We start from the raw sequence: 47,585 nt of genomic DNA, 5'->3' as shown, positions 1-47,585 counted from the left end.
GCGGCCTTCCGCGCGGGCTGGAACTTCGGCGAGACCACCGAGGACTTCGCCGTCTCCTACGAGATCGCCCCCGCCACCACCGCCTTCCCCACCGGCACCTACCGCAACATCTCCGGCAACCTCGCCCTCGCCTACGGCCTGATCGCCGCCTCCCGCCAGGCCGACCTGCCCCTCTTCCTCGGCTCCTACCCCATCACCCCCGCCTCGGACATCCTGCACGAACTGTCCAAACACAAGAACTTCGGCGTACGCACCTTCCAGGCCGAGGACGAGATCGCCGGCATCGGCGCCGCCCTCGGCGCCGCCTTCGGCGGCTCCCTCGGCATCACCACCACCTCCGGCCCCGGCATCGCCCTCAAAAGCGAGACCATCGGCCTGGCGGTCTCCCTGGAACTGCCCCTGCTGGTCATCGACATCCAGCGCGGCGGCCCCTCCACCGGCCTGCCCACCAAAACCGAACAGGCCGACCTGCTCCAGGCCATGTACGGCCGCAACGGCGAAGCCCCCGTCCCCGTCGTCGCCCCCCGCACACCCGCCGACTGCTTCGACGCCGCCCTCGAAGCCGCCCGCATCGCCCTGACCTACCGCACCCCCGTCCTCCTGCTCTCCGACGGCTACCTCGCCAACGGCTCCGAACCCTGGCGCATCCCCGAACCCGACGAACTCCCCGACCTGACCGTCCAGTTCGCCCAGGGCCCCAACCACACCCTGCCCGACGGCACCGACGTCTTCTGGCCCTACAAACGCGACCCCCACACCCTCGCCCGCCCCTGGGCCATCCCCGGCACCCCCGGCCTCGAACACCGCATCGGCGGCATCGAGAAGGAAGACGGCACCGGCAACATCTCCTACGCCCCCGCCAACCACGACTTCATGGTCCGCACCCGACAAGCCAAGATCGACGGCATCGACGTGCCCGACCTCGACGTCGACGACCCCCACGAGGCCAACACCCTCGTCCTGGGCTGGGGCTCCACCTACGGACCCATCACCGCCGCCGTCCGCCGCCTGCGCGCGGCCGGCGAACACATCGCACAAGCCCACCTGCGCCACCTCAACCCCTTCCCGCGCAACCTCGGTCCGGTCCTGCGCAGTTACGAGCATGTCGTGGTCCCGGAGATGAACCTCGGGCAGCTCGCCACGCTGATCCGGGCGAAGTACCTGGTCGACGCCCGTTCGCACACCCAGGTCAACGGCATGCCGTTCAAGGCCGAACAGCTCGCCGCCGTACTGGAGGAGACACTCCATGCCCACTGAACTCCCCCTGACCGCGAAGGACTTCAAGTCCGACCAGGAGGTGCGCTGGTGCCCCGGCTGCGGTGACTACGCGATTCTCGCCGCCGTCCAGGGCTTCATGCCCGAACTCGGCGTGGCACGGGCGAACATCGTCTTCGTCTCGGGCATCGGCTGCTCCTCCCGCTTCCCGTACTACATGAACACGTACGGCATGCACTCCATCCACGGACGCGCGCCCGCCATCGCCACCGGACTGGCCGCCTCGCGCCGCGACCTGTCCGTCTGGGTCGTCACGGGTGACGGTGACGCCCTCTCCATCGGCGGCAACCACCTCATCCACGCCCTGCGCCGCAACGTCAACCTCAAGATCCTCCTCTTCAACAACCGGATCTACGGCCTGACCAAGGGGCAGTACTCCCCCACCTCCGAGGTCGGCAAGATCACCAAGTCGACGCCGATGGGCTCCCTGGACGCGCCCTTCAACCCGATCGCCCTGGCCCTGGGTGCCGACGCCTCGTTCGTGGCCCGCACCATCGACTCCGACCGGGCCCATCTCACCTCCGTGCTGCGCGAGGCGGCCGCCCACCCGGGCACGGCGCTGGTCGAGATCTACCAGAACTGCAACATCTTCAACGACGGTGCCTACCAGGCCCTCAAGGACAAGGAGCAGGCCCAGGACACGGTCATCCGGCTCGCGCACGGCGAGCCGATCCGGTTCGGCGCCCACGGCTGCCGGGGGGTGGTCCGCGACCGGGCCACCGGCGAGCTGGAGGTCGTCGCCGTCACTTCCGACAACGAAAGCGAGATCCTGGTGCACGACACCCATGCCCCCTCCCCCACCACGGCCTTCGCCCTCGCCCGGCTGGCCGACCCGGACACCCTGCGCCACACCCCCATCGGTGTCTTCCGCGACACCCGGCGCCCGGTCTACGACGTGCAGATGGCCGACCAGCTCGACGCGGCGATCGAACAGCACGGCAAGGGCGACATGGCCCTGCTGCTCGCCGGCAACGACACCTGGACCGTGGGGAGGACCGCATGACCTACGTGATCGCCAAGCCCTGCGTCGACCTCAAGGACAGGGCCTGCGTCGACGAATGCCCCGTCGACTGCATCTACGAGGGCCCGCGGAAGATGTACATCAACCCCGACGAATGCGTCGACTGCGGGGCCTGCGAGCCGGTCTGCCCGGTCGAGGCGATCTTCTACGAGGATGCCGTGCCCCCGGAATGGGACGGGTACCGGGCGGCCGACCGGGAGGTGTTCGTGCCGCTCGGCGCCCCCGGAGGGGCGAGCGGCACGCCCCCGTTCGACGAGGACCACCCGGTGGTGGCGGCGGAGCAGGTGAGCGAGCCGGGCTGAGGCGGCCCGGCCGGTCCCCCGGCGTCCCGGAGGCGCCCATGAGGAAGGCGGTGTTCCAGAAGGTGCGGAATCCGCCCTTTCTTCCGTGGTGCTTCCCCGGTTCTTCAGCGGCGGCGGAGACCGTCGGGTGAGGAGCTTCGCTCCACCCCACCGCACACTGTCCGGACTCCGTCGCAGAGGACCTTCATGAATCTCTCCTCCTCTCCTTCCACCGGTCCGCTCCCCACCCACCAGGCGGCCCCGCTCGCGGTCCAGGGACCGCTGCCGGTCTCCGCGCCGGCGGCCTCCTTCATCGGCCCGCACCACTTCGTCCACCGGCCCGAGACCCCCGAGGGCTTTCTGCTGGCGGCCACACCGCCCGGCCGTCACCGCTTCCGCTTCTCCGCCGAACTCCCCGAGCGGCACCCGTTGTTCGCCGACTCCACGGTCCCCTTCCACGATCTGCTGTACCCGCTGGAGTCCCTGCGCCAGATGGGCACGTTCGCCGCCGCCCGCTACTTCCGGGTGCCGGAGAACCGCCGGATCCTGCTCGCCGACTGCGCCCTGGCCATCACCGCGCTGACGCCGTGGCAGCGCACCCCCGAGGCGACCCGGGTCGCCCTGGACCTCGAACTGACGCCGACCGACGTGGTCAAGGGGGTGCCGCGCACGATGGACTGCCGCGCGGCGATCAGCATCGAGGGGACGGAGTGCGGGACGGTCGGGGCCCGGCTGGTGTTCCTGATGCCCGGTGTCTACCGCAAGCACCGCGGGCACAGCCGCCGGGAGAGCGAGCGGACCGCGCACGGACACAGCGGGCTGCCCGCCGGGCACGGTGTCCCGGAGCCCGAACTCGTCGGCCGGCGCACCGCCCGCAATGTGCTGATCGGGCTTCCGCTGGAGGAGGACGAGGAGTCGCTGACGTTCCCCGTCGACATCCCCGCGGCCCGCGAGGTACTGCCCGACTCCGGCTCGGAGGTGCCCGCCGCGCTGTTCCTTGAGGCCTCCCGGCAGGCCGCCCTGTTCGGCGTCGGCGAGCTGTACGGCCTCGCGCCGGGCCACGCGGTGCTGACCGACTGGGCGTCGGCGTTCCGCGGGTTCGCGGAGCCCGGGCTTCCGCTGCACTGCTCGCTGCGGCCGCGCCCCGGCGGGACGCCCGGCGAGGTGCGCCGGGACGCGGCGGGCCGGCCGGTGGCCGATCTCGGCCTCACCTTCACCCAGGGGACCCGGGTCGTGGCGGACGTGACGACCTCGGTCCTGCAGATCTGCTGAGCGAACCGGCTGGTCGTCCGGCCGCCGGTGGCGTACGAGGAGCAACCATGCGCTTTCGAATACTGGGCCCCGTACGGATGCGACCACGCACCCCCACCGCAGCCAAACCGAGGGTGGTGCTGGCCACCCTGCTGGTGCGGAGCAACAGCGTCGTGTCCACGCACAGTCTGATCGACGAGCTGTGGGGCACGGAGCCGCCGCGCACCGCGGGCACCACCCTTCAGGTCTATGTGTCGCAGCTGCGCAAGGCGCTGCTCGGCGCCGCCGACGGCGCGGGGGCCGCCGGCGGGCAGCCGCTGCTGACACAGCCCCCCGGCTATCTCATGCGGGTCGGCCCGGACGACCTCGACCTGAGCGTCTTCGAGTCGCTGCGGGCCCGTGGCCGTGCCGCCTACGACGAGCGCGACTACGCCACCGCCTCGCGGCTCCTCGCCGAGTCGCTGGCGCTGTGGACCGGCCCGGCGCTGTCCGGCATCCCGCACGGCCCGTCGCTCCAGACGACGGCCATCAAACTGGACGAGCTGCGCTCGGCGGTCCTGGAGCAGCGCATCGGCGCCGATCTGAAGCTGGGGCGGCACCAGGAGCTCATCGGCGAACTGATGGCGCTGGCACATGAGTTCCCCATGCGGGAGACACTGCACGGGCTGCTCATGGTGGCGCTGTACCGGTCCGGCCGGCAGTCCGACGCGCTACAGGCCTACCACCGGGTGCGGCGCGCGCTGGTGGACGAGCTGGGGGTAGAACCCGACGCCTCGCTCAAGCGCATCCTCGACCGGGTGCTCGCGTCCGACCCGGCGCTCGCCTGGCATCCGGGCCGTACGGGTGAGACCCGCGGGGCCGCCGGCCGGGCGGGCGCGGGCGCACCGGGTACGGGCGGAACGGGTCCGGGCGCGGCGGTACGCGCGACCGGCGCCGGGTCCACCCCCTCCTCGGCTTCCTCGCCCGCCTCCCCCTCCTCCTCGGGTGCCGGCTCTCCCGCCGCCGTGCCGTCGGGCCCGTTGCTGTGGCTGCCGCCGGCGCTCACCGACTTCACCGGCCGCGAGGAGGAACTCGCCGCGTACGAGCGGGTGCTCGGCGAACGGGGGCCGTCCGCCCGTCGGGTCGTCGCGGTGTCGGGACGGCCCGGGGTCGGCAAGACCGCCCTGGCGGTGCAGCTCGCCCACCGTGTCGAGGGGTTCCCGGGCGGCCGGGTGCTGCTGGCGATGCGGGACTCCGCGGGCCGGCCGCTCCCCCCGCACACCGCGATGGCGGCGCTGCTGCGCCGGCTGCTGGGCCCCGGTGCCCCCGCGGGGCCGGCGGACCCGGAGGAGCTGGCGGACGCGCTGCGGCAGGCCACCCTGGCCCGCGGTCTGCTGCTCGTCCTCGACGACGTGGTGTCGGAGGCGCAGGTACGGCCGCTGCTCGCCGCCGTGCCGGACGCGGCGGTCGTGCTCACCAGCCGCCGTCCGCTGGCCGCCCTCGAGAACGCCCGACATGTGGTCCTCGACGTGCTCGGCCAGCGGGAGGCCGAGGCACTGCTGCTGGCCACCGGAGGTCCCCGGACGGCTGAGGACCCGGCGGCGGTGGCGGAGATCGCCCGGCTGTGCGGCCGGTTGCCGCTCGCGCTGCGGGTCGCGGCCGGCGGGGTGGCGGTCCGCCCGCACGGGACCGCGGCCGGCCTCGCCCGTCGGCTGGGCGACGAACGGACCCGGCTGTCGGCGCTGTCGCTCGGCGACCTGGACGTACGCGGAGGGCTGCTGGCGGCCTACCGCGAGGCCTCGGAGGCGGAGCGGCACGCGTTCCGCGCCCTGGGGCTCGCCCCGCTGTCCGGGTTCTCCCTGTGGGCCGCCCAGTCCCTTCTGGGCATGGCGCGGGAGGCGGCCGAGGAACGGCTGGAGGGGCTCGTACGCGCGCATCTGCTGGAGGCGAGGCCGCCGGCCGGGGACTGGGATCCGGGCCGTTACGGCTTCCATCCCCTCCTGCGTGCCCTCTCCCTTGAGCTGCTGTCCCAGGTCGACGGGGAGGAGGCCGCCGCCGAGGCGACCGCGCGGCTGGGACGGGCCTGTCTGCTGCGGGCGCGGGCCGCCGACGCGCGGCTGACACCGGGGCGGGACCGGCTGGCGGGGGTGCTGGAGCCGGACGCGCAGCTGCCGGAACCGGGTGATCCGGCCGTGGCCGTACCCCTGTTGTGGTTCCGGGCGGAGAGCGCGGGACTGCTGGAGGTGCTGCGGCGGCTGCACTCCAGCGGACTGTGGGATCTCACCTGTGCGCTGGCCTCCGCGATGAGCGGGTTCTACGAGGCGTGCGCGCTGTGGGACGCCTGGGAGCAGAGCCATGAGCCGGCGCTGGACGCCGCGCGCCGGGCGCGGAATCCGCTCGCGGAGGCGGTGCTGGTGCGGTCGCTGGGCGATCTCGCCTGGCAGCGCCGGGACACGGCGCGGGCGGCGGACTGCCATCGGCGTGCGGCGCGGTTGTTCACCCTCGCCGGGGACCCGGCCGGGGCGGCGCGCTGCCGCACCGGGGAGGCGGACGTCCTGCTGGGCCAGGGCCAACCCGGCCGGGCCATGGGCCTCTACCGTGAGGCCCTCGACATCGCCGTCAGGGAAGGCGACACCCGCGGGCGTGCCGACGCCCGCCGCGGACTGGCCCTCGTCGCCCTGGTCCAGGGCCGTCCCGCCGACGGCCTCACCGAACTCGCCGCGTGCGAGTCGGCGGCGCACTCCCTGGGCGACGGCCGCTGGCACGGCTACGCCCGCCGCACCGCCGACGAGATCCGCCGCACCCCCCGCCCCGACGACCACCTCTGGAACCGCATCGAGGTACGCCCAGGAGTCTGGCTGCTGGACGCGGCACCTCGGGCGGGGGCATCGGCCGGGTGAAAAGCCCTGGGTCCGGCGCCCTGGGCCGGTGCGCGGCCCAGGGTGCCGGGCAATCCGCCGGGGTTGCCGGTTCCCGTAGTGACATGCCAAGGCCCGAGGCCGGTGTCCGGTGGCTCGGGCCTTGGTGGGGTGTGTTGTTGTGGGGTTCCGAGGGTGTGGGGTCAGGCAGGGCGGAGGGTGCGGGGGGCCGGGAGGGGGGCGGGGGGCTGGGTGCGCAGGGCCGGGCGGCGGTTGCGGAGCATGGCTCGCCATTCCTCCGCGCTGAAGTGCGCGGGGCGAGTCGTCTCGATGAAGTCCCGCAGCACCGTGAGGAACCGGTCGGGGTCCGAGCGGAACGGGAAGTGGCCCGCGTCCTCGAAGATCTCCAGCCGGCTGCCCGGCATCGACACATGACCGAGGCCGGCGTGCAGCGCCGGCACCACCTGGTCCCGGCCGCCCCACAGCAGCATCGTCGGCATGCCCTGGGCCAGATAACAGCGGTCGAGCATGGTCCCGACCTGCCCCCGCCAGTCCACGACCGCCCGCAGCGTCCGCACGAACGCGTTGCGGGACGTGGCGTCGGGCAGCGCCTCCACCACCCGTACGATGTCCGGCGCGTCCACCGCGAGATCCGTGCGCAGCCACTGCATCACCCGCACCGCCGTCTCGATCTGCCAGCGCATCGTGGGCAGTTGGAGCGCCTGGAGCAGCAGATGCGCACCGGGCAGGGTGGCCGCGCGGAGCAGCGGTGTGACCTGCCGGCCGATACCGCCCGTGCCGACCAGCACCAGCCGCTCGCACCGGTCCGGGAACTGGTACGCGAACTGCATCGCGACCGCGCCCCCGAGCGAGTGCCCGACGATGGTGGCCCGCTCGACGCCGAGCACGCTGAGCAGATCGCGCATCCCGTTGGCGTACCCGGCGAGCGAGTAGTCACCCCGCGGCTTGTCGGAGCGCCCGTGGCCCAGCAGGTCCGGCGCGATGACCCGGTAGTGCTTGGCCAGCCCGGGCATGACGTCCCGCCAGGTGTCGGAGGAGTCCCCGATACCGTGGATCAGCAGGACGGTGTCGCCCCGGCCGGCCATCCGGAAGGCCCGGCGGTAGCCGTGCACCATGCGGTGGCGCAGCCGGATCGGGCCGCCCGCGCCGCGGGAGTCTGGAACGTACTGCGATGCCACTGGGGTCATGCCTCCTCGCGCCGCCCCGGGCGGCGGGTACGGCCCGGCCGGCCGTCGTCGTCGAACGGCGACGGCGCGGGCACGAAACGGGTGGGGGTCGGCGTCAGGTCGCTCTCGGTCACACCGAGCAAGGAGAGGCTCACCCAGGGGCGCACCGTCGCGGTCCTGGTCCTGTGGGTGGGTTTGTCGGTCATGGCGGTCTCTCCTCGGTGTGCCGTCGCGCAGATGTGGTGGTGGGGCGGGTCCTATTCGCGGGTGAGGGACTTGAGAGCGGTGGTGCCCGGGGCTGTTGTGCCGGACGTGGTGGAGTCGGACGCGGTCGTCTCGGCAACGGTCGGGTCGGAGACGGTCGGGTCGGAGACGGTCCTGTGGGTGACGATCGGGTCGGGGGTCGCGGGCGCCGGGGCCGGCGTGCGCGCGCCGATGCGTGTCAGCAGCAGCTGGCGGACCAGCCAGCGTCGCATCGCGCCCAGGTGGGCGGGTGAGCCGTGGACGTCGTCGTACGTCTTCACCCGCAGGTCGGGCAGGGCCGACAGCAGTCGCCGCTCTCCGGGCGGGATGATCTCGTCGCGGGAGCTGGCGACATAGCGGACCGGGATCCGGACCCGGCTCAACTCGTCCTCGGTCAGGGCGTGTCGGGGCAGCTCGCGCCACAGGGCGTCCGCGTCCGCGAGGCCGGTCAGCCGGGTCAGGGTGTCGACGGTGATGCCGGGCACCCGGGGCCGCCACTCCTCGTCGGTGAAGAAGTCGCCCACGGGGGCGCCGACGGTGAGGATGCGGCGGATGCGCGGGTCCTCGACGGCGGCGCGCAGGGCGAGATGGCCGCTGAAGCTGAGCGCGAGCATCGAGGTGTCAGCAACCCTGGCCCGGCCGGCCAGCCGGTCCAGGAGTCCGGGCAGCAGCCCCCAGGAGTCGGGGCCGTGGCGCAGGGGGTTCTCGCCGACTCCGGGGAACTCCGTGACCACGGCGGCGAATCCGAGCCGCCGCAGCAGCGGGAGCACCGGCGCCCACTGCTCCTTGACGCTGACGATACCGCCCATGACGACGAGCAGCGGGCGCGGCCGGGCGGCGTCGAGTCCGGTCGCCCAGCACGCCAACGTGCCGTCGGGGAAGGGCAGTTCGAGCCGTTCGATGTCGTCGCGGCGGCGCCGCCAGGTGTCGAAGGTGGACACCAGGAGCCGTCCGGCGGCCTCTCGCGCGGGGTCGCCGTGGTGCGGGAAGCGGGCCAGCGCGAAGTGGGCGCAGGCGTCGAGGTGGTGCCCGTAGGCCGCGGCGGTGCGGCCGGCGCGGGTCCAGACCGTGGTCCAGGACTCCGGGTGCCCGGGGGTGTCGTTGGTGATGCCCGCCAGGATCCGGGCGGCCCGGCGTGGCGCCATGCCCTGTCCCCTGGCGTGCAGGAGGGCGAATTCCTTGAGTTCGGCCAGATGGTCCATGGTCACTCCAACGCTCGGTGCGTTCAGTCTGGGCGGCGCCGCTTGCGGGCCGGTTGTACGGACAGGTCCGTCACCACCAGTCGTCCGTGCCGTGCCGGTCCGTGTCGTCCGCGCCGAGCGCGTCGGCGAGGGCGTCGACGATGCCGCCGTCGAGCATGGTGTGCGCCTGGGTGTCGGTGGTGACGCCGAAGCCGGAGTCGCCGACGGCCACGCTGACCGTGTAGCGGTCCAGCAGCGAGTAGGTGCGGAAGGACCACTCGCTGCCGGTGCCGGGGGTGCCGTCCGGGCGGCGCACCTCGGTCGGGGTGCCGTCGGTCTCGAATCCGAAGTCGGTGAAGCGGAACTGCATGCCGAGCCCGATGGCCTTGCTGTAGGCCTCTTTCAGCGTCCACAGCCGCACCAGCGCGGGGTCCCGGTCCTCGGGCTCCATCGCCTCGATCAGCTCGACCTCGCGCGGGGTGCACAGATGCCGGCCGAGGCCGGCCCCGTACAGCCGCCGGTCGGCGCGTTCGGCGTCCACGCCGATCACCGCGCCGGTGGCGAGGCCGACGAGAAGCAGGTCCTCGGTGTGGCTGAGGCTGATCTGCACTCCGTCGTAGCCGTGCAGATACGGCCGTCCGGACGGTGTGTAGCCGAGTTCGACCGCCTGGGGCGGCACATGCAGGGCCGCCCCGGCGGCGAACTTCAGCAGGACCCGGGACGCGGCGAACCGGGTGCGCACCTCCGGGTGGGTCAGATCGAGGTAGCGTGCCCAGTCCCGGCCGAGCAGGGCGCGCAGCCGCGGTCCGCCGGCCCGGTCGGGCCGCCAGTCGGCGAGCCGTGCGTAGAGGATGGCGCCGGCGTGTGTGGCGAGGTCACGTCGGACGCCGCTCCAGTCCCCGCGGGGTCCGGTGATCGCGATCGGCTCGCCGAAGGTCCGGCCCGGGGACGCTTTCCCTGGAGCCGTCATCGAAGTCCTCCATGGTGTGTCGCAGATCGCTGAGCACGTCGGCGGCGGTGGCCCCGTCGATCACCCGGTGGTCGAAGGTCAGGCCGAGCCGCATGACGGGGGCCGGTACGACGAGGCCGTCGCGGACCACCGGCCGGTCGATGATCCGTCCGGCGCAGAGGGTGACCGCCGTGCCGCCGGCGGAGTGGAAGCCGTCGACGTCGCGGTGGCCGAGGGAGCTGACCGAGACGGTGCCGAAGATCTCCGGGCGCCGGCGCACGTCGCGCAGGGCGGCGGCGAAGGCGGCGCGGCCGAGCGGGACGGGCAGCCGGCCCAGCAGCCGTACTCCTTTGAACTCGGGGAGGTCGGCGGTCCGCTCGTCCCGGTAGCGGTCGACGCGTTGCTGGATCTGGTCCAGGGAGGCCGACTCCAGGCCGGGCAACAGGGCGGAGAGCACGGTGCGTTCGCCGTCCACGGTGCGGTCCAGGGCCAGTTTCGCGGTGACCGGACCGAACCGCACCACGCGTGGGCGGCGCAGCGCCGAGGGCCAGCCGGGTGCCATGACCGCGTTGGCGGCCGGGTGCCGGGCGAGGACCCGGCCGGCCGAGTGCAGCAGATAGGACACCACCGAGTAGCGGGTGCCCTCGGCCCCGGCGGCGGCCCGGTGCGCCCGGACGCGGGTCATGTCGACCTCGGTGTCCAGGTGCACGGGCCGCTGGCCGGCCGCCCACTCCAGGAAGTACAGGGTGTGCCGGCGGCGCCGTTCGACCTGCGGGACCGGGGCGCCGGTCACGCCGGGACCGCCAGGTCGTAGAACTCCTGGAGGCTGCGGGCCTCCAGTACCCGGCCGACCGGCACGGGGGTGCCGATGGCGTGTTCCACCGCGGTGACGAGCTTCAGCAGGTGGAGGGAGTCCCATTCGGGGAGTTCGTCGTAGTCCGCGCCGACCTGGTCGTCGGCGAGCGGGAGGCCGAGTTCGTCGCGCACGGTGGTGACGAAGTCGGCCAGGGTGTAGTCGTGTCGGCTGCTCATATCTTCTCCAGGGCGAAGCCCGCCTTGATCCACTTGCTGGACTCGATGGCGACCGCCAGCGCCTTCTGGCCGGCGGTCATCTTCTCCAGGAGCCGTTCGATCTGCAGGAACGGCAGGGCGTTTCCGTTGTTGCCGGTCTCGGCGACGCAGGAGACCTCGGTGGCCGACGGCACGTCGAGCTGTTCGGTGATCTTCCGGGTCATCCGGCCGGACAGCTGCGGCGGCAGCAGGTAGTCGAGGTCGTCGGGGCTCCAGTCGAGTTCGCCGAGCAGCTCCCAGAGGATCTCCACCGCCATCACCGGGACCTGTTCCTCGATGGCCTTGTAGTCCTCGGTGAGGGCCTGGCGGTCGTCGTGGCGGTCGGCGAGGCCGAACCACTCGATCACCTGGCCGGGTTGGCGGCCCAGACCGGTGAAACGGTTCAGCACATGTTTCACCTCGACCTGTTCGCCGACCGGTTCGTCGGTGAGGACCGCCGCGCCCGCGCCGTCGCCGAACAGCACGTAGTTGACGAGGTCGCTGGGGGCCGCCTTGGACACGTCACGCCGGATGTCGAGATGCTTGCTGCACACGTCCCCGCCGATGACCAGGCCGGTGCGGTACTCCCCCGAGGCGATCAGCGAGCGCCCCAGGCTGAGCGCCTGCACCGCGCCCGCGCAGCCCGACTGCAGCTGGAACGTGGGGACCTGGTCGATGCCCAGCCGGTCGGCGACCTCGTTCACGGTCGCCGGCATCAGGGTGTCGGGGGTGGCGGTGCCGAGCACCACGAACTCGATGTCGGCGAGGTCGGTCCCGGCGGCCTCCACGGCCCGGCCGCCGGCCCTGGCGCACAGGTCGGCGAGCGAGAAGCGGACCTCGCCGGTGTTGAGGTCCCGGGCGAAGTGCCGGGTGCGGGTGCCGATGAAGACCTCGATCCACTCCTGGTTGGCGCCGGTGACCCGGGCCAGTTCGGCGTTGTCGACGGGGTCCCCGGGCAGTGCGGTGCCGACGGACGCCAGATACACCGGGCGCCCGCCCGCGCGGGTCTCGTGCGGGTTGTCGGTCATGCGGTCCTCTCCTCGGTGGCGGGCACGGGAGCGCAGTGCTCCCGGAGGAAGTCCACGAGGTCGCCGACCGAGGCGAGTCTGGGCAGCAGGTCCTGCACGGTCAGCGCGGCGAGGGCGGGCAGCCGCTCCTCGATCCGGTTCTTCAGCTCCATCACCATCACGGAGTCGAAGCCGAGGTCCTCGTAGAGACGCAGGTAGGGCCCGAGTTCACCGGTCGGGTAGCCGCCGACCTGTCCGATGGCCGCGAGGGCGGCCTCAGCCACCGGGTCGGCGGGGGCCGGCCGTTCCAGGGTGAGCACCCCGGCGGGCGCCGGCGCCGGCTCGCGCTCGGGCAGAGCAGTCTCCGGTACGACGACGGGGGCGGCGGGCCTCTCGTCCCGGCGGGCGCGGACGGGGCCGCCGCGGGCCCAGTAGCGGTGCTCGTCGCTGAAGACGTACGGGGCGAGCCGGTAGGGGGTGCGGTCCCGGTCCTCGTAGACGGCGTCCCAGTGCGGGGTGAGTCCGCCCCGGTACAACTCGGCGAGGGCGTCCGCCAGTTCCCGGCCGGTCGAGTCCTCGCCGCGCACCGGCAGCACGGCGGCGGGCCGTCGTCCCGAGGACGGCGGCGGGAGCCTGCGGGCCAGCGAGGAGAGCACCGGCGACGGGCCGAGCTCCACGGTGTGCGAGGGCCCGGCGTCGAGGAGTTCGGCGGCGGCGTCGCCGAACAGCACGGGGCGCCGTACATGCGCCACCCAGTACTCGGCGTCCATCGCCTCGCCGTCCAGGGCGCGGCCGTAGAGCGTGGAGAACAGCGGGAGTCGCGGTACGCCGCCGCCGACCTCCCGTGCCACCTCGGCGAACTCCTCCAGCATCGGGTCCATCAGATGCGAGTGGAAGGCGTGCGAGACGCGCAGCATCCTGGTGCGCACGCGGTCCCGGTCGAGTTCCTTGTGGATGCGCAGCAGCGCGTCGAGGTCGCCGGAGAGCACGGTGGCGCGCGGCCCGTTGACGACGGCCACCCCCACCCCGGGCTCGTTCTCCAGGCGTTCCTCCAGTTCGTCGCGGCCGGCGAGCACGGCCAGCATGCCGCCGCCCTCGGGCAGGCGCTGCATGAGCTCGCCGCGGGCCGTGATCAGGCGGGCGGCGCCGTCGAGCGGGAAGACGCCGGCCAGGCAGGCCGCCGCGTACTCGCCGACGCTGTGGCCGAGCAACAGGTCGGGAGCGACGCCGAGTTCGCCGAGGGCGCGGCCGAGGGCGTGGCCCACGGCGAACAGCGCGGGCTGCGCCCAGCGGGTGAGGTGCACCTGCTCGTCCCCGGTCAGGATCAGGTCCCGGACCGAGCGTTTCGTGTACGGCAGCAGGGCGGCGTCGGCCTCGTCGAGGAAGTGCCGGTACAGCGCCGAGGACCGGTAGAGCCCGGCCGTCATGTACGGGTACTGCGAGCCCTGTCCGGTGAACAGGAACGCGGTGCGGGTGCGTCCGGCGGGGGTGCCGGTGAGCCGGGCCAGCAGGTCGGGGTCGGCGGCGGCCGTGCGCAGCTTCTCGACCAGCGTGTCGGTGTCCTCGGCCGCGACCGCGAAACGGTGCCGGTGGCCGGACTTGACCCGGTGCGAGGTCCAGCCGACGGGACCGAGGGGCGCCCGCCGCGCGGCCAGGGCGTCGGCCTGGGCCACCAGATTGCGACGCAGCGCCTGCGGGGTGGGAGCGGTGAGCGTGAACAGCGCGGAGCCGATGCCACCGGGGGCGGTTCGCTCCGGCGGGCGGGTGGCCCGGGGCGGGGCCGACTCCAGGACCGCGTGGGCGTTGGTGCCGCCCATGCCGAAGCTGCTGAGGCCGGCCACGGTGGTGCCGCGGGGCAGGCGCAGGGGGGCCTTGAGGAGCCTGAGGCCCTTGGCGCGCAGGTCCAGGCGGTCGTTCTCGCGGGCCGCGAACCGGCTGGCGGGCACCGTGCGATGGTGCAGGGACAGGGCCACCTTGATGAGCCCGGCGATCCCCGCCGCGCCCTCCGTGTGCCCCAGGTTGCCCTTGACCGAGCCCAGCGCCATCGGGGCGCCGGAGCGCCCCGCGTGGTGGTGGCCGAGTGCGGAGGCCTCCATCATGTCGCCGAGCACCGTGCCGGTGCCGTGCCCCTCGGTGAAGGCGACCTCTTCCGGGGCGACGCCGGCGCGCCGGTAGGCGGCGCCGATGACGTCCTGCTGGGCCCAGCGGTTGGGGGCGGTGATGCCGTTGCTGCGGCCGTCCTGGTTGACGGCGGTGCCCCGGATGACGGCGTACACCTGCTGGCCGTCCGCCAGGGCGTCCTCGAGGCGACGCAGGACGACCGCGCCGACGCCCTCGCCCCGGCCGATGCCGTCGGCCTGCGCGCTGAAGGGCTTGCAGCGGCCGTCGGGCGCGGACAGGCCGGCCTGGTTGTAGAAGATGGACAGCGCCGGTGTCATCGCCACGTTGACGCCCGCGGCGATGGCGTGGTCGCACTCGTCGGACAGCAGCGCGTTGGCCGCCAGGTGCACCGCGACCAGCGAGGAGGAGCAGGCCGTGTCGACGGCGAGGCTGGGCCCCTTGAGGTCGAGGTGGTAGGAGACCCGGTTGGCGGTCATGCAGTAGCCGTTGCCGGAGCCGGTCTGGGCGGTGACCCGGTCGTAGTCGGTGAGGTGCAGCTGGGCCCACTCGTTGCTCATGATGCCGACGAACACCCCGGTCGCGGACCCGGCCAGCCGGTGCGGGGCGAGCCCCGCGTCCTCGACCGCCCGCCATGCGCACTGCAGCAGCAGCCGCTGCTGCGGGTCCATCGCGGCGGCCTCGCGCGGCGAGATGGTGAAGAACTCGTTGTCGAAGGCGTCGGGGTCGTCGATGAAGCCGCCCTGGGTGGTGTTGGCGCGTCCCTGCGCCGGGGTCGGCGAGTGGAAGTCCGCGGCCGACCAGCGCTGTTCGGGTACGGTCGACACGCCGTCCCCCGAGCGCATCAGCAGGTCCCAGTAGGCGCCCGTGTCGGGCGCCCCCGGGAACCTGCAGTCGATGCCGACGATGGCGATCCGATCCATCAGCTCGCGGCCCCCTCGGCGGCCAGGCTCTCGGCGAGGTGCGTGGCGAGCGCGCCGACGGTCGGGTAGTCCCAGGCGACGGTCGGCTCCAGCACCAGGTCGAAGTCCTCCTCGACGTCGCCGCACAGACTCAGCGCAGCCACCGAGTCGAGGCCGTACTCGGCCAGCGGCACGGCCGGGTCGATCTCCTCGGGCGCGCGCTTGAGGTAGAGGGCGATCCGGTCGGACAGCCAGGTGGTCAGCTCTTCGGTGGTACGTCCGGCAGTGGGAACGGACATGCTGTGCTCCTCGGAGGGTTCAACGGTTCGGATCGCGCACCGGATCAGCGGCGGTCAGCCGGCCAGCGGAGCGTTGTAGAGGTCGTAGCTGCGGATGTCGTGGAAGCGGCTGAGCACCTCGTCGTGCAGCCGCGTCTCGCAGGTTTCGGGCAGGTCGGGCAGTGGCTGCCCGAGCCGCCGGGCGAGTCGGTGCAGCGCGGCGGCGAGCCACGCCGGGTCGGCGAGGAAGGGGTCGTCGGCGCCCCGGGCCTGCTGCCAGACACCGATCACCGAGGCGGCGGCCAGCAGCACCGCGTACCGGTCGGCGAGGGCGAAGGTGGCCGGGCTGGCCAGGGCGGTGCGGTCCTGCGGGGCGAGATGGCGGCTCTGCTCCTGGATCTGGCGCAGCTCGTCCATGAGGCGCAGCGCGGCGCCGTGCGCGGCCCGCTCCTCGGGGCTGGAGCTGGGCAGTTGGTCGACGGCCGCGACCAGCGTGGCGCTGAGGCCGTCCTGCCCGCTGGCCAGGGTGAGCCGGTCGAAGGGGATGTCCGGCAGGTCCTCGCGCAGCCGGAAGACGCTCGCCGGGGCCGGGTCGTCGGCGAACCAGGAGCGCCGGGCCAGCCGGGACAGCTGGGGGATGATGGTGGCCTGGCAGGCCGCGGACCCGGCGTGTCCGAGGCTGAGCACCGGCAGGTCGCGCACATGCTTCTGGAAGATCCCGAACTCGCCCTCGCGGACGTAGAAGCGGGCGCCGAGCACGATCGACAGGTCGTACATCGCGTCGGTGAGCATCTTCGGGACCAGGTACTTGACCGCGGCGGCGTACACACTGGTCTGCTCGGGCAGCACATGCACCGCCCGGGTGGCGGCCAGGGAGAGGCTGTCGCAGATCAGCAGGTCGAGGAAGGTCGTCGACAGGGTCGCCTTCGCGTGCGGGATGTCCATCACCGACTTGCGGTACAGCTGCCGGCCGAGCGCGAAGCGGACCACGGTGCGCAGGGCGGTGTCGGCGGCGCCGAGCGCCATGCCGGGCACCGCGCTGCGGGTCACCTGGAAGGCGCGCAGGGCGAGTTCGACGCCCTTGCCCTCCTCGCCGACGAGCGCGGAGTCGGGCACCGGGCAGTCGGTGAACTCGAGGCCGGACAGATGGCAGCCGCGCACGCCGACCGCGTCGTAGCGGGGCAGCACCCGGAAGAGGTCCTGGTCGAGTGCGGCCCGCTCGGCCAGCACCACCGAGTGGCTGCGGCTGCCGGGTGCCGGGCTGGTGCGGCTGAACAGCACCCAGGCGGCGGCCCGGTCGGCGTTGTTGATGACCTGCTTGGTGCCGTTGAGGAGGTAGCCGCCGTCGGCGGGGCGGGCCTCGAACTCGTTGCGCACGAAGTCGTTGCCGTGCGCGAGTTCGTGGTAGGCGACGGACACCTTGCGTCCGTCGAGCAGCAGCCGGGCGAGGCGCCGCTGCTGTTCCTCGGTGCCGGAGCCCCACACGTTGACGGCGGCCATGAAGGAGGTCACCCCGTAGCCGAGGCCGAGCGCGATGTCGCGCCGGAAGACGCGCCGCATCAACTGGACCAGGCTGTCGATCCGTTCCAGCCGGCCGCCGTGCCGGCGGGGCACGAAGTCGGCGTTGAGCACCAGTTCGTCCAGGGCCCGTTCGCCCGTCTCGGACAGCTCGGCGCGCTCGTCGGCCTCCAGCAGCCTGGCGTACGACAGTTCGCCGTGTTCGTCGGTCGGGTCGCCGAACCGCTGTTCCACTTCGGCGATACGGGCGCGGATCCGCTCCTCCTGGCCGCCGGGCGGGTGGGTGCCCGGTCCGGCGGACGCTCCGTGCGGCGCGGTGGCCGCGGTTTCGAACAGCATGGCGTCCTCTCAGTTCCTCGCGGTGGTCGCGTCGGCCGCCCGCCGGGGCGGCGCCGACGGCAGCCGGTGGGGGTGCAGCGAGAAGAGCTCGCCCGAGGATCGCGCGGCGACCAGCCGGCCGAGCAGTTCCTCGTACGCCTCGTCGTCCCCGGTGTCCGGCTCGCCCAGGCGGGTCAGCAGCCGGTCCAGCGCGGCGCGCAGCCACAGCCCGTCCCGCCACAGCGGTTCGGTCGTGGTGCCGGCGAACAGCGGGGCGCTGTGCGTCCACAGACCGAGGCATACGGCGGCGCAGTGGCAGAGCGTGTAGCGGCGCGCGGTGTCGAAGGCGGCGGGCGGGACGCCGTCGACCAGCCCCTGCCAGGCGGCCATCTCCTCGTGCACCCGTTCGGCGACGTCCTTGATCCGGCCCGCCGCCTTCGCGGCCGGGGCCAGTTCGGGCCGTTGCCGGGCGAGCTCGGTGAGCCGGTCGACGGAGGTGCCGAGGCCGGCCAGGACACCGCTGCCACCGCGGGCCACCAGGGACAGCCGGCTCACGTCCAGCTCGGGCAGCGGCGCGGACAGGTCGTAGGCGGCCTCCGCTCCCGCCGTGTCGCCGGTGCCGCGGCGCCGGCCACGCACCAGTGAACGGAACTGGTTGATCAGGGAGTTGAGGTTGACCAGGGTGTTGCCGTCGAACATGCCGACGATCCGGTGGTCGCGCTCGACCTTCTGGAACATGCCGTCGGCGTGCACGCCCTTGAGGTAGGCGCGGGCGCCGAGCAGCCGGGTGAGCCGGGTCAGGACGTCCTCGGTCCCGCTGGGCAGCAGGTACTTGGTGACCGCGGAGGTGATGCTCAGCTCACCGGTCTGGGTGTGCACCAGCCGGGCGGCCACGGTGGCCAGCGCCTCGTGCAGCAGGACGTCGGCGGCGGCCGTGCCGAGCTGGTGGCGCGCCTGGGGCAGGTCGATCAGCCGGCGCCCGTACAGCTCGCGCTCGCGTGCGAAGTCGAGCACGATCCGCAGGCCGTGGTCGGCGGCGCCCAGGGACAGCGCGGCGCACATGGTGCGGGTCAGCTGGAGCGCCTTGAGGACGATCTCCAGGCCCGCGCCCTCGGCGCCGACCAGCGCGGAGCGGTCCACGGGCGCGTCGTCGAAGGCGATGCCGGAGATGTCGGCGCCGCGGATGCCGTGGGTGAGGTTCTTCGGGAGGTGGCGGTAGGCGGTGCGGTCGAGCTTGTCCAGGGCGCGCTTGTCGACGAGCAGGACGCTGAAGGCGCGCGGGCCGCCGGCCGGGTCGGTGCGGGTGAGCAGGGACAGCAGACCGCCCCGGGTGGCGTTGTTGATCAGCCACTTCTCGCCGTTGACCAGCCATCCGGTGCCGTCCGGGACGCCGTGCACCTCACCCGCGAGCAGGTCGCTGCCGTGGGCGCGCTCGGTCAGCCCCAGCGAGACGGGCACCCCGGCCCGGATATCGGCGCCGAGCCGGGCGGCCTGCTCCGGGGTGCCGGCCACCCAGACGCACACTCCGCCCAGATAGGTCTTGCCGTGGCCGATCGCGACGGTCAGGTCGCGGCGGGCGACGGTGCGCATCAGCTGGAGCATCTGCTCGTAGTCGGTCAGCCGGCCGCCGTGGCGCACCGGCACGTAGTGGGCGGGCAGCCCCCAGTCGTCGAGCCGGCGGCAGATGTCGGCCGGGAACTCCTCCTTCTCGTCCAGCTCGACGCAGCGCGCGTAGGAGAACCAGCCGCCGGGGTCCTCCGGGTCGCCGAGGAACCCGTCGAGTTCCTCGGCGAGCGGGTAGCTCCTCCCGCTCCTGTCCGCGGTGGCCGGCATGTCAGACCGCCGCGGCCAGGGAGGAGCCGGTGGCGTCGGCCACGGTGCGGCGCACCGCCGGTTCGAGCACCTCGTACAGGGGGGTGATCTCGCCCTTCAGGAACAGCTTGCGCATCAGAGTGCGCTGGATCTTGCCGCTGGTGGTGCGGCGGACGGTGCCGGGCCGCACCAGGATGACGTTGCCCGCCGGGATCTGGAGCTCCTGGCCGAGGAAGCGCTGGATGCCGGTGGCGAGGGAGCGCAGGTCGCCGTCGACGGCGTTGCCGCGCACCTCCTGCACGACGACCAGATGCTCGCGGTCGGTCTCCACCGTGAACACGGCCCCGCCGCCCATGGACAGCGAGCGGTCGGTGGACTGCACGGCCCGCTCGACGTCCTGCGGGTAGAGGTTGCGGCCGGAGAAGATGACCAGTTCCTTGAGGCGGCCGGTGATGTACAGCTGGCCGTCGTCCAGGGCGCCCAGGTCGCCGGTGCGCAGCCAGCCGCCCGCGTCCTCGGCCTCGGCTCCGTTGTCGCCGGTGACGAGCTTCGCGTCGAAGATCTCGGCGTTGGTCTCGGGGCGCTTCCAGTAACCGCCCGCGACGCTGTCGCCCTTGACCCAGATCTCGCCGACTCCGCCCTCGGGCCGCTCCCGCCGGGTGTCCGGGTCCACGATCTTGACGGTGAAGTCCTGCACGATGCCGCTGCTGACCAGGGTGCGGGAGGCGGCGCCGGCCTCGGGGGCGGCCAGGGTGCCCTGTTCGAGGGCGGCCGGGTCGACGGTGCGTTCGGCGGGGCGGTGGCCGCGCGGGGTGCCGGAGACCAGCAGGGTCGTCTCGGCCATGCCGTAGCAGGGGAAGAACGCCTCGGGGCGGAAGCCGACGGGGGCGAAGCGGTCGGCGAACGCCTTGAGCGTCTCGGCGCGCACGGGTTCGGCGCCGTTGCCCGCGCCCTCCCAGCGGGACAGGTCCAGGCCCTGCATCTGCTCGTCGGTGATACGGCGCACGCACAGGTCGTAGGCGAAGTTGGGGCCGCCGCCGAGGTTGGCGCCGTACTCGCTGAACAGCTGCAGCCAGCGCAGGGGGCGGCGCAGGAAGGAGATCGGGGACAGCAGCACGGCGGAGGCGCCCAGGTAGACGGGGTGCAGGATGTGACCGATGAGCCCCATGTCGTGGTAGAAGGGCAGCCAGCCGCCGAACCGGTCGGTGGGCCTGGTGCCGGCCGCGCGCTGGATGGCGGCCTCGTTGGCCAGCAGGTTGCGGTGGGAGACCATGACGCCCTTGGGGTCGCTGGTCGAGCCGGAGGTGTACTGCAGGAAGGCCAGGTGCTCGGGGCCGATGTCCGGCACCGTGTACGCGGCCGGGTCGCCGTAGTCCCCGGTGTCGGTGGCCAGGGAGCGGACGTGGGTCATGCCCTCGGCGGCGAGCCAGCCGGCGATCTCGCCGATGTTCGCCGAGTCGCTGAGCACGGCGCTCACCTCGGCGTCCCTGAGGATGCCGGAGACCCGGGTGAAGTGCTGGCCCTGCTCGCTGGGGAGCGGGGCGGGCACGGCGACGGCGCCGGCGTAGAGGCAGCCGAGGAAGGCCCTGATGAAGTCGGTGCCCGACGGGTACAGCAGCAGCACCTGGCCGCCGGCGACACCGCTGGCCTGGAGCCAGGAGGCTATGCGGCGGGCGTCGCGGTCGAGTGCGGCGTACGTCAGATGCTCGGGGGCCAGGCCGCCCACGTCGTCCGGCAGGAAGACGAAGGCGTCCTCGGCGGCGAGTTCGGCCGCACGGTGATGGGCCAGTTCCGTGAAGGTTCGGAAGCTTGTCAACGTCTTTGCCTGACCTCTCCGAAGTGCGCAGGCATGGCGCCGGCGATGGCGGTTCGGGACGCCTTCGATCCTGGTTCGCCCCGCTAAGGCCTCGCTTGCGCAGGCGGCGGGGCCGGGGGCCACGCGAAAGGGCCTGCCGTCCGCCACGGGGGAATGGCGGACGGCAGGCTGTCGGGGGGTGGCTCGGGTTACCGGAAGGTCGCGTCGAGGGTCACATGGCCCGGGAGCGGCGGGAGTTCGGCGAGGGAGTGCCGGAAGTCCAGGGCGCCGTCCGGGGTTTCGGCGACGGTGTCGAAGCCGAGTGACGGGTAGAGGTCCCGGACCTTGTGGTTCTTGGAGGTGGGCCGGTACGCGGCCAGGACCGCGGGTGCCCCGCTGTCGCGGGCGTGGGCCAACAGGGCGCCCAGGGCCGCCTGTTCGATGCCGCGGGCGAAGACGCGGCAGCTGAGGAGGACGTTGTCGATGCGCAGCGGTCCCTCGGTGGTGCGCTCGGCGAAGACCGCGCCGACGACGCCGTTGTCGCCGAAGCGGTCCCGCGAGCGGACGGACAGGACGAGGTGGTGGGGGGAGGCCAGCAGGTCGCGCACGTCGGCGGGTTGCAGCCGCCGGGTGGTGAGGTTGAACTGGTTGGTGCGCAGCGTGATCTGGGAGATCCGGGCGATGTCCGGCTCGGTCACCGGCGCCACCGTGACCCGCACGTCGAGCGCCCGCAGGTACTCCTCCATGGTGGCCGCCCCGTCCAGCAGTTCCCGGCGTCCCGCGTCGGCGCGGTACTGTCCGGCCCGGCCGCGGTCGGCCTCGGTCAGCTCGGGGGTGTCGAACCAGCCGTCGGCGAGCAGCCGGTCGATGTGCAGCGCCGGCTCCTCGTCGAGACGGACGACGGCGACCTCGGGCAGGCCGGCCGCGACCAGGCCGCACTCGAAGGGCGAGTCGTCGGCGAAGACGAAGCTGTCCGCACCGAGGTTGAGCCGGTCGGCGAGGTCGCGGAGATTGCCGTCCTTGGGCCGCCAGTTGGCGGTGATCCGCACGAAGTCGTCGGGGCGCAGCACCATGTCGGGATGCCCGGCGAGCACCTGTTCCACCGGCTCCTGGTCGTTCTTGCTGCACACCGCGAGCAGCACGCCCTGCGAGCCGAGTTGCTTGACGACCTTCTGGAACGCGCCGAAGGCCTCCCCCCGGTAGGTGCCGGACACCGCGATGCCGTCGGGGCCGTCGTCGCCGAGGACGCCGTCCCACAGGGTGTTGTCGAGGTCGACGACGAGCACCTTCTTCGTACGGCCGCGCACCACCCGGGCGAGATGGGCGACCTCCCGGGCGTACCGGCCCAGCAGTTCGGCGCCGAGATGCTCCTTGGTGTAGACGGCGAGCCTGCTGTCGCGGACCGGGCCCGTCTCGGCGACGAGCGGTTCCAGGTCGACCACGTGCACGCGCGGGTGGACGAGCGCGAGGCGCAGCAGTCCGATGTTGAACTCCCGCCACAGCACGGACAGTTCGGTCCGGGAACGGTGGTCGACCAGCTGGCGGGCGTGGCCGGGGTGCAGCGGCAGGGTGTTGAGGACGAGGGTGCCCGAGCCCTCGCCGACATAGGTCTCGGCGAGCCGCCCGATCAGGCGCAGTTTCGCCGCGACGGCCTCGGCGACGTCCGACACCCGCCAGGGCAGCGGGAGTTCGTCGAACACGATCCGGTCGTCCAGGACGACCAGGGACAGGTCGGTGTCCTTGGCGTACAGCGGGCCCGCGGTGTCCTGAAGATCGCGGCGCCATGAGTCGTGGTCGCCGTGGATCGCCCGCAACGGGATGCCGTGGCGGGCGAGTTGGGCGGTGAGCGGCCCGGTGAGCGCGTCGAGCGTACCGTGTCCGGACACGGTGACGGTCAGCGGTACGGCGGCCGGGTGGTGGGCGTGGATCTCGTCGGGGCCGACGCGGGCGAGCAGCCGGCCCACCCGCGCCAGGTCGGCCGGCGCGGCGGGGCCGTGGGCGATCCGGTCCAGCAGGGCCGGCACCACGCCGAACTCCGCGGCCAGCCGCCCCTCCCGGTGCAGGACACGGAGCAGGTCCAGCGCCTCGTCCCGGTCCGCCGTACCGGACCTGGTGGTTGCGGGTGCGCTCACGGCTTCAACCTCACTTCACGGCTTTGGCTTGACGGACGACTGGTCGTGCACGACGCGGGAGGGTCGACTCGCTTGCGTCACAGCCGACTTCGCGGCCTTCGTGCCATGCAGTCGGGCCTTCGTACGGCGGCGCAGGCTCGGCCCGGCCACCCGGTACAGAAGGCGTACGGGGGCCGGGAGGCGGCCCAGGAACTCGGTGTGGCGGTCCTCGCCCGCGGCCTCGCCGAGCGCGGCCAGCATGTACAGACGGTGCGGGCCGGGGACGGCCGCCCGGCCACGCTCGCTCAGCACCGCCCACTCCGTGGCGGTGAAGCGGCCCGGCACAAGAGGCAGGATGTGCTCCTCCTCGTCCCCGAGGTGGGCGTCCAGTGCGGGCAGCAGCTCGGCGCAGGCCTCGGCGACGGTGTCCCGCAGCACCGGGTCGGCGCTCTCGCGCCAGCCGGGCAGGGCCTGTTCGAGCCGTCCGAGGGCGTCGGCGATCCGCTCGTGCTGCTCCTCCATACGGGCCACCAGGGCCGGCTCGACGGCCGGGTCGGCCACCAGCCGCGGCCACACCAGCTCGTCCTCGGCGAGATGATGCTCCGTCAGCATGGCGCCGAGGGCGGCGAGATGGTCCGCGACGACCGCGCTGCGGGCGGTGTTCCCCGCGGCGACGCCCCGCACGAGCCCCACCGACGCCGTGTACTCCTGTGTGAAGAGCCGGTGCACCACCACCATCTCGCCGGTGTCCGGCATCGCCGTTGCGTTCCTGGCCCCGTTCGTGGCCGGCATGCGTCTCACCCTGACCTTCGTGATCGGTGGGTCACGACCGGAGCCTGACCGGCCGTTCTTAAGCGGCTCTTGTGCGCCGCGGGGATCGGCGGACCCCCTCGGCTCGTGGCGCCGCGAACCACAAGCGGCCCTTTAGCCGGGCCGCACACGCTCGGCGGCGACCATCACTTCCGTGGAGAGGCAGGGCGATGGCAGCGGCTGTGCGAGCGCAGGTCTGTGTGGTGGGAGGGGGGCCCGCGGGACTCACCCTCGCCCTCGAACTGGCCAGAAGGTCCGTGTCCGTCGTCGTGGTGGAGCAGAGCGCCCGGTTCGACCGGTCGTTCCGCGGCGAGTCCATCTCCCCCGACTCCGTCTGGCTGCTGGAGCGGATGGGCATCCTGGAGGGCCTGCGCGACCAGACCCTGGAGACCCGCCGCATGGAGATCACCGACCAGGGCCGTACGGTCCTCAGGGCGGACTTCGCGCAGTACGACCGCCCCTGCCCGTTCCCCATGGAGCTGCCCCAGCCCCCGCTCCTGGAGGCGCTGGCGAAGGAGGGCGAACGGCTGGAGGGCTTCAGCCTGCTGCGCCGTACCACCGCCACCGCGCTGCTGAGCGAGGGGACGGCGGTGACGGGGGTGCGCTGCAAGGGCCCCGACGGCGAGTTCGAGATCTCCGCCGCGCTGACCGTCGGCGCGGACGGCCGGTTCAGCAAGATCCGGGAGATGTCGGGGCTGCCGTACGAGAAGCAGCCGCTGGAGCGGGACTTCGTCTGGTTCAAGGTGCCGCGGCCCGACGTCTGGGACGGTCACACCTACCGGGTGCGCATTCTCGGCGCCCGCCACGGGCTGTTCATCCCGACCGTGCCCGATCTGGTGCGGGTCGGCTTCAACATCCCCAAGGGCGGGCTGAAGGAGCTGCGCGCGCAGGGTGTCGGCGCGCTGCACACGCGGATGGACGAGCTCGCGCCGGAGATCTCCGCGCAGGTGCGGGCCTCGGTCACCAAGTGGTCGGACACCTCGATGCTGGACATCTTCACCACCGTCGTACCGCGCTGGTCGCGGTCCGGTCTGGTGCTGGTCGGTGACGCCGCCCACACCCTGACCCCGGTGCTCGGCCAGGGAGTGAACCACGCCATCACCGACGCCGCCGTACTGGCCCGGCTGGTCGCCGGCGCCCTCGCGCAGACCGACGCGCGGGGGGCGCTGGACCGGGCGACGCTCCGCTTCCAGCGGGAGCGGGAGGCCTCCGTGGCCCGGGCCCGCGCCCTCCAGCTGCGCCAGGAACGGGCGTTCGCGGTGTCCGGGACCGTCCCGGTGCTGCTGCGCCGGGCCCTGTACCGGCTGGTGGACTCCAGCGCCCCCCTCAAGCGCCGCATCCTCTCCGGCATCTACTACCCGCTGCAGGACGCGGACCGGGTACGCCCCTTCGACGTCGCGCCGGTCCCCCCGGTGCCGGCACAGACCTGAGCGCCACCGCCGCGGCCACCCCCTCCGGCCTCTCCCGCTCCTCCTCACCAGCCCTCTCACGCAGAACAGGACGCACAGATGACCCTGAGCCCCGAAGCGCCCGAGACCGCAGACGAGGTGCTCGCCTACCCCTTCGAGCAGCCACCCGGGTTGCGGCAGTGCCCGATGTACGCCCACCTCCGTGAGCAGGACCCGGTCGCGGAGGTCCGGATGCCGAGCGGTGACCACGCCTATCTGGTCACCCGGTACGAGGATGTGCGCACCGTCCTGTCGGACACCCGCTTCAGCCGGGCCGCGACCCTGGAGGACGGGGCGCCCCGGCTGGCCGCGGCGCCGCAGAAGTTCAAGAGCCTGCTCAACATGGACCCGCCCGAGCACACACGGGTGCGCAAGCTGGTCTCCCGCGAGTTCACCGCGCGCCGGGTGGCGGCCCTGCGGCCCCGCATCCAGGAGCACACGGACGCGCTGCTGGACGCCATGGCCGCGCAGGAACCACCGGTCGACCTGGTGCCCACGCTGGCGTTCCAGCTGCCGGTGACGGTGATCTGCGAGCTGCTCGGGGTGCCGTTCGAGGACCGGGAGGAGTTCGCGGCCTGGTCCCGGGTGTTCCTGGCGACCACCTCCGTGTCCAAGGAGGAGATGCTGAACTCGCAGATCGCGCTGGCCGGTTACCTCGCCAGGCTGGTGGCCGCCAAGCGGGAGAACCCGGGCGACGACCTGCTGTCCGCGCTGGTCTCGATCCACGACGAGGACGAGGACCGGCTGCAGGAGGAGGAGCTCATCTTCCTCGGCATCAGTCTGCTGGTGGCCGGCCACGAGACCACGGTCAACCAGATCGCCAACAGCGTGGTGGCCCTGCTGACCCACCCCGAGCACCTGGAGCGGCTGCGCCGGGAGCCGGAGCTCGTGCCCGCCGCGGTGGAGGAGCTGCTGCGGCTGCACCCGCCGGGCAACGAGGGGCTGCTGCGCATCACCCTGGAGGACGTCGAGCTGAGCGGGGTGACGATCCCCAAGGGCAGTGCGATCCTGCCCGGCATGGCGGCCGCCAACCGGGACCCGCGTCAGTACGAGCACCCCGAGGAGCTGGACTTCGACCGGCCGGTCAACCCGCACTTCGCCTTCAGCCACGGCACCCATTACTGCATCGGCTCCGGCCTGGCCCGCGCCGAGCTCCAGATCGCCCTGGCCTCCCTGATCCAGCGCTTCCCGACGCTGCGTCTGGCCATCGACGAGGACAAGCTCCACCGCCCCGAGGGAATGCTGGTCCACGGCATCGACTCGCTGCCGGTGGCCTGGTGAACACCCGTCATCCACGACCGACCCGTCGTCCACGGCCGATCCGTCATCCACGACCGACCCGTCGTCCTTGACCGTCCCGTCCTCCATGACCGGTTCGACGACCGAGCCCGGGCGCCGCGCGCGTCGCGGGCTTTGGTCGTCGGCGGGTACGCGTACGCCGTCACCGGGTCACCGACTCGACCCGCTCCTTCAGGGCCGCGTTCATCGCCCTGAAGCTGGGGAGCGTTCCGCTGTGCAGGCTGCTCTCGGTGAAGGGGACGAGGACACCGGTGAAGCTCTCGCTCTGGGTGAGCCGCACGCGGTCCGGGCCGGTGCGCTCGATCACGAAGCGGTGTTCGGCGTCGACGATCCAGCCGGGGCCGACCTTGCCCAGCCAGCTCAACTCCCGTCCCGGGCGCGCCTCGACGATCTCGGGGGTGAAGGTGGCGGGGTCGCCGTCCCCCTCCAGCCGGTTGCGCATCCGGGCCCCGGGCCGCAGCCTGCCGTCGTCCGAGGTGATCTCGGCGCGGGTGACGTACGGGTTCCACTGCGGGTAGGCGGAGAAGTCGGTCAGCACCCGCCAGACCTGCTCCGGCGCCGCGTGGATCTCCACCGACGCGGACAGCCGCACGGGGTGGGTGTTCGTCCAGAGCGCGTAGCCGCCGCACGCGGCCAGCAGCCCGGACAGGGACAGTAAGAGCCACTTCCCGCGTGACGTCCTCCTGCGTGCCATCGTCAGGTCCTCTCCGGTTGGGGGGTGGCGGCCCCGGCCAGCACCTGGTCGACCAGGTCCTCGGCATAGCGGGCGCCGACCGGCTCGCCGGTGACCAGGAGCCGGTAGTAGAGGGCGCCGGCCAGCTGGTCGAAGAGCAGCGCGGACGACACCTCGGCGCGCAGCGCACCGCGTTCGCGGGCCCGGTCGAGCAGGGCCAGCGGCAGCGCGTTGCGCCGGGCGAACAGCGCCCGTACCGCCTCGCCGACGTCCGGGTGCCGGGCGGCCGCGGCGACCAGCTCGGCGACGACGCCGGCGGACCGGTCCGTGTCGCCGTCCGCCCGGCCGACCCGCCGCATCCGGTCGAGGCCGGTCGCGATCGCCGTGAGGTAGGAGACCAGGTCGCGCCGGATGTCACCGGTGTCGGTGACCGGCACCTCGTCCTGGATCCGCGCGACGAGGGCCACCAGCAGATGGTCCTTGGTGGGCCAGCGCCGGTAGAGCGTGGTCTTGGCGACGCCGGCCCGTAGCGCGGCCTCGTCCATGACGAAGCCGTCGTACCCGCGCTCCAGCAGCAGTTGGTGCGCGGCCCTCAGGATCCGCCCGTCCGCGTCCTCGCTGCGGGGGCGTCCTCTGCGGGGTGCTGCGGCCGAGGCGGTCACGGAGTCTCCTTCTCGCTGCGGTCTTTTCGCTACGGTCGTTTCGTTATTGAGCATAGAACGGGCCCGGCACTTCCGCAACGGCCGTATCGTAAATGGCCGGTTCGGTACGCACCGGTTCCGTACGTACGGCGGCCCGGGCCCCGTCGTCACGGAGTCCGGGCCGCTCAGGACCGGGTCGGCGCCCCCGGTCAGGTCGTGCTGACCGCCGGCCGCTGCCGTGGCTCGGCCTCCGGCGCCGCGGTCCCCGGCTCCTCCGGCGGCTCCATGCGGTCCAGCCGCAGACGGGTGTGCAGTCGGCGCAGGGGGCCCGGGGCCCACCAGTTGGCGCTGCCGAGCAGGGCCATCAGCGACGGCACCAGCAGGGCCCGTACCAGCGTCGCGTCGACCAGGACGGCGAACGCGGTGCCGATGCCCAGCTCCTGGACGAAGACCAGCCGGGAGAGGCCGAGGGCGACCACCGCGAGGCAGAACAGGGAGGCCGCCGAGGTGACGACCGGACCGGTCCTGGCCAGCCCCTCGGCGACCGCCGCGCGGTCGTCCAGGCCCGACTGCCGGCCCTCCTTGATCCGCCCGAGCAGGAAGACGTTGTAGTCCGTGGACAGACCGAAGGCGAGGGCGAAGACCAGCACGGGGGTGGTCGCCTCGATGCCGTTCTGCGCGGTGAAGCCGAGGTTGCCGTGCTGGAAGACCCAGACCAGGAACCCGAGGGCGGCGCCGGTGGAGAGCGTGTTCATCACCAGCGCCTTCAGCGGCAGGACGACCGAGCCGGAGAAGGCGAACAGCAAAAGCAGGGTGACCACCGCGAGCACCGCCGCGGCGAGCGGCACCTTGGCGCCGATACTGGCCTTCTGGGCCAGGAAGTCGGCGGTCACCCCGGTGAAGCGGGCGCGCACCGGTGCCGGCAGGTCCTGCACCTCGGCCGCCGCGTCCTTGGCGACGGTGCCGAGCGGCGCGCCTTCGAGCACCGCGTCGACCTCCCAGTGCCGCGCGTCCAGACGGAAGGGCGTGCCCACCGCCTCCACGCCCTCGACGGCCGCGATCCGCTGTGCGTACGAGGCCAGTCGGGGGCCGCCGGCCGGGCTGTCCAGGACGATCTGCAGCGGCGAGGCCGGGGGCTTGGCGAAGTCGCTCGCCAGGGCCCGGGAGACCTTCCCCGCGCTGGTCGAGGCGGGCAGCGTGGAGGGATCGGCGCCGGTGAACCTCAGGCCGACGACCGGGGCCGCCACCAGCAGGAGTACGGCGGTCGCGGCGGTCGCGACCACGGCGGGCCGGCGCATCACCGCCGAGGCGATGCGGTGCCAGCGGTCGCCCGAGGTGTCGTACGCCCCCTCGCCGCGCTGCCAGCGGCGCGGTGCGAGGGAGTTGACGCGATGTCCGAGCACGGCGAGCAGCGCGGGCAGTCCCACCAGGGCGAACAGCGCCGCGGAGACCACGGTGATGACACCGGCCAGGCCCATGGAGCGCAGATAGGGGTGCGGGAACACGGTGATCGCCGCCAGTGCGGCGGCGACGGTCATGGAGCTGAAGAAGACGGTGCGTCCGGCGCTCGCCACCGTACGGGCGACCGCCTCGCGGCCCGGTCCGTGGGCGGCGAGCTCCTCGCGGTAGCGGGAGACGATGAGCAGCCCGAAGTCGACGGCGAGGCCGAGGCCGAGGGCGAAGGACAGGTTGAGGGCGCCCGTCGAGACGTTCATGAACATTGTGGCCAGGCGCAGTCCGGCGAAGGTGAGCAGCAGCGAGACGACCGCGCCGACGAGCGGTACCAGCGCCGCCACCACGCCCCGGAACACCAGGAAGAGCAGGACGAGGATGAACGGCAGGGCCAGGCCCTCGGCCTTCGCCAGGTCGCCCGAGGAGACCTCGGCCACCTGGACGTGCCCGGGGGTGGCGCCGCCGAGCCAGGTCCGGCCGCGCAGGGCGGGAGTGCCGGAGACGGCCTTCTGCAGTGCCTTCTCGGCGTCCTTGGCGGCCGCGTCCTTCAGCGGTCCGACCGTGCCGAGCACCACCGTAGTGCGGGAGTCCTTCCCGATCAGCGCCGGGTTCGCCGCCGACGCGTAGTCGACGACCTGCCGTACCTCGGGCCGGGCCCGCAGCAGGGCGACCGCGGCCGACACCGACGGCGGCAGGGGTGCCTTCGGGTCGATCGGGGCGTCGGTGCGGACGAGGACGGCGTAGCCCTGCTGGGCGTCGGCTCCGGTGGCCCGCTGGATGATCTCGCGGGCCGCGACATTGGCGCCGCCCGGATCGTCGTAGTCGGACAGTCCGTTGGTGAGCCGGCTTTCGACGCTGCCGCCGAACAGCGCGGCCAGGACCGCCGCGAGGACGGCCAGTAAGAGGCTGATGCGCCGCCGCCGGTACAGGACGGCGCCCAGGGCAGAGAACATGGATGGTCACCTTCCGTAGGTGCGTCGAGTGTTCCGCCCGGCGCTTCAGCCTCGCTTAAGCCGTCCATGGGCTTTAGCCGGCCTGAAGGGGTGGGCCGCAGACTCCCGGACGACGGCGCCGGCCGGTCCGCGCGGTCGGCCAACGCGGCGACGGGAGACCGAAGTTGATCGACAACATGTTCGTGATCGATGCCACCGTGCACCCGTACAACGTGGCGGACGCGAATCTGCGCAAGGACGGTGAGTTCCCCAATCTGCACGCCTTCGCGCTCCGCGAGATGCTCTGGGGGATGCACGAGCGCTTCGCCACCAAGGGTTCCGGCATCCCGCGCGAGGTGTTCTGCACCGACTGGCCGCCGGAGCTGCTCGCCTGGACCCTGTTCACCGAGTCCGACGTCGACATGGCGGTCAACCACCGGCTGCGCATCGACGCCGTGTTCGAGGACGGGCTGTGCAACGGCGAGAAGAACCGGGTCCTCGCCGAGAAGTGGCCGCAGCGCGTCGTCCCCTACGCCGGCCTCAACCCGGCGCACGGCGTCGAGGCCTGTCTGCGCGACCTGCGTGAGCAGGTGGCGCGGGTGCCGGGCACGATCGGCATCAAGATGTATCCCAACGCCGGTTCGCCCGACCTGAGTTGGCGGCTGGACGACCCCGAGTTCACACCGCTGTTCGAGCTGGCCAAGGAACTCGGCATCAAGATAGTCGCGTTGCACAAGATCGTGCCCAACGGGCTCGTCCCTCTCGGCCCCTTCGGGATCGACGACCTGGAGACCGTGGCGATCCGGCACATCGACCTGTCCTTCGAGATCGTGCACGCCGGCCTTCCCCCGTTCGTGGAGGAGGTCGCCATGGCCCTGATGCGGCTGCCCAACGTCTACGCCAACCTGGAGATCACCTCCGCGATCCTCGCGCACGGCATGGGCTACGTGGAGGAGGCGCTCGCGCAGCTGATCTCGCTCGGCGGCGCGGAGAAGATCATCTACGCGTCCGGGGCGCTGCACTTCCACCCGCAGCCGGTGCTGGAGAAGATGGCGCGGCTCACGTTCTCCGACCGCGTCCTGGAGCGCTACGGCCTCGAACAGATCACCCGGGAGCAGCGGGCGGCCTTCCTGGCCGGCAACTACGCGCGCATCGCGGGCATCGACCTGACGGTGGCCGCGGAGTCCGTGCGGGACGACGAGTTCGCCCGGTTCCGCGCGGAGCAGGGCGGGAACCGGCCGATGTGGTCGTACTGGCGCGAGACCCAGCCGGAGCTGTGGGCGGCGGCGGAGGCGGCGGCGTGAGCGCGGGGACGGGCGCGCCGGCGGAGCTCGTGCGGGCCGCACTGCTCCATGTCTACGACCCCTGCAGCCAGTCCTGGCAGCGGCCGATGAGCGTGGTCGACCTCGGCCTGGTCCGGGACGTCACGGTCACCGACGACGGACGGGCCACCGTCCGCATCAGCCTGACCGCGCCGTTCTGCATGGCGGTGCCGACCATCATGCAGGCGATCGAGCAGAAGGCGGGTGCCGTCGAGGGCGTCACCGGGGTGAGTGTCGAGCTGGACGGCGGCACGCTCTGGCACACCGACCTGATGACCGAGAAGGGCCGCGCCCTGCTCTCCGCGGCCCGCACCGAGGACCACCGCACCCCCCTCCCCCTGCTCCCCACCCCCCACTGACCACCCCGAACGGCCGGGCACTCCCTGAGGGATCCAAGGGGAGGGAGTGCCCGGCCCTTTCCATGCCCATGGGCGGGCAGAGCCCGCACATGGGTCCCACCGTGCGCTGAGCCCGACGGGACCGGGTGGGCAGGGCCGGGGAGGGTGTGGTGGGCATGCGGGGGCCCCGCGGGAGGGGTGTCCGGCGGGGCGGGGGTGGGGGTCAGGCTCGGGAGGCTGTGGTCGGGGTGGGGGTGCGGTGGGGGGCGGGGTCGTGGCCGGCTCGGTGGGTGCGGGCGAAATCGAGGAGCTGGTCGGTGAGGATGTCCAGGCGGCGGGTGGTGCGGGGGTCGGTGCAGATGTCGTCCGGGGTGAACTCCGTGCCGGCCGGGACGACCACGCCCATCGGCACCGCCCAGCCGCGCAGCGACTGGGCCGAGGCCCTGAGCGAGGCCAGCGCGGACGCGCCCGCGACCTCGTTCCAGGCCACGGCGAGGCAGCCGACCGAGCGGCCGTCCAGATACCCCTCTTCGGCCAGGCCCTCGGTGTGGTCCAGCGCGTTCTTCAGCAGCCCGGACATCCCGCCGTGGTAGGTCGGGCTCGCCAGCAGCACCCCGTCCGCCCGCCGCAGCGCGGCCAGCAGCCGCGCCTCCCGCGCCGAACGGAAGCGCACCTCGGGGTCGTACGGCGGCAGCACCAGCTCGGTGCCGCAGACCACCGTGACCTCCGCCCCCGCCGCGCGGGCCCGCGCGGCGCAGACCCGCAGGGCGGCCGCCGAGACCGAGCCGGAACGCAGCGAGCCGCCCAGGGCGGCGATGCGGATCGGACGCATGACTCAACTCCGGTGTCGAGGAAGGATACGGAGACCGCGACCCGGCGGCCCGGCCGGACCCGCCGGCCGTGGCCGGGTCACAGCCGTGCCGCCGCTTCGTCGGCCGCCCGCTCACCGCTGAGCACACAGGCGTCGGCGAGCAGGCCCGCGGGGCCCACCCAGTCACCGGCGACGAAGACCCCGGACCGGCCGGGCACCCGGGGGCCCGGGCGTCCGGCCAGTCCGCCGGTGCGGGCCTCGGGTACGGCGGTCATGGTGGTGATGGCGGGCAGGAAGCGTTCATGGACCAGTACCTCCCGCCAGCCGGGCTGGCAGAGGTCGAGCAGCTCGTACAGCCGCTTGCGCACCTCGCTCGCGCCGAGCCCGCTCCCGTCGTCGTGGCGGACGAGGTGGAGCACGGCCCCGCCGTCCGGGGCGAGGCGCGCGGTGCGGGAGAAGACGGAGAGGTACAGGGGCTCGTCGACCCCGTAGACGAGGGAACGGTCCGGGGACGGAAGCCGGGAGAGGGCCACATCGAGACAGGCGGTACGGAGCGGCGCGGCGGGCACGCCGGGTCGGTTCGTCTGCTGGGGGGCGGACGACCGGCTCTCCTGACCCGCCCCGCTCAGCAGCCGTTCGGCCGCGGGGCGGGAGAGGCCCGCGAGGACCACCGAGCGGGTCCGGACGGACGGGCCGTCCGCGAGGGTGACGTGGGGGTGGGGGCCGCCCTCGACCGCGGTGACCCGGCCGGCCGTGCGCAGGTGTACGCCCAGGGTCCGGGCGCGGAGCGCGAGCGCGTCCACCAGGGTGCGCCAGCCTCCGTCGACATAGCCCACTCCGCGCCGTGCCTCGGCGAAGTGGGCCGCGAGGGCGTCGGCCGCGATCATGCCGGGGCGGCCGGTGTAGGCGCTGATGCGGAGTACGGCGAAGGCGGCCTCCCGGGCGCGTTCGGTGGGGAGGCGGTCGGCGAGCCAGGTGGCGGCGTCGAGGCCGGCCAGGGCGGGGCGGGCGCGGGAGAGGGCCAGCAGACGGGCCACGGCGAGGCGTTCGCGTGGGGAGAGCAGGGCGGTGCGCAGGAGGGGGCCGGGGGCGGCGTAGCCGGGGTGCAGGGTGCCGTCGCGCAGGGCCAGGGCGCCCGCGAGGTCGGGTTCGTGGGCCGGCACCCGGATGCCGAGGGCGTGCAGCCGGGTGCGGGTGGTGTGGTACAGGGCGCGCGGGCCGAGGTCGAGGCGGAAGCCGTGGTGGTCCGTGGTGCGAGCCCGGCCGCCGGGCTCGCCGCCCGCTTCCAGGAGCAGTACCCGGCCGGGACCGACGGTCCGGGCCAGGCGGACGGCGGTGACCAGGCCGGTGAGCCCGGCCCCGACGACCACGGCGTCCCAGCGCTCCTCGGCCCGCGCGCTCATGCCGCACCCGGGCCGGGCAGCACGAACGGGAAGCCGTGCCGGCCCAGTTCACGCGCCGAGTCGGTGACCGCGTCGACCAGGGCGTCCAGATCCTCGGTGGAGTGCGCCCCGCCGGTGAAGAGCATGGGCAGGCTGAGGGTGTAGAAGCCGCGCCGGCGCAGCATGAGCGTCAGCAGGAAGAACGCGATGGGGTTCACCGCTCCGGCGAACGTACGGTAGTCGTCGTAGCTCTCCCGCTCCAGGAAGCCGAACGAGCCGATGAAGTCGCCGAATCCGACCAGTCGCAGCGGGATGCCGGTCTCGGTGCGGAAGTCCGCCAGCCGGTCCTGGACGCGGGCGACCTTGGCCCGGGTCTCGGTGTAGTACGTGTCGCGCCGCTCGTGCAGCAGCCGCAGGCTCGCGTACGAGGCGCACAGCGCCAGGTGGTTGCCGGCGTGGGTGGTCTGCACACAGGTCTTGCGGCCGATGTCGGTCAGCGGCAGCCCGGAGGTCTGGGTGTGGTCGAGCAGGGCCGCCTTGCCGGCGACCGCGGACAGCGGCAGACCGAGGCCGCTGAGGACCTTGCCGTAGGTGTACAGGTCGGCTTCCAGGCCGAAGTACTCGGCGGCGCCTCCGGGGCCGTAGCGGAAACCGGTGAGGACCTCGTCCAGGACGAACGGGACGCGCAGGGCCCGGCAGCGCTCGGAGACGGTCCTCAGCAGCGGGACGGTGTGCTCGACGAAGGGGAAGGACGAGGAGGCCGCCTCGGTGATCACACAGGCCAGCTCGTTCTTGTGACGCTCTATCAACTCCACAGCGCGTACCGGGTCGTTGGGCAGCACCAGTAGGTCGCGCGGGTCGGCCACGGGGACGCCGGTGAGCGCGGACTGGCGCTCGATGCCGCCGTCGGGCGCGTTGCCGGGGAAGGGGTGGGTGGGGTGGCCGTGGTACCAGAAGGCCGTGTTGTGCATGCCGAGGTCGTGCACCCCGTGCAGGGCGCCCTCGAACTTGGCGACCATCCGGCGGCCGGTGTGCGCGCGGGCGAGCCGGATGGCCGCGGCGGTGGCGTCGGTACCGGAGTTGAGGAACGCGAACTTCTCGCAGTGCGGCACCAACTCGCCGAGCAGATCGACCAGTTGACTCTCCACCGGGGTGCAGTAGCCGTTGCCGGTGGTGGTGGCCAGCTGCTCGCGGACGTACTCCACGACCGGTTCGGGGCTGTGCCCGTGCAGGGCCTGGGCACCGAAGCCGAGATGGCAGTCGGTGTAGGTGTTGCCGTCGGCGTCGACGATACGGCTGCCGTGCGCCTCGGTCACCTGGAGCGGGAACTGCGGGGAGTGGAAGGGCCAGAAGACATGGGTGGCGGCGTCGCGGGCGCGCAGTCGCTCGGTGGCGGCGGCCGAGGCGCGTTGGCGTTCGGCGAGCTCGGTGAACAGGTCGATGAGCCACTGCTGGGAGAGCAGGTCGGCGACCAGGGCCTCGACGGACGCCGCGGGAGCGGCAGTTGTCGTCATCGTCAGCTCCAGGAGGGCGGGAGAGGTCGGGTGGTCAGCTGGGTTTGGTCGCGCGCAGCACGCCGTAGCGCATCACGTCGCGCTCGTAGGCCTGCTTCATCAGCGGTACGGAGTTGAGGAACCGGAAGATGTCCATGCCCTTGGCGCGTACCAGCCGCCAGATGACGGAGGGGTCGCGGACCACGGGCTTGACGATGTCGGTGGACAGCTTCCAGGTGTCCCACACCCTCGGGGACCAGTCGGCGGTGCGTACGTCGGTGAGCCCCAGCTCCTCGGCGAGGGCGCGGTAGGCGTCGAGGGGCAGGACGTGGGAGACGACGAAGTCGCGGTAGATGCGCTGCAGCAACCGTGTCTCGTCGGGGGCGAGTCGCTCGTCGCGGGCGCACCAGGTGGCGACCAGGAGGGTGCCGCCGGGCTTGAGGACGCGCCGGCACTCGGCCAGGAACGCCTTCTTGTCCGGCATCAGTTCACAGCTCTCCAGCGCCCAGACGAGGTCGAAGGTGTCGTCGGGGTAGTCGGTGTGCATGGCGTCGACCAGCCGGAAGCTGGTGCGGTCGGTGACGTCGGCCTCGGCGGCCTTGGCCTCGGCGCGGGTGATCTGCTCCGCGCTGATGGTGATGCCGTCGACCGTGCAGCCCAGCCGGCCGGCGAGATGGACGGCGGAGGCGCCGATACCGCAGCCGGCGTCCAGGACGCGGGCGCCGGCGGGCACCGGTCCGAACGCGATCAGCTCCTCGACCAGGCGGACCTGGGCGGCGTGCCGGCCGGGGTCGGGCTCGCCCTCGGCCCAGTAGCCGTGGTGGATGTGCTCGCCCCACAGGTCCTCGTAGAGGTCGATGAGTCCGTCGTAGTGGTCCTTGATCGCCGCGGTGAGGTCCGGAGTGGACCAGCGCGGCTGGAGTGCGCTCGTCGTCATGGCGGGTGGTCCCTCGGTTCGTGGGTGTGACGGGGTCAGAAGCGGACGAGCGCCGACTCCATGGTCAGTCCGGGCCCGAAGGCCATGAGCACGGCGTGTTCGCCGGGTGCGGGGCGAGCGTCGCGCAGGATCCGTTCGAGGATCAGCAGGATGGTGGCCGAGGAGCAGTTGCCGTGTTCGGCCAGCACGGCCCGGGACGAGGCGAGTTGACGATCCGTCAGATCGAGCTTCTCGCCGACGAAGTCGATGATCTTCGGGCCGCCGGGGTGCACGCCCCAGTGGGCGACGTCACCCGCGTCGAGACCGTGCGGGGCGAGCAGCCGCTTGACGAACGGCTCGATGCTCTCGGCGAGGTAGAACGGCACGTACGGGGAGAGCGTCATCCGGAACGCCAGGTCCTCGATGTGCCAGCTCATGGCGTGCAGGGTCTCGGGGTGGGTCTCGGTGTGGGTGCCGAGGAAGACCGGTCCCGGCCCGCCGTCGTCGGCGGCGAGCAGCGTCATCGCGCCGGCGTCCCCGAACAGGGCGTTGACGACGGCCTGTTCGGCCGTGTACTCGGGGCGCTGGTGGACCGAGCAGACCTCGGCGGAGCCGGCCAGCACCAGTTCGCCGGGGCGGGCGGCCAGGGCGTCGAAGGCAGTCTTGAGCACGTTGAACGCGGCGTTGCAGCCCATGTGCCCGATGAAGGTGCGCCGCAGGTCCTGGCGCAGCCCGAACTCCTTGGCGAGCAGGATGTCCGGGGTGGGGCCGACGTATCCGGTGCAGCTCGCCAGCACGAACGTGCCGACCCTGTCGCGGTCCTCGGCCGCCTCCAGCACCCCGCCGACGGTGCGGCGGCTCATGGCGAGGACGTTCTCCTCCCAGGCGGCCATGCGGGGTTTGATCGGCGGGAAGCCGTCGGCGTAGGCGGTGCGCGGGTCCCAAGCCATGTGCCGCTGGGTCACCCCGGAGCCGCGGAAGATCTCCTCGGCCTTCGGCACGTCCTTGAACATCTCGCGGTAGTGGTCCTCGAAGGCGTCGCGCTGTGTCACGACGGTCTCGGGCGCCGCGGTGCGCAGCGCGAGCAGCCGGGCCGCCCCGCGGGTGGTGTGCCCTGCGGCGGCCGGTGCCCCGGTCGGCGCCGTCATGCCGACGCCCCGGACTCGACGCGCTCCTTGATGGCGGCGAGGAAGCCCTCGGTGACCTGGTCGCTCTGCTGGCGGGCGAAGGGCTCCACGAGCGGCAGCACCACGGGCGCGATGTCGACGTCCGCCTCGGAGCGGGTGTCGATCTCCAGGTAGGTGGTGTCGGGACCGCTGCCGGGGGTGGTGCGGAACTCGCCCCAGGAACGGAAGTTGTGCTCGCCGACCGGCTCCCAGGCGATCCGGGCCGGGTCGGCGGTGTGGAAGCGGGTGCGGTGGTCGGGGGTGTGGCTGACGGCGCCGTTGGAGAGGGTGGTCAGCACGTAGTGGTAGACGTCGTCGCCCTCGGCGGTGAGGCTTTCCACGCCGGGCATCAGCAGGCCGCAGCCGACGACGTCCAGAAGGAGCGCGCGCACGGCGGCCGGGTCGGCCTTCACTTCGATGCCGGCCACGCTGGCGGAACGTATGGAGACCATGGTGTGTCCTTCACGGGGTGCTTCGTTTGACGGCGTGGCCGATGTAGCTGGCCGAGAGGTCACCGGTGAGGGCGAACTCGCCCAGCCGGCGGTGGCGCAGCAGCGAGGGGATCAGCGCGGGCAGCGGGCGGGCGGGGCCGAGTCCGTGGGTCTCCTCCAGGACGAGGTCGACGTCGTAGAGGAGACCGCGCAGTTCGCGCGGGCGGATGAACATGTTCCAGTTGTGGGTGCCCGGTTTGATGATGCCGAGCAGCTTCTCGGCCACCAGGATGAGCAGCAGATAGCTGCGGGCGGTGCGGTTGACCGTGTCGAACAGGAGCACCCCGCCGGGGATGAGCAGCCGGTCGATCTCGGTGAGGGCGGCGCGCAGGTCGTGGAAGTGCTCCAGCACGTCGGAGGCGACCACGGCCTCGGCGCTGCCGTCCGGCAGCCCGGTCGCGTAGGCGGAGCCGACGAGGTAGTCCACCTCGACACCGGACGCCGCCGCGTGCCGCCGGGCGGCCTCGACGGTGCCCGGGGACAGGTCGACGCCGGTGACCCGGTAGCCCCGGGCGGCGAGGTTCTCGGCTACCAGTCCGCCGCCGCAGCCGAGGTCGACGACCCGGAGGGTGTGCGCGGGACGGCCGGGGAAACGGGACCTGAGGACCCGGTGGAAGTAGCCGGTGCGCGCGGGGTTCATCTCGTGCAGGGCGCGCAGCGGGCCCTCGGTGTCCCACCAGTCGTCGCCGACCCGCTCGTAGTAGTCGTTGTCGATCCGGACCCGGTCGGGGTCCAGGGCGCCGCTGCGGCCGGAGGCCGCGGAAGCCGCGGAGGTCGTCATCACACCCACCTCGGGGTCTCGACCGGGCTGATGCCCAGGGCCGCCTTGCCGATGAACTCGCGGGCCATGTCGTTGCTGAAGGGCAGCAGCGGGCCCGCCTTGACGTCCCGCCAGATCTGGCCGATGCGGGAGCCGTCCCGGATGCCGGAGCCGCCGATGACCTCGAAGGCGGTCGCGACGACGTGCTCGGCCTCGTTGGTGATGTAGTACTTGGGCACACAGGTGTCGGCGACGAACGCCGGCAGGTCCTCGCCGGGGTCCACGTGCCGGGTGGCGTACTCCGTGAGCAGGGCCGTCATGGTGGCCAGCGAGGAGCGCATCCGGGCCACGGCGAACTGGATGCCGGGCAGCTTGGCCAGGTCGGCGACGGCCGTGGTGGACCGGCCGCGGGTGCGCTCCACCGCGAGCCCGTACGCCCGCTCGGCCAGGCCCAGGAAGACGGCCGCGAAGCAGTAGTGGCCCCACTGCTGACGGGCCATCACGAACAGCGGGGTCAGTCCGTCGGGGAACACCGAGTCGTCCGCGTCGACGTGCAGGCCGTCCAGCTTCAGGGAGTGGGAGCCGGTCATCGGCAGCGCGAACCCGCTCCACCTCGACACCACGTCGATGCCGTGCTCGGGCTTCTCGACGAAGAACGCCGCGAGGTTGAACGGCGGTTCGAGGTGCTCGTCGTCGAGGCCGGCGGTGAGCACCAGGTGGGTGGCGGCGTCGTAGCCGGTGGCGAAGTGCTTGAGGCCGTCGAGGACGAACCCGTCCGGGGTGCGCCGGGCGGTCGTCGAGGGCCGGGTCCAGTTGCCGCCCGAGCCCTCGTCGGTGAACGGGCCGACGACGAACGCCCCGTCCCGTACCGCGCCGAACATCCGCTCCCGTACGGCCGCCGAGAGGTCGCTGCGCATCGAGCCGGTGAGCACGGCGTGGATGGCGAGGGTGAACGCGGTGGAGCCGCAGCCGCCCGCGATGATCCGCAGCAGCCGGGTGTTCTCCTCCAGGGTGGCCTCGAAACCGCCGAGGTCACGCGGCACGTTGACGGCGGTGATGCCGGACTCCACGAGGTCATGGATGTTGCGGCCGATGAACTCCCCGGCCTCGTAGCCCTGTTGAGCACGCTCCTCGAAGCGGGCGGCCAGGAGGCGCGCGGTGTCCTCCAACTCGGCCCAGCGGGCGGCGCGTCCGGCGTCGGTGACCGGCTGCTCTGCGACGGTGGCCATGGCGTTCAGCCCTCCCATCGGGGTTCGGCGAAGACCGGTACGCCCAGGGCGTGCTTGCCCGCCCACTCGGCGGTGACATCGGAGTTCGGCGGGACCAGCAGTCCGGCGACCACGTCCCGGTAGGCGCGTTGCAGCGGGTGGCCGGAGAGCAGGGCCGAGCCGCCCTGGACCTGCATCGCGAGCACCACCACCTCGTGGGCGAGGCGGCACACGCTGTTCTTCATCACGCTCATCTCGATGTAGTGGCCGAGCGGATCGGCGGCGATCGCGGTGTCGTGGTCGGCGCGCACGGCCTGGTAGAGGTGGGCCTCGGCCGCGGCGAGCCGGGTGCGCATCTCGGCGACCCGGAACTGCACACCGGGCAGATGGGCCACGGTCCGGTCCAGGACGTGCAGGGTGCGCCCGCGCTGTTCGGTGACCACCCGGTCCAGGGCGCCGCGGGCGATGCCGAGGAAGACGGAGGCGAAGCTGCACCACGCCCAGTGGACGCCCTGCATGAACATCAGCGGTAGCGCGCCCGGCCGGCCCACCATCCGGTCCTCGGCGACGAAGAGACCGTCCAGGAGCAGCGAGTGGCTGCCGGTGGCCCGCATTCCGGCCGCGTCCCACTCGGCGGTGACCGTGACACCGCGCTCGGGCCTCGGCACCAGGAAGCCGACCGGCTCGGGCAGCCCGCGGTCGTCGGTGCGGGCGGCGGACAGGAAGAGCAGGTCGGCGGCCGGGTAGCCGGTGAAGAAGCCCTTGCGGCCGCTGAGCACGTAACCGCCCGTGACCGGTTCGGCCCTGGTGGTCGGGTGCCACCAGTTGCCGCCGACGCCGGGCTCGCTGAAACCGCCCGCGATGACGGCGCCCTCGTGGGCGATGGCGTGGTAGGCCCGCTCGGCGGCCGGACCGCCGATGCCGGCGATCATCGCGATGCCGTGGACGTGCATGTTGACCGCGAAGGCCGTGCTCGCACAGCCGGCCGCGAGGGTCTCCTGCGCCCGGCACAGCTCCCTCAGGTCCGCTCCCCCGCCGCCGTGCTCGCGCGGCACGGTCATCGCGGTGTAGCCGCAGGAGACGAGTTCGGCGAAGTTCTCGTGCGGGAAGCTGCTCTCGGCGTCGTGCGCGGCGGCCCGTCCGGCGAACCGGCCGGCCAGTTCGCCGGCGAGGGCCACGTAGTCGGTGCGCGCGGGCGCGTCCTGGGTGACGGTCATCGTGCGCTCCCCGCCACCAGGGGCCGCGGGAGCTGTTCGGGCAGCACCGTGCTCAGGTAGCGGACGAGGCTGCCCACCGTGTCGCCCTCGGCGCGGCTGGCCATGGCCAGCCAGTCGGCGATCTCGACCTCCCCGTACACCTCCCGGATGCGCTCGAAGAGTTCGGCGAGTTCCACCGAGTCCAGGCCGAGGTCACCGGTGAGCCGGGAGCGCTCGGTGACCTGCCGGCCCGCCGTCTCGGGGCGTACGGCGGCGAGTTGTTCGATCAGGGTCGTCATGAGGGCCTCAGCCCGGTCGTCCTGCACATCCACTCCTGAAACCAAAGGGATCAACGAAGTCCGTTGCCGGCGTACGCCCGTCGGGTCACGCCGCCGTGCGTCCGCCCCGGCAGCGCTCGACCAGGGCCCAGAGGGTGGCCGGCGTGTCGAAGACGCCGGGCGTCAGCTCCTCGTCGGGGATCTTGATGCCGTAGGAGTTCTCCAGCCGGATCAGCACCTCGACCGTGGCGAGGGAGTCGAGGCCGACCGGCTTCAGGCGTACGTCCGCCCGGACCTCGCCCTGTTCGGCGAGCCTGGGGAGCGCGTCCTTCAGCAGCTCCTCGTAGGACTCGTCCCAGTGCTCGCTCATGTCTCCTCCAGGTACGCCCTCAGGCGCTTGCGGTCGGTCTTGCCGTTCGGGGTGAGCGGCAGCGCCGGCAGGACATGGCACACGTCGGGCACCTTCGCCGCCTCCAGGCGCTCGCCGAGCTGTTCCAGCACCAGCGCCGAGGTCGGCTCGCCGACCGTGAACAGCACCATGTCGCGGCCGTCCTCGGGGACCAGCAGGGCGGCCTCCCGGACGCCGGGCACATCGAGGGCGGCGGCCTCGATCTCGATGGCGCTCATCCGGTGCCCGCGCCGCTTGAACAGGTCGTCGCGGCGGCCCTGGAAGTAAAGGTGTCCGTCCTCGTCGAGCCGGCCGTAGTCCCCGGTGTGCAGGGTGACCACGCCGTCCGGGCCGGTGCGGAAGCGCAGGGCCGTGGGCTCGGGGGCCCGCCAGTACCCGGCCATGACGTGCGGTCCGCGGACCGCGATCTCGCCGGTCTCGCCGGGCGGCAGCGCCCGGCCCCGCTCGTCCAGGACGAGCACCTCGGTGCCGGGCAGGGCGGGGCCGACCGAGCCGGGCTTGGCGAGGTCGCCGTCCGGCTCCAGGATGGTCATCCGCTTGCACTCGGTGGTGCCGAACATCGGTGCCACCTTGGCGCCCGGGAAACGCTCCCGCAGCTGTGCGATGAGCGGCGCGTTCAGGGCGGCACCGGTGTTGGTGAACAGCCGCACCCGGGTGGGCCGGTCGTCGCGCAGGGTGAGCCGGACCAGGACCTCGCCGAGCGAGGGCACCAGCGGCAGCACGGTCGCGCCGTGCTCCCGGGCGTAGCCGAGCAGCCGGGTGTGCTCGTCGGCGTCGGACAGCAGCAGCTCCGCCCCGGCCAGCGCGGAGAGCAGGGCCTGGTAGAGGCCGTAGTCGAAGGAGAGCGGTACGGCGGTCAGCACCACGTCGTCCGGCCGGTACTCCAGGCGGGCCTGGATGGCACGGGCCGCGAAGGCGACGGGGGCGTGCGGACAGGCCACCGCCTTGGGCGCGGAGGTGGAGCCGGAGGTGTAGATGAGCAGGGCGAGCCGGTCGGCGGGGACCGGGCGGGCGGGGCCCGCGGGCGCGTCGGCGGGCTCGAAGTCGAAGTCGTCGAGGGTGAGTACGGTCGCCTCGGCGGGCCAGGGCACGCCGTCGGCGGCGGTGGCCTCGGCCGGGGTGGTCACCACCAGCACCGGTTCGGCGTCGGCCAGCACGGACTTCAGGTGGTAGCCGCGCATGCCCCGGCCGATCGGCACGAAGGTGGCGCCGTGCCGCCAGGTGCCGTACATGAGGGCGAGGAACTCGCAGACGCTGCCGATCCGGGCGAGCACCCGGTCGCCGGGGCGGACGCCGAGCGTGCCGAGGCGCTGTTCCACGGCGCGGGCGGCGGCGTCGAGATGGCCGTAGCTCCAGCCCTTGGCGCGGTCGCGGACGGCGGGCGCGGACGGCCTGAGGGCGGCGGCGCGGCCCAGGAACACCTCGGCCGCGTTCTCGACGGCGGAATCCACGAAGGTGGTGGCCGGCAGCGTGGTGCGGCCGGGAGCGGCGAAGGTGGTCACGGTGTCTCCGTGGGGTCGGTGCCGTAGTCGGGCTCCTCGGTGATCTCCAGGACGGCGCAGGTGCAGGTGAAACCCGAACCGCCGCCGACGAGCAGGACCTTGTCCCCGGCGTGGACCGCGCCGGTCGCCAGGAGGTGGTCGAGGCCGGCCGTCTGGTCGCCGGCGCCGAGGTGGCCGGCCTGGCGGGCGAAGTCCCAGCTGGACCTGGCGAGCGGGACGCCGAGCGCCGCCACCTGCCAGTCCATCCGGCCGCGTCCGGAGGCGGGCACCACCGCCCGGGCCACGGACCCCATGTCGGTGTCCGCCTCGGCGAGGGCCTGGGCGACCGCGCCGCGCACGGTGGTGGCGAGCTTCTCGGTCGCCTCGCGCATGCTGCCGCCGCGTTGCACGAACTGCTGGAGCCGGCCCGACACGTCGAGCGGTTCGGTGGTGGGGTGCGGGTGGAAGCCGTCGCCGCGGACCACGGCCTCCAGGGAGTTGTCGGCCCGGGTCACGCTGGACAGCAGCCGGGCGAAGCCGCCCCGGCGGGAGAGCAGCAGCGCGGTGCCGCCGTCGCCGTAGACATAGCCGGACTCGCTGGTCCAGCGGTGCAGCCGGGGCTCGCCGAACCGGTCGGCGGAGGTGACCACGCCGGCCGCGGTGGGTCCGGCGCTCGCGAGATGGCGGGCCACGGTCTCCAGGCCGGCGAGACCCCCGTTGCACTCCTGGTGCAGGCCGAACGCCGTGACGTGCGAACCGACGGAGTGCTCGGCGATGTAGGACGCGGCGGGCCACATCTCGCGGCCCTGGAACCAGATGCTGGCGTGCACGAGCAGTTCCACGTCGGCGGGGTCGACGCCGGAGCGCTTGAGCGCGGTGGTGGCCGCCTGGACGGCCATGTCCGCGGGCGCGGTGTCCTCGTCCGCGACCCGCACGGACTCCAGGTCGTCGGCGGCGGCCTGCTCCGGGTCGTAGCGGCCGTCCCGAACTGCCGACTGCGCGGTGACCGGCGCCGGGAGCCAGACCCCGGTGCCCGCCACGTAAAGCCCTTCCCAGCGCATGGGCCTCCCCTTTGTCCGTTCGTCGTTGACTGGGTCCGCCGGAAATGCTCCGCAGCGCTGCTTTGGCCCCGCTAAACCCCCTGCCGACGGCCGTCGGCCACTGATCACGACCGCCTGGGCGCAAGCGGGGCTTCAGCGTCCGCGTCGAGGCTGCCGCCGGGCGCGCGCTCGCGCCGCCCGCTCAGCGAGCGCGACGGAAGGACCGTGATGCAGACCTACGAGACCGCGCCACCGGCCGGCGCCGAACGGCCCGCCGATCCACGGCGCTGGTGGATCCTCGCCGTGCTGTCCCTGGCCCTGTTCGTGATCATCCTCAACAACGGCCTGCTCAACGTCGCCCTGCCCAGCGTGATGCGGGACCTGCACGCCGGCATCGGGACGACCCAGTGGATCGTCGACTGCTACGCGCTGGTCTTCGCGGCCTGTCTGCTCACCGCGGGCACGCTCTCCGACCGGTACGGCCGCAGGCGGGCCACGCTGCTCGGCGTCGTCCTGTTCGGGGCGGGCAGCCTCGTCGCGCTCACCGCGCACGGCGCGGCCCAGCTCGCCGCGGCCCGGGCCGTGATGGGGGCGGCCGCGGCGCTGGTCATGCCGGGCACCCTGTCGATCCTGGTCGATGTCTTCCCGGAGCGGGAGCGGCAGCGCGCGATCGCCGTGTGGGGCAGCACCTCCGCGCTGGGGGTGGCCGCGGGGCCGGTGCTCGGCGGCACCCTGGTCGCCCACTTCTGGTGGGGCTCGGTGTTCGTGGTGAACCTGCTGCCGGTGGCGGTCGTGCTGGTGGCCGGGTTCCTGCTGCTGCCGGAGTCGAAGGCGGCCGTGCCGCGCCGGTGGGACCCGGTGGGCGCACTGCTGGGCGCCGCCGCCATGGCGGGCGCGGTGTACGGCGCGATCCACGCCTCGGGCGAGGGGTGGACGTCGGCGCCGGTGCTGGGGGCGTTCGGCGGGGCGCTGGTGGCGGGGGCGGCGTTCGCCGCGTGGGAGCGCCGGCATCCGAGTCCGATGGTGGACTTCGCGCTGCTGCGCAGGCCCGTCTTCCTGGGTGCGAGCGCGGGGAACATGCTGCTGTTCAGCGGGCTGGCCGGCACGCTCTTCGTGCTGACGCAGTATCTGCAGTTCGCCCTGGGCTACGGCCCGTTGCGGGCCGGCCTCGCCATCGCGCCGGTCGCGGTCGCCGTCGGCCTCGGCTCGGCCGCCTCCCCGTGGCTCACCCGCACCACCGGCCCGCGCGGCAGTGTGACCACGGGCCTCGTGCTCTGTGCCGCGGGTGTCCTGACACTGGCCGGGGCCGGCGCCTACCCCGGGATCCTGACCGGGCTCGCGCTCATGGGTGTCGGCGTCGGCCTCGCCCTGTCGCCGACGACGGACACCGTGATGACGCTGGTGCCGGCCGAACGCTCCGGCAACGCGGCCGCGTTGAACGACACGATGCAGGAGCTGGGCAACGCCCTGGGGGTGGCCGTGGTCGGCACCGTGCTGTCCCGGGAGTCGGGCGGGCACGGCGCCGCCGGCCTGCCGGGCGCCCGGTTCGGGGGCGCGGCCACGGCCGGGTTCGAGACGGCGGCCGGGATCGTCGCGCTGGGCGCCGTCTTCGCCCTGGTGCTGCTGCCGGGCCCGGTGAGGCGCGGTTTAGGCCAAGGTGCTTCGCGTGGTGCGGTCGTGGGCAAGGCTGTGCCGGGGGATCCGGCACCGCACGACAGCTTTGCGCACGAGGCCCCCGTACGACAGGCCGCCGACCGCCCGTGAAGCGCCCACGACCGTCCGATCCGTCCCGCACCGCACGCGTGCCCGATCCGACCGACCTCTCGACCGAAGGTGACACCATGCCCGTCGCAGCACGCTCGTTACTGGGCCGCGTCCTGTACACCGGCCCCTCGCTCGCCACGCTCCACCAGCGGTACGCCAAGGGGGACCGCATCGACGACCGGGCGCCCGTCGTCGCCTCCGGCCGGGTGCGGATCGAGGCGCCGCCGGCCGAGGTGTGGCGGCTGCTGCACGATCTGCCCGGCTGGCCCTCGTGGGTGCCGCGGGTCTCCCATGTGCGCCAGGGGCCCGGCGGCACCGTCCCCGACGAGTGGTTCCGCTGGAAGCTGGGCGGGATGTCCATCAAATCGACGCTGGCCGTGGTCGATCCGGGGCGTGAGCTGTGCTGGACCGGCGTCCTGGCCGGCACCCGCGCGGTACACCGCTTCCGGCTGACCGCGAGCGAGGACGGCCGGGCCACCGACGTGGTGTCCGAGGAGTCCATCGGGGGACCGCTGATCGCGCTGTACTTCCCCAGCGACAAGCTGCGCCGGGTGCTCCAGGACTGGCTCGGCGCCCTGAAGTGCACCGCCGAGGTGCGGACCGCGGAGGTCTCCCGGTGAATCCCGTGACGCTGGCGCTCGCCAACAACGGCGTCCTGCTCGGTGTGCGCTTCCTGCTGGAGATCGTGTCGTTGGCGTGCTTCGCCGTCTGGGCCTGGCGGGTCACGCCGGGCCCGTGGCGCTGGCTCGCGGTCGTCGTGGTGCCGGTGGTCCTGGCGTGGGCGTGGGGCACCTTCACCGTGCCGCACGACCCGTCCCGGTCCGGCCAGAGCGATGTCCACACCCCGGGCCCGGTCAGGCTGGTGCTCGAACTCGCCGTGTTCTTCGGCGCGGTGGCCGCGCTGTACCACGCCCGGCTGCGGCGCGCGGCCCGCTGGTTGCTCGTGGTCATGGTGGCGTACCAGATCCTCGCCTACGACCGTATCGGCTGGCTGCTGAGCCACTGACGCGCGGCCGGTCCCGCACCGACAGCCGTGCGGCGGGCGTCCCCCGCTGATCTCCGTCGTGGCTGAGCTGGGCTACCAGCGAGCCGTTCACGCGCTCATGGCGGACGTCGCTGCCTCGGGTGGCGGAGAGGAAGC

42 protein-coding genes are annotated in these 47,585 nt (G+C 73.1%); 12 read left to right on the top strand and 30 right to left on the bottom strand.

Annotated features, from left to right (window positions below; genetic code table 11):
• The 5 genes from ABZT17_RS33580 to ABZT17_RS33560 all read left to right on the top strand — a co-directional run.
• Window positions 1-1,257, top strand: a 1,257-nt coding sequence (locus ABZT17_RS33580; protein ID WP_356354536.1) for a 2-oxoacid:acceptor oxidoreductase subunit alpha, incomplete at its 5' end; no start/stop codon positions are given.
• The gene (locus tag ABZT17_RS33575; RefSeq protein WP_356354534.1) at window positions 1,247-2,278 is read left to right on the top strand and encodes a 2-oxoacid:ferredoxin oxidoreductase subunit beta; all 1,032 of its coding nucleotides are present in this window, start codon (window positions 1,247-1,249) and stop codon (window positions 2,276-2,278) included. The genes ABZT17_RS33580 and ABZT17_RS33575, both read left to right, overlap by 11 nt.
• Window positions 2,275-2,598: a ferredoxin gene (fdxA, locus tag ABZT17_RS33570; RefSeq protein WP_356354532.1), complete on the top strand. Its 324-nt coding sequence runs from the start codon at window positions 2,275-2,277 to the stop codon at window positions 2,596-2,598. Before ABZT17_RS33575 ends, fdxA begins: the two co-directional genes overlap by 4 nt.
• A 186-nt stretch (window positions 2,599-2,784) precedes the next feature.
• Window positions 2,785-3,849, top strand: a complete 1,065-nt coding sequence (locus ABZT17_RS33565; protein WP_356354530.1) for an AfsA-related hotdog domain-containing protein — start codon at window positions 2,785-2,787, stop codon at window positions 3,847-3,849.
• A gap of 47 nt (window positions 3,850-3,896) precedes the next feature.
• Window positions 3,897-6,707, top strand: a complete 2,811-nt coding sequence (locus ABZT17_RS33560) for a BTAD domain-containing putative transcriptional regulator (RefSeq protein WP_356354528.1) — start codon at window positions 3,897-3,899, stop codon at window positions 6,705-6,707.
• A 161-nt stretch (window positions 6,708-6,868) separates the two neighbouring features.
• Here ABZT17_RS33560 and ABZT17_RS33555 read toward each other — a convergent pair whose 3' ends face one another.
• The 14 genes from ABZT17_RS33555 to ABZT17_RS33490 all read right to left on the bottom strand — a co-directional run bounded on the left by ABZT17_RS33555 (window position 6,869) and on the right by ABZT17_RS33490 (window position 23,926).
• Window positions 6,869-7,873, bottom strand: coding sequence for an alpha/beta hydrolase (locus ABZT17_RS33555; protein ID WP_356354525.1), 1,005 nt, complete (start codon window positions 7,871-7,873; stop codon window positions 6,869-6,871).
• Window positions 7,870-8,058 carry a hypothetical protein gene (locus ABZT17_RS33550; RefSeq protein ID WP_356354523.1) on the bottom strand — a complete coding sequence of 63 codons (189 nt, stop codon included), beginning with the start codon at window positions 8,056-8,058 and terminating at the stop codon, window positions 7,870-7,872. Before ABZT17_RS33550 ends, ABZT17_RS33555 begins: the two co-directional genes overlap by 4 nt.
• Window positions 8,059-8,109: 51 nt before the next feature.
• A complete protein-coding gene (locus tag ABZT17_RS33545) occupies window positions 8,110-9,297 on the bottom strand; it encodes an alpha/beta hydrolase (RefSeq protein ID WP_356354521.1) in 1,188 nt (395 codons plus the stop codon).
• A 70-nt stretch (window positions 9,298-9,367) separates the two neighbouring features.
• Window positions 9,368-10,246, bottom strand: a complete 879-nt coding sequence (locus ABZT17_RS33540) for a 4'-phosphopantetheinyl transferase superfamily protein (protein WP_356354518.1) — start codon at window positions 10,244-10,246, stop codon at window positions 9,368-9,370.
• Window positions 10,152-11,018, bottom strand: a complete 867-nt coding sequence (locus ABZT17_RS33535; RefSeq protein WP_356354515.1) for a 2-oxo acid dehydrogenase subunit E2 — start codon at window positions 11,016-11,018, stop codon at window positions 10,152-10,154. The genes ABZT17_RS33540 and ABZT17_RS33535 overlap by 95 nt, the downstream gene beginning before the upstream one ends.
• Entirely contained in the window at window positions 11,015-11,257 is a 243-nt protein-coding gene (locus ABZT17_RS33530) for an acyl carrier protein (RefSeq protein WP_356354513.1), read from the bottom strand. The genes ABZT17_RS33535 and ABZT17_RS33530 overlap by 4 nt, the downstream gene beginning before the upstream one ends.
• Window positions 11,254-12,303 (bottom strand): 3-oxoacyl-ACP synthase III family protein, encoded by a 1,050-nt coding sequence (locus ABZT17_RS33525; protein WP_356354511.1) that lies wholly within the window; start codon window positions 12,301-12,303, stop codon window positions 11,254-11,256. The genes ABZT17_RS33530 and ABZT17_RS33525 overlap by 4 nt, the downstream gene beginning before the upstream one ends.
• Window positions 12,300-15,323 (bottom strand): beta-ketoacyl synthase N-terminal-like domain-containing protein, encoded by a 3,024-nt coding sequence (locus ABZT17_RS33520; RefSeq protein WP_356354509.1) that lies wholly within the window; start codon window positions 15,321-15,323, stop codon window positions 12,300-12,302. The genes ABZT17_RS33525 and ABZT17_RS33520 overlap by 4 nt, the downstream gene beginning before the upstream one ends.
• Window positions 15,323-15,601, bottom strand: a complete 279-nt coding sequence (locus ABZT17_RS33515) for an acyl carrier protein (protein ID WP_356354507.1) — start codon at window positions 15,599-15,601, stop codon at window positions 15,323-15,325. Before ABZT17_RS33515 ends, ABZT17_RS33520 begins: the two co-directional genes overlap by 1 nt.
• Before the next feature lie 54 nt (window positions 15,602-15,655).
• Complete coding sequence (locus ABZT17_RS33510) at window positions 15,656-17,437, bottom strand: acyl-CoA dehydrogenase (protein WP_356354505.1); 1,782 nt, start codon at window positions 17,435-17,437, stop codon at window positions 15,656-15,658.
• Window positions 17,438-17,446: 9 nt separating this feature from the next.
• Window positions 17,447-19,249, bottom strand: coding sequence for an acyl-CoA dehydrogenase family protein (locus ABZT17_RS33505; protein WP_356354503.1), 1,803 nt, complete (start codon window positions 19,247-19,249; stop codon window positions 17,447-17,449).
• Window position 19,250: 1 nt separating this feature from the next.
• The gene (locus tag ABZT17_RS33500) at window positions 19,251-21,044 is read right to left on the bottom strand and encodes a fatty acyl-AMP ligase (protein WP_356354502.1); all 1,794 of its coding nucleotides are present in this window, start codon (window positions 21,042-21,044) and stop codon (window positions 19,251-19,253) included.
• A gap of 188 nt (window positions 21,045-21,232) precedes the next feature.
• Entirely contained in the window at window positions 21,233-23,155 is a 1,923-nt protein-coding gene (locus tag ABZT17_RS33495; RefSeq protein ID WP_356354501.1) for an HAD-IIIC family phosphatase, read from the bottom strand.
• Between the two features lie 15 nt (window positions 23,156-23,170).
• Window positions 23,171-23,926, bottom strand: coding sequence for a hemerythrin domain-containing protein (locus ABZT17_RS33490; RefSeq protein ID WP_356354500.1), 756 nt, complete (start codon window positions 23,924-23,926; stop codon window positions 23,171-23,173).
• Window positions 23,927-24,114: 188 nt separating this feature from the next.
• Between ABZT17_RS33490 and ABZT17_RS33485 the strand changes: the two genes are divergently transcribed.
• Together ABZT17_RS33485 and ABZT17_RS33480 are read left to right on the top strand one after the other, a co-directional pair.
• Entirely contained in the window at window positions 24,115-25,374 is a 1,260-nt protein-coding gene (locus ABZT17_RS33485) for an FAD-dependent oxidoreductase (RefSeq protein WP_356354498.1), read from the top strand.
• Window positions 25,375-25,452: 78 nt separating this feature from the next.
• Complete coding sequence (locus tag ABZT17_RS33480; RefSeq protein WP_356354496.1) at window positions 25,453-26,673, top strand: cytochrome P450; 1,221 nt, start codon at window positions 25,453-25,455, stop codon at window positions 26,671-26,673.
• Window positions 26,674-26,833: 160 nt separating this feature from the next.
• On the opposite strand, the gene ABZT17_RS33475 is transcribed toward ABZT17_RS33480, so the two are convergent.
• From ABZT17_RS33475 to ABZT17_RS33465, 3 genes are all read right to left on the bottom strand, one after another.
• Window positions 26,834-27,385, bottom strand: a complete 552-nt coding sequence (locus ABZT17_RS33475; RefSeq protein ID WP_356354494.1) for an SRPBCC domain-containing protein — start codon at window positions 27,383-27,385, stop codon at window positions 26,834-26,836.
• Window positions 27,386-27,387: 2 nt separating this feature from the next.
• Window positions 27,388-28,026, bottom strand: coding sequence for a TetR/AcrR family transcriptional regulator (locus ABZT17_RS33470; RefSeq protein WP_356354492.1), 639 nt, complete (start codon window positions 28,024-28,026; stop codon window positions 27,388-27,390).
• 188 nt (window positions 28,027-28,214) lie between these two features.
• Window positions 28,215-30,410 carry an efflux RND transporter permease subunit gene (locus ABZT17_RS33465; protein WP_356354490.1) on the bottom strand — a complete coding sequence of 732 codons (2,196 nt, stop codon included), beginning with the start codon at window positions 30,408-30,410 and terminating at the stop codon, window positions 28,215-28,217.
• Between the two features lie 164 nt (window positions 30,411-30,574).
• Between ABZT17_RS33465 and ABZT17_RS33460 the strand changes: the two genes are divergently transcribed.
• Together ABZT17_RS33460 and ABZT17_RS33455 are read left to right on the top strand one after the other, a co-directional pair.
• Window positions 30,575-31,693, top strand: a complete 1,119-nt coding sequence (locus ABZT17_RS33460; protein WP_356354487.1) for an amidohydrolase family protein — start codon at window positions 30,575-30,577, stop codon at window positions 31,691-31,693.
• Window positions 31,690-32,070, top strand: a complete 381-nt coding sequence (locus tag ABZT17_RS33455; RefSeq protein ID WP_356354485.1) for a metal-sulfur cluster assembly factor — start codon at window positions 31,690-31,692, stop codon at window positions 32,068-32,070. Before ABZT17_RS33460 ends, ABZT17_RS33455 begins: the two co-directional genes overlap by 4 nt.
• A gap of 202 nt (window positions 32,071-32,272) precedes the next feature.
• Here ABZT17_RS33455 and ABZT17_RS33450 read toward each other — a convergent pair whose 3' ends face one another.
• The 13 genes from ABZT17_RS33450 to ABZT17_RS33390 all read right to left on the bottom strand — a co-directional run bounded on the left by ABZT17_RS33450 (window position 32,273) and on the right by ABZT17_RS33390 (window position 44,701).
• On the bottom strand, window positions 32,273-32,881 hold the full coding sequence (locus tag ABZT17_RS33450; protein ID WP_356354483.1) for an NADPH-dependent FMN reductase: 609 nt from the start codon (window positions 32,879-32,881) through the stop codon (window positions 32,273-32,275).
• 77 nt (window positions 32,882-32,958) lie between these two features.
• Window positions 32,959-34,263 carry an FAD-dependent oxidoreductase gene (locus ABZT17_RS33445; protein WP_356354481.1) on the bottom strand — a complete coding sequence of 435 codons (1,305 nt, stop codon included), beginning with the start codon at window positions 34,261-34,263 and terminating at the stop codon, window positions 32,959-32,961.
• The gene (locus ABZT17_RS33440; RefSeq protein ID WP_356354479.1) at window positions 34,260-35,756 is read right to left on the bottom strand and encodes an aminotransferase class III-fold pyridoxal phosphate-dependent enzyme; all 1,497 of its coding nucleotides are present in this window, start codon (window positions 35,754-35,756) and stop codon (window positions 34,260-34,262) included. Before ABZT17_RS33440 ends, ABZT17_RS33445 begins: the two co-directional genes overlap by 4 nt.
• Before the next feature lie 34 nt (window positions 35,757-35,790).
• Complete coding sequence (locus tag ABZT17_RS33435) at window positions 35,791-36,672, bottom strand: methyltransferase domain-containing protein (protein ID WP_356354477.1); 882 nt, start codon at window positions 36,670-36,672, stop codon at window positions 35,791-35,793.
• Between the two features lie 35 nt (window positions 36,673-36,707).
• Window positions 36,708-37,799 carry a type III polyketide synthase gene (locus ABZT17_RS33430; RefSeq protein ID WP_356354475.1) on the bottom strand — a complete coding sequence of 364 codons (1,092 nt, stop codon included), beginning with the start codon at window positions 37,797-37,799 and terminating at the stop codon, window positions 36,708-36,710.
• Window positions 37,796-38,269, bottom strand: coding sequence for a hypothetical protein (locus tag ABZT17_RS33425; protein ID WP_356354473.1), 474 nt, complete (start codon window positions 38,267-38,269; stop codon window positions 37,796-37,798). The genes ABZT17_RS33430 and ABZT17_RS33425 overlap by 4 nt, the downstream gene beginning before the upstream one ends.
• Before the next feature lie 10 nt (window positions 38,270-38,279).
• Complete coding sequence (gene ubiG, locus ABZT17_RS33420) at window positions 38,280-39,089, bottom strand: bifunctional 2-polyprenyl-6-hydroxyphenol methylase/3-demethylubiquinol 3-O-methyltransferase UbiG (RefSeq protein WP_356354471.1); 810 nt, start codon at window positions 39,087-39,089, stop codon at window positions 38,280-38,282.
• Window positions 39,089-40,297, bottom strand: a complete 1,209-nt coding sequence (locus ABZT17_RS33415) for an acyl-CoA dehydrogenase family protein (RefSeq protein ID WP_356354469.1) — start codon at window positions 40,295-40,297, stop codon at window positions 39,089-39,091. Before ABZT17_RS33415 ends, ubiG begins: the two co-directional genes overlap by 1 nt.
• 5 nt (window positions 40,298-40,302) lie before the next feature.
• Entirely contained in the window at window positions 40,303-41,493 is a 1,191-nt protein-coding gene (locus ABZT17_RS33410) for an acyl-CoA dehydrogenase family protein (RefSeq protein WP_356354467.1), read from the bottom strand.
• Complete coding sequence (locus tag ABZT17_RS33405) at window positions 41,490-41,771, bottom strand: hypothetical protein (protein WP_356354465.1); 282 nt, start codon at window positions 41,769-41,771, stop codon at window positions 41,490-41,492. Before ABZT17_RS33405 ends, ABZT17_RS33410 begins: the two co-directional genes overlap by 4 nt.
• Window positions 41,772-41,856: 85 nt before the next feature.
• On the bottom strand, window positions 41,857-42,120 hold the full coding sequence (locus ABZT17_RS33400; RefSeq protein ID WP_356354463.1) for a phosphopantetheine-binding protein: 264 nt from the start codon (window positions 42,118-42,120) through the stop codon (window positions 41,857-41,859).
• Window positions 42,117-43,610 carry an AMP-binding protein gene (locus tag ABZT17_RS33395; RefSeq protein WP_356354538.1) on the bottom strand — a complete coding sequence of 498 codons (1,494 nt, stop codon included), beginning with the start codon at window positions 43,608-43,610 and terminating at the stop codon, window positions 42,117-42,119. The genes ABZT17_RS33400 and ABZT17_RS33395 overlap by 4 nt, the downstream gene beginning before the upstream one ends.
• A 47-nt stretch (window positions 43,611-43,657) precedes the next feature.
• Window positions 43,658-44,701, bottom strand: a complete 1,044-nt coding sequence (locus tag ABZT17_RS33390; RefSeq protein ID WP_356354461.1) for a ketoacyl-ACP synthase III family protein — start codon at window positions 44,699-44,701, stop codon at window positions 43,658-43,660.
• Between the two features lie 207 nt (window positions 44,702-44,908).
• On the opposite strand from ABZT17_RS33390, the gene ABZT17_RS33385 reads away from it, so the two are divergent.
• The 3 genes from ABZT17_RS33385 (at window position 44,909) to ABZT17_RS33375 (ending at window position 47,450) form a co-directional block, all read left to right on the top strand.
• The gene (locus ABZT17_RS33385) at window positions 44,909-46,444 is read left to right on the top strand and encodes an MFS transporter (RefSeq protein WP_356354459.1); all 1,536 of its coding nucleotides are present in this window, start codon (window positions 44,909-44,911) and stop codon (window positions 46,442-46,444) included.
• Between the two features lie 77 nt (window positions 46,445-46,521).
• Window positions 46,522-47,064, top strand: a complete 543-nt coding sequence (locus ABZT17_RS33380) for an SRPBCC family protein (protein ID WP_356354457.1) — start codon at window positions 46,522-46,524, stop codon at window positions 47,062-47,064.
• Complete coding sequence (locus ABZT17_RS33375; protein WP_356354455.1) at window positions 47,061-47,450, top strand: YrdB family protein; 390 nt, start codon at window positions 47,061-47,063, stop codon at window positions 47,448-47,450. The genes ABZT17_RS33380 and ABZT17_RS33375 overlap by 4 nt, the downstream gene beginning before the upstream one ends.
• Window positions 47,451-47,585: the final 135 nt, after the last annotated feature.

Source organism: Streptomyces sp. NPDC005648, from assembly GCF_040605395.1.
Classification (GTDB): Bacteria; Actinomycetota; Actinomycetes; order Streptomycetales; family Streptomycetaceae; genus Streptomyces.
This window is presented reverse-complemented; position numbering and strand designations above follow the sequence as displayed.

Excerpts from the sequence above, each read along its gene's own strand:
- ABZT17_RS33485 (WP_356354498.1), top strand. The coding sequence starts at position 24,115 with ATGGCAGCGGCTGTGCGAGCGCAGGTCTGTGTGGTGGGAGGGGGGCCC.
- ABZT17_RS33480 (WP_356354496.1), top strand. The coding sequence starts at position 25,453 with ATGACCCTGAGCCCCGAAGCGCCCGAGACCGCAGACGAGGTGCTCGCC.
- ABZT17_RS33450 (WP_356354483.1), bottom strand. The coding sequence starts at position 32,881 with ATGCGTCCGATCCGCATCGCCGCCCTGGGCGGCTCGCTGCGTTCCGGC.
- ABZT17_RS33515 (WP_356354507.1), bottom strand. The coding sequence starts at position 15,601 with ATGTCCGTTCCCACTGCCGGACGTACCACCGAAGAGCTGACCACCTGG.
- ABZT17_RS33465 (WP_356354490.1), bottom strand. The coding sequence starts at position 30,410 with ATGTTCTCTGCCCTGGGCGCCGTCCTGTACCGGCGGCGGCGCATCAGC.
- ABZT17_RS33390 (WP_356354461.1), bottom strand. The coding sequence starts at position 44,701 with ATGCGCTGGGAAGGGCTTTACGTGGCGGGCACCGGGGTCTGGCTCCCG.
- ABZT17_RS33445 (WP_356354481.1), bottom strand. The coding sequence starts at position 34,263 with ATGAGCGCGCGGGCCGAGGAGCGCTGGGACGCCGTGGTCGTCGGGGCC.
- ABZT17_RS33425 (WP_356354473.1), bottom strand. The coding sequence starts at position 38,269 with ATGGTCTCCATACGTTCCGCCAGCGTGGCCGGCATCGAAGTGAAGGCC.
- ABZT17_RS33400 (WP_356354463.1), bottom strand. The coding sequence starts at position 42,120 with ATGAGCGAGCACTGGGACGAGTCCTACGAGGAGCTGCTGAAGGACGCG.
- ABZT17_RS33555 (WP_356354525.1), bottom strand. The coding sequence starts at position 7,873 with ATGACCCCAGTGGCATCGCAGTACGTTCCAGACTCCCGCGGCGCGGGC.
- ABZT17_RS33435 (WP_356354477.1), bottom strand. The coding sequence starts at position 36,672 with ATGACGACGAGCGCACTCCAGCCGCGCTGGTCCACTCCGGACCTCACC.
- ABZT17_RS33405 (WP_356354465.1), bottom strand. The coding sequence starts at position 41,771 with ATGACGACCCTGATCGAACAACTCGCCGCCGTACGCCCCGAGACGGCG.
- ABZT17_RS33575 (WP_356354534.1), top strand. The coding sequence starts at position 1,247 with ATGCCCACTGAACTCCCCCTGACCGCGAAGGACTTCAAGTCCGACCAG.
- fdxA (WP_356354532.1), top strand. The coding sequence starts at position 2,275 with ATGACCTACGTGATCGCCAAGCCCTGCGTCGACCTCAAGGACAGGGCC.
- ABZT17_RS33380 (WP_356354457.1), top strand. The coding sequence starts at position 46,522 with ATGCCCGTCGCAGCACGCTCGTTACTGGGCCGCGTCCTGTACACCGGC.
- ABZT17_RS33565 (WP_356354530.1), top strand. The coding sequence starts at position 2,785 with ATGAATCTCTCCTCCTCTCCTTCCACCGGTCCGCTCCCCACCCACCAG.
- ABZT17_RS33410 (WP_356354467.1), bottom strand. The coding sequence starts at position 41,493 with ATGACCGTCACCCAGGACGCGCCCGCGCGCACCGACTACGTGGCCCTC.
- ABZT17_RS33545 (WP_356354521.1), bottom strand. The coding sequence starts at position 9,297 with ATGGACCATCTGGCCGAACTCAAGGAATTCGCCCTCCTGCACGCCAGG.
- ABZT17_RS33550 (WP_356354523.1), bottom strand. The coding sequence starts at position 8,058 with ATGACCGACAAACCCACCCACAGGACCAGGACCGCGACGGTGCGCCCC.
- ABZT17_RS33560 (WP_356354528.1), top strand. The coding sequence starts at position 3,897 with ATGCGCTTTCGAATACTGGGCCCCGTACGGATGCGACCACGCACCCCC.
- ABZT17_RS33520 (WP_356354509.1), bottom strand. The coding sequence starts at position 15,323 with ATGGATCGGATCGCCATCGTCGGCATCGACTGCAGGTTCCCGGGGGCG.
- ABZT17_RS33540 (WP_356354518.1), bottom strand. The coding sequence starts at position 10,246 with ATGACGGCTCCAGGGAAAGCGTCCCCGGGCCGGACCTTCGGCGAGCCG.
- ABZT17_RS33475 (WP_356354494.1), bottom strand. The coding sequence starts at position 27,385 with ATGGCACGCAGGAGGACGTCACGCGGGAAGTGGCTCTTACTGTCCCTG.
- ubiG (WP_356354471.1), bottom strand. The coding sequence starts at position 39,089 with ATGACGACCTCCGCGGCTTCCGCGGCCTCCGGCCGCAGCGGCGCCCTG.
- ABZT17_RS33530 (WP_356354513.1), bottom strand. The coding sequence starts at position 11,257 with ATGAGCAGCCGACACGACTACACCCTGGCCGACTTCGTCACCACCGTG.
- ABZT17_RS33385 (WP_356354459.1), top strand. The coding sequence starts at position 44,909 with ATGCAGACCTACGAGACCGCGCCACCGGCCGGCGCCGAACGGCCCGCC.
- ABZT17_RS33505 (WP_356354503.1), bottom strand. The coding sequence starts at position 19,249 with ATGCCGGCCACCGCGGACAGGAGCGGGAGGAGCTACCCGCTCGCCGAG.
- ABZT17_RS33415 (WP_356354469.1), bottom strand. The coding sequence starts at position 40,297 with ATGGCCACCGTCGCAGAGCAGCCGGTCACCGACGCCGGACGCGCCGCC.
- ABZT17_RS33510 (WP_356354505.1), bottom strand. The coding sequence starts at position 17,437 with ATGCTGTTCGAAACCGCGGCCACCGCGCCGCACGGAGCGTCCGCCGGA.
- ABZT17_RS33525 (WP_356354511.1), bottom strand. The coding sequence starts at position 12,303 with ATGACCGACAACCCGCACGAGACCCGCGCGGGCGGGCGCCCGGTGTAT.
- ABZT17_RS33430 (WP_356354475.1), bottom strand. The coding sequence starts at position 37,799 with ATGACGGCGCCGACCGGGGCACCGGCCGCCGCAGGGCACACCACCCGC.
- ABZT17_RS33490 (WP_356354500.1), bottom strand. The coding sequence starts at position 23,926 with ATGCCGGCCACGAACGGGGCCAGGAACGCAACGGCGATGCCGGACACC.
- ABZT17_RS33440 (WP_356354479.1), bottom strand. The coding sequence starts at position 35,756 with ATGACGACAACTGCCGCTCCCGCGGCGTCCGTCGAGGCCCTGGTCGCC.